Genomic DNA, 57671 nt, shown 5'->3' with positions numbered 1-57671 from the left:
CGGCAATTGCCACTTCCCAGCGTAGCTCGCCGGTTGCCGCATCAAGTGCGAGCAACCGTGCGTCGGTTGTGGCCTGGATCAGCAGGTCCTCAAACAGTGCCACATTGCGCATGTCCTCACCGGTGTCCGGACCGGCGGTGTACTCCCAGATTAGTTCACCATCACGGGCATCCAGTGCCTGAACAATATTGCCGGGATTGATAAGGTACATAATGCCGTTGTAGACCAGCGGTGCGGGCTCAGAGTCGCCCAGGTGCATGTTCCATACCCATTCCAGTTGCAGATCTGCAACATTGTCGCGATTGATCTGGTTCAGGGGGCTGTAACTCCAGGCTTGCGGGTTACCGCGCCACATCAGCCAGTTTTCCGCAGACGGATTATTCATTTCGCTTTGTGTCAGCGGTACAAAATCTGTGACTTCACCGGCGACGGTCACGCCTGTTTCAGGTTCTTCCGCCATTGCCGGGAAACTGGATGACTCAGCAGGAGCACTGGCTGGCATATCTGCAACAAGGGTGCGGGTCTCTTCGCTTAGCGGGTTATCGCCAGGCTCTATATTATTCGACTGTAACAGGAATGCTGTCACATTCAGATAATCTGACGTTGATAGCGCTTCGCCGCCGGCAGGCGGCATACTGGTGCTGATAAGCTGATAAAGTGCGTGAACATCCTGTGACTGCCAACGGTCAGCAAAGGCAGTGCCCAGCAATGCGGGGCCTGCACCACCGCCTTGCAGGTCGTCACCGTGACAGGAGGCGCATTGCGCATTATACAGGGCCGATCCCTGATCGGCCTGGTTTTGCGTATAACTGGTGACGCTGTCCGAACTGTCTTCTGAAGAGGGAGCACATGCTGCAAGTGCGGTAACCGTCGCGACACTGAGTGTGCATAAGAGGTAACGCGCGGGTTTCGATGAGTATCCGTTAGTTTTGAACATTAGCATCTGACTTACCGTTTGTTTTATTGTTGTCTTAAACTCTATATGATTCACTGGTTCGAGTATAGATGGCAGGGTATCAGACACGATAATCAGAGCCTTTGTTACGAGAAGATTCCTTGAAAGTGTTCAGTTATGAATGCATACAAACGGCATCAATGAATTTCAGTCAGCTAAGGATTTGCACAATGAAATTGGGGCTAAGGGTGGCCATTTTGCTGATGTTGCTGCACATACCTGTAGTTGCATCGGCGCTGGAATTGAACAGTTTCCCTGGCGGCGCCGTGCCAGGTGTCGAAATGGTTATACTGGATGACCCGGAAGGGGATCTGTCCTTTGCCGAGGCCAGGCAAAGGCTGCAAACATTTGGTCAGAGCTGGGTTGCCCCAGGCCAACCTAACATGGGGTATCGCCAGGGTGCGATATGGGTTCGTGTCGAACTGGAGAATCAGTTTCGCGAACAACAGCAATGGGTTGCCTACAGCCTGTTTTCACAGCTTTCCCAGGTGGATTTTTACTATCGCACGGCTGATCAGCAGTGGCAGCAAAAAACGGCCGGCAGTGCGCTGCCATTTCGTGCCCGGGATCTCACTCACCGGAGTATCAATTTTACTTTTCCTGTATATCCGGGAGAGTCGCAGCAGCTTTATTTTCGGATAACCTCTGACGGGTCACTGCAGTTCCCACTGGCTTTGGGAAACCGTGATTATTTCAGTGGCACCGCGCAACAGTCACTCTTCACTTCCGGGCTGTATTTCGGCTTGCTGGCGATGATTTGCATCTACTGCCTGGCGGTCTGGTTTAGCAGCCGTGAACCCTCGTATCTTAGTTTTGCCATGTTGATGATCAGTGGTGCCATGTACACACTGTCATCAAAGGGAATCGCGTTTCAATACCTGTGGCCTGAAAGTCCGGGCTGGGGTAATAAGGCCGCCAGTTTATTTGCTCTGATGGCAGCCTGTGCTGCTACTGATTTTTTCAGGAAATTTCTGACGCTAAACCATTTGGACCGCAGGCTGGATCAGATAGCCCGTCTTTATACCTGGCTGACCGGGGCAGCCGCAGTGCTTTGTCTGTTTATGCCTGCTTTGATTGTCAATCGTGTCTCTTTGTTGTTTGCCTTCATTGGTGTTGGTATCGCAGCGTTGTCGGGTTTGCAGGCAAGACGACAACAAACTCGGGCCGCCAATTATTTTATGTACGCCCTGGTGGTACTGCTGGCGGGTGTTTTACTGGAGATCGCGCACCGGTCCGGAGTCATTCTGCCGCCATTGCTGGCATACAATGGGCTGCAGCTGGCAAGCCTGATTGCCATCAGTGTGCTGGCGCTGGGGTTAAGTGATCGCCTCAAGAACCTGATGGAAAGCTACCGTTCCGCCCAGGAGGCTGTGTTGCTGGCCAACCAGACCAAGATCAATGCCTTGCAGGAAGCAGATAACGTCAAAGAAGAGTTCATTGCGAATGTCTCGCATGAGTTGCGAACACCATTGACAGGTATTATTGGTCTGGCAGAGATTATGCTGGCTGAAAAGGATAGTGGCTTGAATGTCACCCAGCGAGAAACCCTGACGCTAATGAAGGTTTCAGCACAACGTCTGTCCAGCCTGGTCAATGATGTTATTGATTTTTCAGCAATGAAGAATGGACAGTTAGAGTTAAAGCAACATGATGTTGATCTCCAGAATGTCTGTTCTGTTGTCGTCAGGATGACGCGTCCATTAATTGGTGAAAAACCCATCAAGCTGATTGAACGCTATCCGAATGAACGGTTACTGGTTGCCGGCGATGAAGACCGCCTGCAGCAGGTGCTGTTTAACCTGGTTGCTAATGCTGTCAAGTTTACCCCGCATGGTTCAATCACCATTTCAGTGGAAAGACTGGATGTTGATGTTCGTGTTTCGGTACGCGATACCGGTATCGGCATCTCAGATGAAGAGCAAAGTAACATCTTCAAGCGCTTTTACCAGGTTGATTCTGATGGTGCGAGGGAGGCTGGAGGCACCGGGCTCGGATTATCAATTTCCCAGCGGCTGCTTGAATTGCATGATTCCGAAATTGTTCTGCGTAGCAGACCCGGAGAAGGAGCACTGTTCTATTTCGATTTGCCCCTGAAACATCGGGCAAACCGTGATGAAGCGAAAGACATTGTGGCGGAGACAGAAGGCGAGCCGTCGTTTATCGTCCCCGAAGAGCAGCAGGCAGGCCTGGCTGAAGCTTTACAGGCAAGCGACCTGCACAAAGTTGACAGACGAAAAACACCACGGGAAGCCACGGACTCTGATCTCGATGAGGGCAGTGCCAATAGTAACAAAGGCGTGATACTGGTTGTTGACGATGAGTATCTGAATCTGCGGATTGTTGAGTCACATTTGTCGCCGCAATATGAACTGGTGACAGCACTAAGCGGAGCTGATGCGCTTGAGGTGCTGTCGACGAGAAAGCCAGATCTGATGATATTGGACTTGATGATGCCTGTAATGACCGGGTATCAGGTCTGCCAGGTGGTACGTAAACGATACGATGCCGATGAATTGCCCATCATCATGTTGACCGCAAAAAACCGGGTGGAAGACCTGGTGAAAGGGTTCAGCATGGGGGCGAATGACTATATTACCAAACCATTCAGTAAAGAAGAGCTGAAAATTCGTGTCAATAAACAGTTTGAATTGATGCAGTTGCAACAGGTAAAGCGCGATTACCTGAGGCTGAACTGGCAGCTTAAACGTTATCAGGAAAGCGAGCATAAATTACGAGAGAGGGAACAAAGGCTCGCAGCGTTGCTTGATGTAACAGGTGACCCTATTATGGCGATCGATGAAACCGGGTTGCTGATTTTTTGCAATCACGCCACTGAAGTTTTACTTGATATTGATGCCAAAGAATTTATGCAGCAGTCAGTTAACAGGCTTTCTCACCATCTGATGGAACGGTTGCCTGACCTGGCCGGAAATATTCGCTTCCCCTTCCGGGATGAAGTCCTTTCTTCTCCCGACGATCCTGCCTATCAGGATTATGAACTTGGTGAGAAACGTGGAAGGTACTGCCTGCTTACGATCAGCATGCCTGACCAGGAATTCTTCCTGTTGGTGTTTGAGGATGAGGCGACCCGACGCACTGACTCACTTGAAACTGTAGATGGTGGTAATAGTGCTGCGACTTCAAACGAAGAATCTGTCCCTTTACCGCCAGCAGCACTCAGCCTGCCCCAGATTGTCAGTGAGATTAATCGCAATGTAGAGCGTACACATAAACTCGGTGAGTACCTGGCGCATATCAAACCGGAAGATCTGCAAAATCATCGCGAACTGATTGGCGAGTTAAAACATATTGATGCTTTGATCGGAAAGCTTTCAGCTACCATTCAGGGTGATGATGACGAGTACATGGAAGAAATGTATCGGGAGGCCCTGGTAAAAGTGATGCAGGATTGTCACTTCTACTGGCAAAAAGTGACCGGAGAATCCATTATCGACCTGGCAGAGAAAAGCCGCATCTGGAGCGTCAGTGTAGATAATGGTCGCTTGCGAACACGTTCCATGAATCGGTACCTCAGCCTTGACAAGTTACCTGCAAATCCTCGTTGGCGACAGGTCGCCAGGACAGCTTATTTTGTCATTTCCAAGGTCTCTCATGATGAGGAAGCACGAAATGCCCTGGAGGCCTCTGTTGGTCGATTACAGGAACTGGTGGAAGAGCGTGCTTTGAACTAGGGAGCATAACAGTCCTCACGGACATTGAATAACTGGCAGTATGTTTGAACAGCAGGTTGGCGACTATGCAAATAATAATGACAACACGCCCGCTGCATACACTATTACTGGTATTGAGTTGTGTCGTGTCAGCCAGCAATGGTTTTGCGCAATATGGCGCCCCCGACGGCGAATGGCATACCTGGGGCGGAGATGCCGGGTTCACACGTTATTCACCCCTCAATCAAATCACTGCTACCAATGTGACAGAGCTGCAGGTTGCCTGGCGTTGGCAGGCTTTGCCTCTTGGCAACCGGCCTGATAGCAATATGAAGTCAACACCATTGATGGTTGATGGTGTACTTTATGTCCCGACCGGTGAGCACCAGGTAGTTGCTCTTGACCCCGGGTCAGGACAGGAACTTTGGCGATATACTCCTCCGCCCCACGATGCACCGCCACGCGGCTTGTCTTTAGGCAGCCGCTCATTGGCAGTCTGGCAGAGCCAGAATCAGAGACAAACCCGGATTTTTCATAATACCCTCGATGGCAGGTTGCTCTCAATTGACGCCCGGACCGGGCTGGCTGACGCTGATTTCGGAGACGGTGGTGTGATCGATCTGCGTGAAGGGTTATACCCGGATGGCAGTGATGCCGATTCGGTCGGTTCCTCATCACCTGCCGCTGTCGTTGGCGATATGGTGGTCGTTCAAGTCGTTGGCCGTATTACGGCCGCGAACACAACAGCTACGCCGGGGCACATTCGTGCCTATGATGTGCGTACTGGACAGCTGCGCTGGCGGTTCAATACGATTCCCCAGCCAGGGGAGACCGGACATGAGAGTTGGCATGGTGATGCCTGGTCTTATACAGGCAATGCTGGTGTCTGGTCGATGATGAGTGTGGATCCTGAAACCGGCTATATTTATTTGCCGGTAGAGGCTGCCTCGAATGACTTTTATGGCGGCCACCGGCCTGGCAATAACCTCTTTGCCCAGTCGCTGGTATGCCTGGATGGGCGAACCGGTGAACTGGTCTGGTATTACCAGTTGACTCACCATGGGCTCTGGGATTACGACCCGCCTTCGGCACCGATACTGGGTGATGTGACGGTCAATGGCAGACCCATCAAAACTGTAACTCAGCTCACCAAGCAGGGCTTGAGTTTTGTCTTTGACCGCGAGACCGGAGAGCCTGTCTGGCCCATTGAAGAGCGCCCTGTTCCTCAGAGCGAGGTGCCAGGTGAACTGTCATCGTTGACGCAACCTTTTCCCAGTCGTCCGGAGCCTTATCTGAGCCTGGGCTTTCACGAGGATGATTTGATTGATTTCACGCCTGCTTTACGCCAGGAGGCATTAGCGATTGCTGGACAGTACGTGACAGGGCCACTTTATACGCCACCAACACCAGTACGTGAGGGTGGCACACAGGGGACCTGGGTAAACCCGGGGTACCAGGGCGGCAGTAACTGGAACGGCGGAGCATTTGATCCTGAAACTGGCCATATGTATGTCCCGTTGCGCAAGGCTCCGATGATCGCCAGCCTGGGGGAAGCGGATGCAGCCCAGACTGACTGGCGCTATCTGCGCGGGCGCTCCATTTTCATACAGGGGCCGCAGGGGTTGCCCATCATGCGGCCACCGTGGAGTCTGGTCACTGCTACTGACATGAATCGGGGACAACATGTCTGGTCAACCAATATTGGCCCTGCTCCCGCGTCAGTGCAGTCACACCCGTCTTTGCAAGGTCTGGATCTCGACTTCGACAGCATGGGATATCCTATGATCCGGCCATCGCCCTTGCTGACCTCAGAGCTGTTGTTTTTAGCCGAAGCAGGGCACCTTAGTGGTGATCCGGGCGGTCCGATGTTTCGCGCCTATGATAAACAAAGTGGTGAAGTGGTAGCGGAGATTGAGTTACCAAGTAAAGCCAGTGGTGCCCCCATGACGTACTGGTACCAGGGGCACCAGTATATTGTTATCGCTGTGGCAACGGCAGAGCATCCTGCCGAACTGGTTGCACTGGCATTGCCATCTGCACCCCGCCACTGGTCTGCGGATCGTGAACCTGCAGTCATTGAGATAAGGAGCCAGCAACGTCAAGCTGCCACGGAACCAGAGCTATCTAGTGAAGAGGAAGAGCAGGGGCGACAGCTGTTTGCCCGGTATTGTGTGAGCTGTCATGGCGATGACGGTAATGGTGTTTCAGGAGGCACTGCGCCAGGGCTTGGTTCGCAAACAGAAGTTGAATCCGTGACTGCAATGATCAGGCGTGGCGGGGTAGAAATGCCGGCTCTGGAGTCGCAATTGACAGATGGTGAAATTGAGTTGCTGGCAGAATATGTCGTTACCAGACTGGCTGGGAGGTAACAGCCCGCCGGAAGTGCTTTGGTTAATACCCCCTGTTGTGAATCCAACTGATACCTGTCTGATCCGCCAGGCCGTTTATTGGGTGTTACTGCATGTTAGTATGGCTTCATTACCGAATCGCCAGATGCAAGGAGTGAAGTATGCAATCGGATGCCGCGGCCATACAGGAATTCAGTCAGCGCATTGCCAAAGAGGCTGGCCACCTTATGGTGGAGAGGCTTAAGGCAGGTGCTGAGTCGCTTGCAACCCGCTACAAGGCGTCAGGCAGTGAGTTGGTGACTCAGGTCGATGAAGACGTGGATGCGTTAATCAGCCTGGCGATTCAGGAGGCATTTGCCGGCCATCGTATTCTGGCTGAAGAATCCGCCCCGGATACACAAGGCCTGAGCCAGATTCAGGAGCCGTTATGGATACTTGATCCGATAGACGGTACCGTGAATTATGCCCACGACCACTCACACTCCGCTGTTTCAATTGCCTGGGCCTGCCAGGGAAAAGTGTTGAGCGCAGTTGTTTACAACCCGTTTACTGACGAAATGTTCACTGCCCTCAAAGGGCAGGGGGCTTATCTGAATGGGCGTGCGATCGAGCCCTCAGGTGTCAGCGAAATGAAGCGGGCACTGTTTGCTACTGGCTTTCCTTATCAGAAAGATAATCTGGCCCCGCTTATGGAAAGAATGTCTGTGATGCTATCGAACTGTGCGGACTTGCGAAGGGCCGGCTCCGCTGCATTGGATATTTGCTGGGTGGCGATGGGCAGGCTTGATATTTACTATGAAAATCTCAGTGTATGGGATTTCGCCGCGGCACAGTTAATTGCCCGTGAGGCCGGGGCCGTATACGGTCACTTTAAAGAGATTCCACCCGGGGTGAACCCGGAATTCCATGATCGTCATATTCTGGTTGCCAATTCCCAGGCCATGTTTGACAGGGCGCATGCCATGCTCTCGGCCTGCCCTGCCGGCTGATTCCCTAGTGATCATCCTCCGGGTACCAAGTTACCAGACTGCTTTATTCATCGGGGCCATACGTTGAAAATTGACCGGCGCCTTCTTCCTGGCAGAGTGCCAGCCAGTTTCTCAGCCCGGCACTGCGATATTTTTGCTTGTGCAGAATAAAATAAAACTGCCGTACCCAGTCACGCTGCGGGGCATAGAGCGGTAACAGGCTGCCGCGACGAAAGGCTTCCTGCAACGTGATGGTCGATAGACAGCCAATGCCCAGGCCTGCTTCAACTGCACGTTTGATGGCTTCAGTGTGTTGTAGCTCCAGTCGGACCTGAATCCTGGGTGCCAGTCCGTGCATGGCTCGCTCGAAGGCCTGGCGTGTTCCCGAACCTGCTTCACGGATAATCCATTCAGCATGCAGCAGGTCATCATCGGTCAGTGTCGGTCTGCCAGCGAGGGGGTGGTCGGGGGCGCAGAACAGGCTCAAATCGTCGTTACGCCATGGGATGACATCAAGGTTGGTATCCTGCAGTTCGCCTTCAACCAGGCCGATATCCAGTTCGAAGTTTCTTACCTTTTCCGTGATCGACGATGTGTTTTCAACCGTCAGCTCCACCCGTGAACCAGGATAGCGGCTCATAAACTCTGCCATAATAGGCACTGCCAGATAATTACCAATGGTGAGCGTGGCGCCGACTTTAATCTGGCTCGACTGGCCTCGCTGCAAGAGAAGTCCTTCAAATTCCTTCGCCTGGCTCAGCAGCGCTTCGGCATGGGGGCGGAGGCTTTTGCCAAAGTCATTCAACTGCAGTCTTTTGCCAACCCGGTCGAAAAGCTGAATCCCGAAGCGTTGCTCCAGGTCTTTCAGTGAGGCGCTGGCGGCAGACTGGGACATCGCCAGGCTGTCAGCGGCCATGGATACGTTTTCGTGAAAAGCTGTCGCCAGAAAAACTTCAAGATGCCTCAATGTGTAATGCATGCAGGAGTCCTATATCGGTTTTATCGATAATACATATTGCTTTAATTTGTTTTGCTTGTATAGAGGGCTGCGTTATGATGCCTGCCAATTCGAGATAGATGTTGAAAAACTGATTAAAAAGAGGTGTCGCATGGCCGCAATATCCAAGCAAACTGTCACCAGTGTTCATCACTGGAATGACTCACTATTCAGCTTTACTACAACGCGTGACCAGGGGCTGCGTTTTGAGAACGGACACTTTGTCATGGTTGGCCTCGAAGTCGAAGGCCGTCCGCTGATGCGAGCATACAGTATTGCCAGCGCCAATTATGAGGAAGAGCTTGAGTTCTTCAGTATCAAGGTGCCTGATGGTCCGCTGACTTCCCGTTTGCAGAACATCAAGGTCGGTGAAGAGTTGCTGGTGAGTGCCAAACCGACGGGTACACTAATCGCAGACCACCTGCTGACTGGTCGTAATCTGTACCTGGTTGGTACGGGTACAGGTCTGGCGCCCTTTATGAGCATCATTCGTGACCCTGAAACGTATGAGCGTTTTGAAAATATTGTGCTGGTACATGGTGTGCGTAAAGTCGAGGACCTGGCTTATCGTGAGTACATCACCAATGAACTGCCAAACAACGAGTTTTTCGGTGATCTGATTCAGGAAAAGCTGATTTACTACCCCACCGTTACCCGGGATGATTTTGAAAATCAGGGCCGTGTCACTGATATTCTGAAAGACGGCACCCTGGCCAAGAAGATTGGTCAGCCGCAGATTGACCCGGCACATGATCGCTTTATGCTTTGTGGCAGCCCGTCCATGCTGAAAGATATGGTTTCGATACTTGACGAGGCAGGCTTCAAAGAGTCACGTCATGGCATTCAGGCCGATTACGTTATTGAGCGAGCATTTGTTGAATAACGGGACAGCGACGAAGGTCTGTACACTGATCGACAGAAAGTTGTGTTGATCCGAGTTCAGCCAGGCAAAAAAAAGCCGCAATGTGAATTACATTGCGGCTTTTTTAATGGTTAGGTCGAGTCTGATCAGCTCAGGAAATAACCAATCAAGCAACCTTTGGCGTCAGGAATATCGCTCATGTTCACTGAGCCGCCAGCGATAATCGTATCCAGCGCATTTTTCAGGTAGTGGTTCTCTACCACTGTGCGTTGGGTTTCATAACCCAGGCCATCATTGATTGGGCCACGGAACAGCACTTCCTGGGTTCTTGGGTCAATAATGAAAGCTTCTGCTGTTCTTTCTGCCCCTAATGAGCGGCCAACAGACTGATCCGCATCTTTCAGAATAGGGAAGGTGATATTAAACTCTTCCGCTTCATTTTTGATGCGTGGAATATCATCCTGGATAAAAGAATTCAGCATCAGGAATTCGATATTCTGCTGCGAATACTCTTTTTCCAGTTTTACATATTCAGGTACCGAAAGTCGTGCAATCGGGCAGCCTGAGCCATGCGTGTAGACAACGATGTAGTCTTTATCTGCATAGTCGTCCAGCGAATGCATGTTTCCGTTTTGATCTTTAAGCTCAAATTCCTTAATGGACTTCAAGTAATCTTCAGCGTGGCTGAAAACGGACACACTTGCCAGCATGGCAAGTAAAATCAGTGACTTGAATTTCAACATAGCAAACTCCTGTGTTGCTCTCCCAAACCTTGAATGTCCTGCACCAATACGGTCAGATACGTCAGTCTGGATTTGATTGCTTTTTATCTTTGTTATAAACAGCTGCGAATATTGGCTTCTTCCTTCTTGGCTACTAATACAACAATTATCCGCAGTTATAGCAAGTCTGAGATTGTGACGAATTGTGATTGTATTGTCTGAAAGAACGCGCAATTGGCATTGTAAGTCTATGATAGTTATTGTAAATGCCAATTTGTCAGTTATCGGGCAAGTGTTCGGTTTTTCAGTCGAATAACAAGCGATATGCCGTATGACTTGCGGCTATGACATTTTTTCCACTAAAGCTGTATAGTTTCCGCATCTTTTTTCACAGATTGGGATGGTTTGAAACAGATGCTTCGATCAACTGTCGCGCGTCGTTATTCTGCGCTGGTATTTCAACGACCTTGGCTGGCTATTGCCCTGGTGGCTGTGTTGCTGGTAACGCTGGGATATTTTGCCCAGCGGTTCCGCCTGGATGTGTCAGCGGACTCGCTGCTCATGGAAGGCGACACCGAGTTGGAATACTCACGTGAGGTGAACCAGCGATACGGTGTGCGCGACTCTGTAACTGTTGCGTTTACACCGAAGAACATGGATTTGATAAGTGATCGCTCACTTACCATCATGTCTCAGATTCGTCAGGACTTGCTGGCCATGGAGCGGGTTGAATCTGTCGACAGTCTGCTCAATGTACCTTTGTTTGGTGATACACCCCTAACCGGGATTTCCGAGGATTACGACACGCTGGCTGACGAAGGTGTTGACCGTGAAGCGGCTCGGCAAGAGTTGATGAATAGCCCGGTGTTCCGCAATGCCATTATCAGTCCTGACGGCGAAACATCGGCCATGCTGGTCAGCTTTGCAGCAGATGAACGTTACACTGAACTGGTCAACCGGCGTACAGAGTTACGTAACCTGGCAGAAGAGCAGGAGCTGACCGAGGCGCAAGCCGAAGAGTTGCAGCAGGTCAGTGAGACGTATGACGAGTACAGTGTCGAATCAGCTGAGAGGCGGCACCGGGACATAGAAGAGATTCGCCAGATCCTGGCAGAGTATCAGGACGAAGTTACGCTGTATTTAGGCGGTGCACCAATGATCGCAGATGATCTGGTGACCTTTGTACAAAGCGATCTGGCGACTTTCAGTATCGGTGTATTTGCCTTTATTGTGGTCGCGCTGGGTCTGATATTCCGTCGCTTTCGCTGGGTATTTCTGCCATTGAGCTGTTGTGCTGTAGCAGGTGTGATAGTGGTGGGTATACTGGGCTTCATGGACTGGCGGGTGACGGTTGTTTCATCAAACTTCCTGTCTTTGCTGCTGATTATTACTATCTCACTGACGGTACATTTGATTGTCCGTTATCGCGAATTACGTGCTACCCGGCGTTTCAGCAGCCAGCGCAGGATCCTGCAACATGCCGTACTGGTGATGTTCAAGCCTTGCCTTTATACCGCGCTGACAACAATCGTGGCGTTCGGGTCTTTGCTTGTGAGCGGGATCAGTCCCATTATTTCCTTTGGCTGGATTATGGTCATGGGCGTTATCACCGCCTTGATCATTGTGTTCCTGCTGTTTCCAGCCTTGATGTCTTTGTTGCCGCCAGAAAAAGTACAACCTTTAAAAACCGCCAAGATCAATGTCACAAACTCTCTTGCCAAAGTCACTGAACATGCTGGGAAGGGCGTGTTTTGGGTCTTTGCGCTGATCTTTGTGCTAAGTGCTGTTGGTTTGACTCGGCTGCAGGTGGAGAACAGTTTTATTGCCTATTTCGATGAGGACACCGAGATCTACCAGGGCATGAAACTTTTCGATGAAAAGCTGGGTGGCACGCTGGCCTTTGATGTGGTGGTCCAGTTACCTGAAGATGCAGGATTTGATGACGGTTTCGATGACTTCGACGGCGGTTTCGATGATGGCTTTGATGATTTCGATGACGCTGGCGCAGATGACGGTGCGGATAACGCCTACTGGTTCACTGCGGATAAAATGAACCAGCTGCGCAATATCCACGAATACCTGGATAACAATCCGCAAACCGGTAAGGTACTTTCTTTCGGTGCTGTCGTTCAGTTAGCAGAACAGCTCAATGGCGATCAACCGGTAGACAGCTTTTTGTGGGCACTGCTGTACTCTATGTTGCCGGATTCGTTGCGAGAAACGGTGCTGACGCCCTTTGTGTCAGTAGAACACAATGAGGCTCGTTTTAATGTACGGGTGATTGAGTCTGACCCCAACCTGAACAGAAATGCCTTGATTGAAGGCATTGAAACTGGCTTGCAGGAAGAGTTCGGTTTTGCCCCGGATCAAGTGCATGTCACCGGTACGCTGGTACTGTACAACAATGTTCTGCAAAGTCTGTATCAGTCCCAGATTCTGACGCTTGGCGTGGTGCTGGGCGCGATTATGCTGATGTTCCTGCTGTTGTTCCGGTCTTTAAAGATTGCCATTATCTGTATTATCCCCAATATCATCGCGGCAGCCCTGGTGCTTGGCGTGATGGGCTGGTTAAGCATTCCGCTGGATATTATGACCATCACAATAGCCGCCATTTCCATCGGGATTGGTGTGGATAATACTATTCATTATATGCACCGCTTCCGTCGCGAGTTTCACCGGCTGGGCAACTATAAAGAGACGATGTACTACTGCCATAACAGTATTGCGCGTGCCATGTATTACACGTCACTGACTATCGTTGCCGGCTTCTCCATTCTGGTGCTGTCAAACTTTAAACCGACGATGGTGTTTGGGCTGCTGACCAGTATTGCCATGCTGGTGGCCTTGCTGGGCGCGTTGACGTTGCTGCCACGGTTGTTGATCAGCTTTCAGCCGCTGGGGAAAGAGAGTTATCCCGGCCACAACTCGTGATATTATCGCGAGCAGTTTTTTTGTAACCGAATATTGATTGGAGTTTTCACTATGACAAATGTCTTGTCCGGATCAGAACAGTCGTCTAAATCTTCGGCGAAATTTCTGGAGGAGAAACTTTTTAAATCCCGGGCGGTGACCATTTTTGGTGAAATCAACGACACCATTGCCCGAACAACCACTGAGCGCCTGCTGGCCCTGGCGGGAGAGAGTGACGAGCCGATTACCCTGTATATCAGCTCGCCGGGTGGTCATGTGGAGTCTGGTGATGTGGTTTACGACATCATCAAGTTTATCAAGCCCGTTGTACGGGTCGTGGGTACCGGCTGGGTGGCCAGCGCAGCAACGAATATCTACCTGGCCGCCAAGAAAGAGCACAGGTTTGCTTTGCCGAATACCCGCTTTCTGGTGCATCAGCCTTCCGGCGGGTCACGTGGCCGTGCTTCTGATATAAAAATACAGGCTGAACAGATTGTAAAAATGCGTGAACGTATCAATCGTCTGATTGCTGATGAAACAGGGCAACCATACGAGCGGGTCGCAAAAGACACGGACCGGGATTACTGGATGACAGTCGAGGAAGCCATTGATTATGGCATCGTCGGTAAATGCATCCGTCAGTTTAACGAACTGGGCTGATGCTGGGTTGATAGTCCACCCGAGTCAGAATCGCGCGCTGGCTCTGCGCCAGCGCGCATAACATATGGTACTCGGGCATGCAGTTAATGGGCTGCACCAGTGCCGTGTCTGGGTCTGTCAGCTGTACCAGTAAATTGGCCGAGACACCCTGGTATTCGACATTGATATAACCTTTTCCGTCTCGAATTTCTCCAACTCCAGGCGTCCAGGGTAGTGTTGCCGGCAGCACCGGTATCACCTCAAAGCTGTTTGTTGTGGCGTCCACCTCGATCATAAAGTTGAACGCTTCAATGGCCCAGTAGCCATTCCAGTCAGGCTCGTTTGCCTCCAGGGTTGAATACCCACCTCCTAAAACCACCAGGATTGAAAACACCTGAGCCAGGATCATCTTTGGTAGTGGGGCTTTGCAGGTTAACCGCTTCATACTCCTCCAGCATGCCTAGTGATACAGTCACAATGGTGACAGTTGTGAAGATAATAGTGTAATGAAATTTGTCAGCAGCAGGGAAAAAAATGCCGGAACTGAAAGGAGGGAACTGTTCCGGCGAAGAGGGATTAATTAAGTTGGTAGTAGCTTATTAGATAATGATAGATAAAATGGATTAAATGTATTAAAGTGATATTATAAATAAATCGTACTTTGGTGTTTGAATGAGCCATTTACCGACAACAAAGCAACTTCGCTACTTTGTCGCACTGGAACAGCATGGGCACTTTGGTAAAGCAGCTGAGTCCTGCTTTGTCTCCCAGCCAGCCTTCAGTGTAGCTATCAAAGAATTAGAAAATCTGCTGAATATTCAGCTGGTTGACCGAACCAATAAAAACGTCACGATAACCAGTCTGGGGCGTGATGTGGCCCGGCAGGCGCGTGTTGTACTTCGCGACCTGGAGGATTTGGTGGATATGGCCAAAGGGAATCAGGCACCACTAACCGGGCAGCTGAAGATGGGGGTTATACCTACCATTGCCCCTTTCCTGCTGCCCAGCCTTCTTCCAGCCTTGCGGGAGTCCTACCCTTCATTACGGCTGTATCTGAAAGAAGATCTGACTGAGCGGGTGTATGAACGGTTAATGGAAGGCGAACTGGATCTGATTCTGATCGCTTTGCCCTATGACCTGAGAAATGTGGCCGAAATGCCTTTGTTCGACGATCACTTTTTTCTTGCGCATCACGAGCACAGCAGATTTTCCACAGAGCAGGCAAGTTACGCCACTGAACAATTGCCCTCTGACAGCATATTGCTACTCGAGGATGGTCACTGTCTTCGTGATCACGCTTTGGCGGCATGCAATATCAAGCATGCAGATAAAGTCAGCAGCATTACTGCCACCAGTTTGCTAACACTGGTACAGATGGTTGATGCCGACCTTGGGGTGACTTTCCTGCCGGAAATGGCAATCCAGTCACCGCTGCTCAAAAATACACATATCAAGACCGAGCCACTGGAGCCTAACAGCTACCGGCAAATCGGCCTTGTCTGGCGCAAGGCCAGTACCCGACACGCAGAGTTTCAGATGCTGGGTGACTTTATTCGTAACCACTATCGTCCAGTGTGAAGCGTGGTTGAAGTGAGCTGAGTTGTCTGACGACAAGGGTATTGCCCTATTGTCGTCAGACACACACAAGCGACCTCTGGTAGGCAGTTTGCGCTATCGCACAGGCGTCAGGCCGAACGGGCGCCGTCTTCCTGTGGGGTGGGCAGAAACTGATAACGCTTTAGCGGCAATTCCCGAATACGTTGCCCGGTCAATGCGAACACAGCGTTGCTCACGGCGGCTGCAATTGGTGGCGTCGCCGGTTCACCCAGCCCACCGACAGGGGCTCCCGGGCTTTCCAGCAGAATGCTCTCAATGTCGGGGGTTTCTGACAGTCTGACCATCTCGTAGTCATGGAAATTGCTTTCCTTGACCTTACCGTCTTCGATGCTGATCTGTCCGTACAGGGCTGCGGTTAATCCATAGATAATTCCGCTTTCGACCTGGGATGCGGCGTTGTCCGGATGAACCACACGACCACAATCCAGTGCGCAAACGACTTTTTCCACTTTGACGCTGCCATCGTCACGCAATGAGATCTCAGCAACCTGAGCAACAACGCTGCCAAAACACTCCTGAAGGGCGATACCTTGGGCGCGTCCCTCGGGTAAGGGCTGTCCCCAGCCTGCCCGGTCAGCAGCTTCCTGTAATACCCTGCGATGTCTTGGTTTGTCGGCCAGCAAGGACAGCCGGAATGCCAGTGGATCCATTTGCTGTTGCCAGGCCAGTTCGTCGGTAAACGATTCCAGGAAGAATGTGTGCTGGGAATGGGCTACGCTTCGCCAGGCACCAAAAGGTACATGGGTTGGGCTTTCCACATAGCGAATGTTCTTGTTAGGCACACCGTAAGAGATATGTGCTGCTTCTGCCGGCTCATTTTTACCAATATAGATATTTTCCCAGGCGTTCAGATTGCCGTTGCTGTCGAAGCTGGCCCGGAACCGGCTGGTGACCGCCGGGCGGTAATAATCCTGTCGGGTATCTTCCTCACGGCTCCATAACGTTTGCACCGGCACATCGAACTGCATGGCAATTCGGGTTGCCTGTTCAATGGTGTTGGTGGAGGTAGGCAGGCGGCGTCCAAAGCCGCCACCAAGGTAACAGGCGTGAACACGAACCTGATTCTCATCAACCTCAGCTACGCCAGCAACCTGGCCGCGAATGCCCAGGTTATCCTGGGTGCCTGTCCATACATCAATGCCGTTATCGGTGACATGGACCGTACAGTTCATCGGCTCCATGGCGGCGTGTGCCAGGTAAGGAACGCGATAGCTGGCAGTGATCACATTGCTGGCATCACTAAGCGCGGTATCAGCGTCTCCTTCGACGACGTCATCATGACGTTCTTCATTATCCAGCGCCACCTCATAGCCAGCAAAAATTGAGTCGCTGGTCGACTGGTCATACTCTGTACCAGCAAAGCTCACATCCAGCGCCTGCACCGCCTGGCTGGCGCGCCAGTAGTTATCAGCGACTACTGCGACTGCATCTTCAAGCTCAACAACAGCCTGAATGCCACGTCTTTGCATGATGGCCGCTTTGTTATTGACTGCAGCGAGGGTGGCTCCGAACACCGGTGCGTTCAATACGGCGGCATAAAGCATGTTTTCCGGTTGCGCATCAATGCCAAACTGCGCTGTCCCATCGACTTTGGCCGGAATATCTGTCCGGGGGATTGAACGTCCCATCAGAGTAAATTGATCGGGCCGCTTCAGGACGGGGGCACGAGGTGGTTCCAGTTGAGAGGCCGTGGTAGCCAGCTCTCCGTAGCTGATGCGACGACCGCTGCCACTATGCATGACAAAACTGTTTGCAGTCTCCAGTTCGGCTGCAGGTACACCCCATTGCGCAGCAGCACTTTCTACCAGCATCTGACGAGCGGCGGCGCCTGCTGTTCTCATGCCGATTTCGCCCGTGAAGCGCACGGAACTGCTGCCCCCGGTAATTTGCATGTTCATGATCTGGGCCGCTTTCAGGGTTGCATAATCAGCCATGCGATTGAGGAAAGAGGGGATGGTCACGCCCATGGAGGTCGCGAACCCTTTAACCAGCACGCCGTTGGCAAATTGATCGTCAACTGGCGCTTGTTCAACGTTGACCAGATCCCAGTCAGCATCGAGTTCATCAGCCGCCATCATGGGCACAGAGGTTAGGACACCCTGACCCATTTCCGAATGGGGCACGTAAATGGTAACAGTATTGTCCTGGTCAATGCGCAGCCAGGTGGTCAGGAATGGGCTCTCTGGGGAACCAAACTGTTCATTGGCCTGCTGGTGTCGACTGGGGCGGGTGGCGGCGTAGCCCATCAATAAGCCTCCGCCAACGACTGTGGCGCCGACTAAAAAACCGCGTCTGCTAATGGAAGTCATACATTGTTCTCCTGCGCTGGCGTTGCCGCGGGATCGAATTGCTGAACGCCGCCAGAGCGGCGCTGTTCTTGTAAGCTGGCAATTGCGCGCTTGATACGAGGGTAGGTGCCGCAGCGGCAAATATTACTGATCGCCCTTGCCGTTTCGTCCGCAGAGCTTGAGTCGTTGTTATCCAGGTGGGCGGATACTGCCATGATCATTCCGGACTGACAGTAGCCGCACTGCGGGATCTGGTGTTCGATCCAGGCTTGCTGGACATCCGTTAAACCCTCTGCTGACAGCCCTTCAATGGTAGTAATGGATTGTCCCTGCACAGCACTTACGGGTGTGACGCAACTGCGCATGGCGTTACCGTTTACCTGCACCGTACACGCGCCGCAAGCCGCAATGCCACAACCGAACTTTGTTCCAGTTAATCCCAGTTCGTTCCGCAGTGCCCACAGAAGTGGCATATCGGATTCAATGTCGAGCCGTCTGGTTTCACCGTTGACAGTTAGCTCAATCATGACTTTTTCCTCTTTTTAAATAGTTGCCTGCCGGATAGCATAGTGATCCAGGTCAGTGCAGGCAATGGCGATACCGTGAACCGACTGTGATGATGCGACAGTTTTACTGGTATCGCCACAGTTATTGCTGTGGCAAGCTGATTTGTCGAAGTCGCTCGTCAGTTTAATTCAGGCATTCGACGTATCGAGCATTGACCTGAAAAGTGAACCGGTTCAAAGTATGCGTCTTGCATGCCGTGGTAGCGGTTAGCCAGAATAGTCAGTTGCAAAGCTGGTTGTTGCAGTCGGCGGGTTTGGTCCGTTTTGTCAGTTGAGACGGGCAGGTTCGTCATGAAAATCATAAGGAAACTGAAGAGGAATCAAAATGATAAAACGATTTGGATCGTTGATGGCAGTCACACTCGTCGCGCTACTGCTCGGAGCCTGTGCCGGTATGTCGGCCCCGCACCCTGCTGTAGGTAGCTGGCAGCTGACTATTGATACACCACTGGGTGCCATGAGCTCTGATCTGGCGGTACATGAAGACCTGACAGGTACGATGTCTTCTCAGGATCTGGGTACGGCTCCTTTGAGCCAGGTCAGCCTGGCTGACGAGAACATGCTGAGCTTTGCCGTTGAAGTTGATGCGCAAGGCACAGTCATGGTTCTGGATTTCAGCGGTGTTGTTGCTGGTGATACGCTCACAGGTAACTTCGATACAGATTTCGGTGCTATCCCTGTTACGGGTCAGCGCATGTAAATACTGTAGCAGACTGGAGCGCTAACAACGCCGCTCCAGTCTGTGTTGCTGTATTACCCTAAGGCAGGTGCCTGTGTCCCAGTCCATGAAGAAAAAACAGGGTTCAGTCAGTCTGGTTGTTTTTCTCTGGCTCTTGTCTGCCTGGCTTATGCCTTTGCAGGCCCAGCCCATTCGCGCCCTTCAACAGGGTAACGATTCCACTTCCCGCCAATCGGCTCCAGGACTTGCTGCTGGTCAGATTGTTGACGAGGTAGATCTGGCTGGCGAGTTTGCTTTTGTACGTGTGCAGTACGATTCCTATTTTCGTGGTGGTTTTGGCTATGGCCCGTGGTCTGTCGACTTTCCTGATGCGGATCGCAACTTTCTCCGCGGAGTCGCCCGACTCAGTCATGTCAGGGTAATGCCGGAGCCCATCGTGTTGCGACTGGATGATGACCAGATCTTTGAGTATCCCTTTTTGTATGCGCTGGAAGTCGGGCGTAATGGTGGCCCGTTTTTTACACCTCCCGAGATCAATAACCTGCGAGAGTATCTGTTGCGTGGTGGTTTTTTGCTGATTGATGATTTCTGGGGAACCCGGGAGTGGGAAGCTTTCGAAAACTCCATTCGTATGGTGTTTCCGGACCGGGAACTGGAGAGGCTGGCACCGGACCATGAGATATTCCGGATTTATTACGATACCCAGGGTCCGCAGATGATTCCTGCTTTAGGCAACCCCGACAATATGGCTGAGCGCGATGTCGATACAACTGCTGTCTTTGCCATACGTGATGATGACGGGCGGATTATGGTATTGATCAATTGGAATACAGATATGGGTGATGGCTGGGAGCATACTTACCACCCACGCTACCCGACCCGATACGCCAATCTTTCCTATCAGATGGGCCTGAACTATCTGATCTACTCATTAACTCACTGATAAACAGCGAGTCGCCCGCCAACAATCTTAAGCCTGGCCTGATGCCTGATCTTATCAGGTTGCTTTGTGTCGCTTCGGGTAGTCCAGGTCGATCATTTCTGCCATGGAAAATTCCAGGTTGCTCCAGCTTTCGATGGGAATCTGTAGTTCAGCAACACAGCAGGTTGGCATGTTATCGATTCGGGCAGAGGTGCAAAGGTCATTGAAAAAATCAGTCAGTGCCGGGTTGTGGCCAACCAGTAAAATACAGTCAATGTTGTCATCCTGGTGCTTTAACAGGTGCAACAGGTGGCCGCTGCTTGCCAAATAAATCTGACGTTCCATATGGATGAGGCCAGGAGGGATGGCAAGGTGTTTGGCAAAAACCTCGGCTGTGCTGACTGTGCGTAGTGCCGGGCTACAGAGGATACGCTGGGGATGGAGTTCGCGCTTAAGTAACCTTTCTGCCATCATGGGGGCGTCACTGCGTCCGCGTTCATTAAGCGGGCGGTCAATATCGCGCTGTGCCGGATCATTCCAGCTGGATTTAGCGTGTCGAACCAGAATCAACGTTTTCATACGGGCTCCTGCCGCTGTCCACTGCAGCCATTGTAACGGCTCCGGCTAAGAAAACATACCGTTAGCAACGAATACACCAGAGAAATATCGCGACACTGTTAACAGTTCCTGGCTGGACATTAGCGGATGAATTGCTCAGAATTTGCGCTTTTAAAATCAGAGACTGAGGGTTTCTTGCATGGTAAACAAGATGGGTAAATTTCTGGGAACTGCTGCCGTAGCCGCTGTGGCGTCTTTCTATGCCTCCCATGGTATGGCGCAGGACTGGGATTTGACCACACAACTGGAGTTGGGTGCGGTGTTCACATCCGGTAATACGGAAGATGAAAATATTCGTTTTAAAGGTGAATTTGATGCCGTCAGAGATGCGTGGGCCTATGCATTCTCCATGGATGGTTTCCGCTCTTCGAAAAATGATGAACTCGCTGCGCAGCGTTTATACACAGTAGCAAGCGCAACCTATAACTTTGATCCGGACAACTTCATTATGGGCCGGGTGGCGCATGAAGATGACCGTTTTAGTGGTTACGACAGCCAGTCTGATGCATCAGTGAGTTATGGTCAGGTATTACTGCGTAACAGAGAAGATATGGCCTGGCGTTACACTGTGGGTGCCGGTGTCAGGGTTTCCCGTGGTGCAACTGACAGTGGTGATGATTTCGAAGAAGGTATTCTGCGTTTGGCCACAGAGTATAATTGGGATATTTCGGACAATGCGCGCTTTATTCAGAATCTCAGTGTGGAAGCAGGTGACCGGTCAACCATAGCGCGATCGGAAACAGCGATCGAGTCAGACATTATGGAGAACCTTTCTATGAAGTTTGGCGTTAAGGTACGTCATCAAACCGAAGTCCCTGTTGCTCGCAAGAAAACCGACACAGAAACAGCAATTACATTGCTGTTACGATTCTAAATCAGAGATAAAATGGAATATCGACAGCCGCTGACATTGGCAGAAGCACTCAGGCTCTTGCGGGATGCAGTGGCTCCGGTTCGGTTGCTGGCCGGCGGTACAGACCTCATCCCTTTGATGAGAGAGGTCTCCAGCCGTCCTGCCACGCTAATAGATCTTAAGTCCATCGCTGAGCTCTCTGAACTGTCTCTGCATGCTGATGGCAGTGCAGTGATAGGCGCTGCACTGCCTGCAATAAAAGTGACTGGCAACCAGGCACTGCAGCGTCTCTGGCCGGGCGTTGTGGAGTCCATCGCAATGATGGGGTCCCGGCAAATACAGTCACGGGCTACCCTGGGGGGAAACATTTGCCATGGTTCGCCAGCGGCAGATACTGTCCCTGCTTTAATTGCGGCTGGCGCCAGGTGCAGAATCTGTAGCATTCAGGGCGAACGCATGGTGCCCGTTAATGAGGTGATTACGTCTCCGGGCAAGACCTGTTTGCGCCAAGGAGAGATCCTGGTCAGTGTGCACTTGCCGCCTCGTCCGCCACGATCAGCGGATGCTTATTTACGAATAACGCCGCGCCAAAAAATGGATGTGGCCGTTGCCGGTGTCGCAATCAATTTGATCCTTGCTGATGATAGTGTTGTTGAGCGCTGCACGGTAGCGCTAGGTGCCGTGGCGCCAGTGGCATTTGCGGTGCCGGAAGTATCAGAGATTATGACGGGTAATGTCATTGATGAGGCGATGGTGGCCAGGTTGCAGCGTGCCATCCGGCAAGCGTGTCGCCCTATTGATGATTTGCGTGGTACCGCCGAATATCGTACTCATGTTGCCGGTGTGCTGGCAGTGAGAGCTTTTAAGCAAACATTGCAGCGAGCTCTGGAGCGCAAGCCATGACGCAAAGCAGGAAGTTGTTGAAACGAAAGTTCACCCTGAATGGCCAGCCGCAGGAAGTGGATGTTGACGGCCATGAAACATTGCAACACTTGCTTCAGGAGCGTTTGCAGTTGTCAGAGTGTCGCCGTGGCTGTGATAGAGGCGACTGCGGCGTCTGTACGGTGATGCTGGATGGTCAGCCTGTTTATGCCTGTCTGGTTATGGCTGCCGAGGTTGATCAGTCCATCGTTGAAACCGCTCAGGGGCTGTCCGCTGCGAATGCCAAATATCAGCGGCTGCAGCGCGCATTTCAGGAGCATGCCCTGACACTGTGCCACCTTTGCCGGCCGGGCTTGCTAGTGTCGGCCAGTGCATTACTGGGTGAAAGACCTGCTCCATCACAGGAGCAGATAAGAGCTGCCATCTCTGGCCATCTCTGTCGTTGCAGTGGCCCTGACCAGGTGGTTCGGGCCGTCCTGGCAGCGGCAGACGGTGGCAAGGTTGAAACATCATGACCTCAACTGCTGCCACTGTAAATGCATTGATTGGTGGTGTTTTGCGCAGCCCTTTTGCGCATGCCAGGATCAGTCGGCTTGATACCTCTAAGGCCTGGGCTGTTAGTGGCGTTAAAGCCGTCGTGACAGCTGGTGATTTTCCGGACAAAAGCCAGTTGCAACAGCCGAAAAACGTTTCGGTTAATCTCAGCTATTTGCTTCAGAACCTGATAACAAAAGATAAAGTGTTTTATGAGGGACAGCCGATTGTCGCTATTGCGGCTGAGGACGAAGCAGCTTTACACGCTGCATTGTCGGCGATTGATATTGAATATGCGGTATTGCCTCATGTTATTGATGTGCAAAGAGCCATGGAGCCTGAGGCTCCCTTATTACATGAAGAGCTGTTTACCGCCGGAATTCAGCCTCCTCCCAGACAGGCGTCAAATGTCGCTGCCCGACTGGAGCGGTCGCAGGGGCAGGCAGGCCAGGGCCTGGCAAAAGCAGACATCCGGATCGCTGAGGAGTTTACAACGGAGGCTGTCTATTCCGGTGGCGTTGAACTGCCTTTCTGTGAAGTGAGACTTGAAAATCAGGGGCAGTACCGGGTGACTGGTAATGGCGGGCCACCCGAGATTTTGCGCCCGGTGCTGGCTGCCTTGCTGGATATACCTGAGTCAAAGATTGTCACTGATTCGGCCGGCGACCCAGGTGATATAGCGACCGGTAATCTGGTTAACCTGGAGCCCTTTGCAATATTGCTGGCGCAGAAAAGCCAGCAAGCAGTTGTCATGCAGACCAGTCGCGAGGATGTATTTCGCTCAACCGGAGCAATGCCTGGTAGCTACATCAGTATGCGCCTGGGTGCCGACCGCCAGGGAGCGTTGAAAGCAGCAGAGGTGGTTATTTGCATGCAGGCAGGCGCTTTCCCCGGAGCCCCTCTTCGCAAGGCCTGTGAAGGCGTGTTGGCTGCGTACCAGATACCTGAGTACCGTGTTATCGCCTATGATGTAGTCGTGAATCGACCCATGGTGACAGATTGCTCTGCTTCTGCCGTCGCGGCTGTTTCGTTTGCACTGGAAAGTTTGCTGGACGAATTGGCCAGGAAACTGGCTGTGTGTCCGATACAGCTACGACTGATCAATGCAAGATCGGAGTCGACTCAAGATGTCGTGCTGGATCGGCATAACAGTGACCTGGCGGCAGCATTGCAGGTAGTCCAGTCTCACTCCCATTATTCAGCTGCTTTAGCAGAAAATCAGGGGCGTGGCTTTGCTGCCGGCTATCTTATATGTGATCAAGGCCAGGTGGTGGCTCCCTGCACACATATCTGTGACGTTGAGGTTGATAGTGAAACCGGGCAGGTTAGGGTTTTACGTTATACAGCGGTTCAGGCAACAGTTGAAGAGTGCATATCTGTTGAAGAGTGCATATCTTCAGCCAAGGCTGACTCCCTGAACGTGGCAACCAGCAACATTGAGGCTGGTGTTTGCATTGGGCTGGGCAGAGCATTGAATGAAGCATACGTGTTTGACGAAAATGGCAGAATGATTAATGCCAGTTTCCTGGATTATCGATTGCCCCTGGCTTGCGACATGCCAGAGGTTGCCGCTGTTTTTGCTGGCGATCGCGATACACCGGGAGTTGCCGGAGAAGCGCTGACAAAGGCATCCATGCTGCCACCTTTGGCAGCGGTCGCAAATGCCATTGCTGATGCCACCAGTGCGCGTATAACATCATTACCCATGTCCCTGCCTGTCGTGCTGGCAGAGACGCAACGCCAAAAATGGAAAAAACGCCTGAGACGTCGATAAAAATCGTGACGGCTTGCCAGTTCCGTATGGACATGAGGTCTATTGCGGCTGGAAGGACAATACTGATGACCGGAGCAAATCAAATTGAGATCAGGCAATGACAGGGGGAGTCTATTCGTGCATTCACCAAAACGGAAATTGTTTCTCGATCTTGTAAGGTCAATCTTTCGGCTAAACAGCCTGTTATTAGCTGATGGCGATAAAATGGCGGAACGTGTTGGGCTCACCAGTGCTCGCTGGAAGGTTATTGGTGTTGTTGCCTTGTCGCATGCCGGCATGACCGTGCCCGCGATTGCCCGGGCACTGGGGCAGTCGCGACAGGCGGTGCAGCGAATTACTGATGTGATGAAAGATGATGACCTGATTATCTACGCAGATAATCCACGCCACCGCCGCTCGCCGCTGGTGCAACTGACCGATCATGGGCAAGAGATTTATAGCGCTTTGCGTTCGGTGCAGGACCCCTGGGCAATCGGTCTGGCTGATGATGCTTCTGTTGATGAGCTGGAAAGTGCGCTGCGTCTCATGCAGCGTTTGATCAACCGCATGGAGTAAATATGGCTTACCCGGTATATCGAGTAGATCAGGTGCGATCGCTGGATGAGCAAACTATTGCTGCTGGGACGTCTGCATCAAGCTTGATGACAGAGGCCGGGCGGGCAGCTTACCAGTGCCTGCGTCGGTACTGGCCGAAAGTAACCGCGGTATGTGTGCTTTGCGGACCAGGCAATAATGGCGGTGACGGGTATGTGCTGGCGCGGCTGGCCGCTGAAGGCGGATTATCATGCACCGTGGTTGTATTAGCGCCACAAAAGGCAACGGAAGGCGCTGCGGTTGATGCCAGGAAAGCCGCTCTGACGGCAGGGGTTGTAGAACAGGCATTGCCAGAGGGCCTGGATTCCCAAGCAGACACAGAGCAGACGGTCTTTGTCGACGCCATGTTCGGGGCGGGTTTTCGCGGCCAGCTTCATGAGCAATTTGCCATTGCCGCTGATTGGCTGTCCAAACGGCGACCCCGGGTGCTGGCGCTGGATATATCCAGTGGTCTGAATGCGGACACTGGCGTTGCCAGTTCTAATACAGTGCAGGCAGCAGTGACAATAACATTCATTGGTTACAAGCTAGGTCTGTTGACCGGTGCCGGGCCGGAATACTGCGGGCAACTGGAATATGCCGCGTTAACCGTACCTGATGCCATCAGGGGCGCGGTTCAGGCGCCGGTTCAATCGCTGGATTTCCCGGATGTAATGCAGCTTAGGCCTCGCCGAACGCCCTCTTTTCACAAGGGGCGGGCAGGCAAAGTACTGATTATTGGTGGCGCCCCTGGTATGGGGGGCGCCACGATCATGGCCGCAGAAGCGGCGTCCAGAGTTGGGGCGGGTACGGTAAATCTTTTTACCAGCCCCGAACATGTTACTTCGGCACTGGTCCGATGTCCTACTGTGATGGTGAGTGGCGTGGAGCATCCGGTTTTATCAGAACAATTTGCCGATTCTGAGGGGGCGGCCCTGCTGGAGAGCATGCATAAGGCTTCTGGCGCACTGGTACTTGGTCCGGGGCTGGGGCAGGGCGCCTGGGGGCAGTCCTGGGTCTATTGGTTGAAAGCCGCCAGCACCAGGCCATTGGTCCTTGATGCAGATGCATTAAATATCATTGCCTCACTACCGAATCCTGAACAGTACTTTCATTCCGTTAATGCGGCTGGGTTGGTGATCACTCCGCACCCCGGAGAAGCCGCCCGTCTGCTTCATGTCAGTGTTGCCGAGATCCAGAATGATCGCTATGAAGCTGTGAAGCAACTCGTTAAGCTAAGTGGGGCGCTGGTTATCCTGAAAGGTGCTGGAACCCTGGTGGGGTGGCTGGATGCGGGCGGGCGGCTGCGGGTGGAGGTTTGTCTGGCGGGTAACCCAGGCATGGCAAGTGGTGGCATGGGCGATGTACTATCCGGCGTTCTGGGCGGGCTGCTTGCGCAGGGACTCAGTTACGTGGACGCTGGACGGCTGGGTTGCTGTTTACATAGTGAGGCCGCCGATCGTTTGACGCAAACGGAAGGTCAGGTTGGTCTTCTGGCGACCGATTTGCCCCCCATGATTCGATATTTGTTGCATGTGAAAGAGTCTTAGTATCGTGAGCGAAAGAAGTGGAGTAAGTGCTTGCTATCTGGCCGATGATTCGGAAACAGAGCGTTTCGGTGCGGCACTGGCAGGTTCTGTCAAAGGGGGCGGGATTGTCATTTATTTACAGGGGGACCTGGGTGCCGGTAAAACTACGCTAAGCCGTGGCTTCATTCGCGCGATGGGGCATCAGGGGGCTGTAAAAAGCCCGACCTACACATTGGTCGAACCTTACGAAAATTTTGACTTTCCTTTGTATCATTTTGATCTTTATAGACTATCTGAGCCTGAGGAGTTAGAATTTATCGGCATTGATGAATACTTTGAACCCGATGCGGTGTGTCTCGTTGAATGGCCCGATCGGGGTGTTGGTATCCTGCCTGCCTGCGATATGTCATTACAATTACAGGATGCCAGTGGTGTCCATCGCGTTACTGGTGAGCAGGGAGCAAGCGGTGGTCATCGGGGACGTATTATTCGTTGGGAACCCAAAAGTGAGCGTGGCCAGGTGGTTGCAGACAAACTCGCCGCCACATTGAACCAATCAGGGCTGATAAAATGAACCCAGTGAAACGTTGTACTGGTGGCATCATCAATATCCCTTCTATTGTGACATTACTTGGCCTGTTCCTGGTCATGCAACTATGGGCTGATCCGCTTCAGGCCAGTGAAATTGAAGCGTTGGCGATTCGCTCGGAAGCCGGTTTTACGCGGGCGGAATTTGAGCTCAGCGAATCCGCTGAATATAGTGTTTTCGTCCTTGAAAATCCGGACCGGATTGTCATCGATTTTGCCAGCACGACTTCACAGGTAAATACCGCAGGTGTAGTGGTTAGCGGTACTGCTGTTTCCAGAGTTCGTAGTGCGGTCCGAAATGGTACCGATACCCGTGTTGTTTTTGATCTGACCCAGCCGCTCAATCCCAGCAGCTATCAGGTTGCGGCAGGTAATGAAGAGTCTCCCCGGCTCGTGATTGACATGTTTCCGCCGGGGGTTGAGATCCCTGTGGTGGCAGAGCGTAACCGTTCACTGGCCCCGGACAATGCGGTATCTCAACGCGATATTGTTGTGGCCATTGATGCCGGGCATGGCGGCGATGACCCAGGTGCTATAGGTTATGACGGCAGGCTCCAGGAAAAAAATATAGCGCTTGCCATTTCACAGGCAATTTTTGAGCGGTTACAGACCGTTCCTGGTTATGAGCCGGTCATGATCCGCGATGGCGATTACTATGTTCGCCTGCAGCAACGACCTCAATTGGCCCGCGAGAACAGGGCGGACATCTTTTTGTCCATCCATGCTGACTCATTCCGGACCCAGCGCGCAGAGGGCGTTACCGTTTATGCGCTATCCCAGACGACTGCTGAGGATGAAAATATTCGCCGGGTCACTGAGAAAGAAAACTCGGCCGATCTTCTGGGGGGCGTAGCCGGGGATACCAGCTTGCGGGAGTTCGAGGACGATCTGGCGCTGACACTCCTTGATATCTCCATGGCATGGAGTATCGAGCAGAGCATGATAGCAGGCAAGCACATCTTATCAGCTGTAGGCGGCGTGGCCCGTTTGCGCCGCGATGAGCCCCAGCAGGGCAATCTGTGGGTATTGCGTTCGCCGGATATTCCTTCTCTGTTGATTGAAACCGGCTACCTGTCTAACCCGGATGAAGCCCGGCAGCTTGCCTCGTCCAGCTACCAGAACCGGCTTGCAGATGCGATTGTGAATGGTGTGATGAGTTATTTTTACGAACGTCCGCCAGAGGGGACGATGGTTGCCTGGCAGAAAGCCAAAGGCCAGTGGCCGACGGGTGAATATATTGTTCGTCGGGGGGATAGCCTTTCCGAAATCGCAGCGCGGTTCAACGTATCGCTTGCTACGCTTAAAGCTGGGAACCGCCTGTCAGGTAACGTAATACAGGTAGGGCAGAGGTTGGTGATCCCTGCCGCCACCCCAGGCATGCCAGTGGCTGCTGCCGAGCATACCATTGCCCGTGGTGAAACTCTGTCAGGAATTGCAGAGCGTTATCGGGTTTCTCTTGCCCGCTTGAGAGAGGCGAACAATCTGCAAAGTGATACAATCCGAGTTGGACAGGTGTTGATTATCCCTTCCTCCTGAGTTGCTCAGCGTGACTCAAACAGCAGTATCAGGCCTCAGTGCCAGGTTAATGTACATCAGCCACCAAAAAGACAGCAGGTTCAAGCATGCGCAGGATTGCACTTCTCAGTCAGCGACTGGCCAACCAGATAGCCGCCGGTGAGGTCGTCGAGCGACCCGCATCGGTCGTGAAAGAGGTGCTGGAAAACAGTCTGGATGCCGGTGCCAGCCGGGTTGATGTTGAGGTTGAGCAGGGTGGCACGAAACTGATCCGGATTCGTGATAACGGTGTAGGCATTTATCGCGATGATCTGGCATTAGCACTCAGTCGGCATGCCACCAGCAAGATAGTCGACCTGAATGATCTTGAGCAAATTAACAGTCTGGGTTTTCGTGGCGAGGCGCTGGCCAGTATCAGCTCAGTATCACGTTTGACGTTAACTTCCCGCCGAAGTGATGCAGAGGACGAGAATGGCTGGCAAGTCGCTGTTGCCGGGCAGGAGATGACCGCTGAAGTGACGCCTGCCGCGCATCCCGAAGGCACCAGTGTCGAAGTGCGAGATCTGTTTTTCAACACGCCTGCGCGCAAGAAGTTTCTGCGCAAGGAGCAGACAGAGTTCAATCGTATTGATGAAGTGGTCAGGCGGATAGCATTAAGTCGCTTCGATGTGCATCTTAGTCTGCGCCACAATCAGCGCACTGTTCACCAATTACATGCCGCCAGCTCATTGCAGGAGAAGCAGCGCCGTATCGGCCTGCTTTGTGGTCCAGCGTTTCTGGAGCATGCGGTGCATATCGATATAGAAGCGGCCGGGCTGCGGTTATGGGGGTGGGTTTGCCTGCCCACTTTCTCGCGTAGCCAGCCTGATCAGCAATATTTCTATGTTAACGGCCGAGTCATACGCGACAAACTGGTCTCGCACGCCATCAAGCAGGCCTACCGGGATGTACTTTATGGCGGCAGGCATCCGGCGTTTGTACTTTACCTTGAGCTCGATCCGGCTCTGGTAGATGTCAACGTGCATCCGACCAAGCATGAAGTGCGTTTCCGCGATCAGCGCCTGGTGCACGACTTTCTCTTTCGCTCCCTGCATAAAGCACTGGCTGATGTCCGCCCGGATCATAATATGTCATCAGCAGACGGGCATCAGGCTGCGCCGGGAGTCGAACCAGCGTTTAGCAATGAACCTGCCGCTGTTCAGAGCAGGCTTGGGTTACGGGTCGACCAGGAAACGGGAGAGTTGCTTGGTCAGGGTGATGGTCTGGCCACAAATGGTTTGCCGGGCCATGATGCTTCTGGCAATCAAGTCGCCGCATCCGGTGTCGGGAGTGGTTATGCTTCGCCCGGAGATCGTGGCGGATACCGCTCTTCTGTCTCCGGTTTTGGCCAATCAAGAGGAGCGCCACCGGGCGTTCTGGCTGATCAGTCGGCGGTTTATCAACAACTGAGTCAGGACGCGGAAATTCCTCCGTTGGGGTTTGCTGTTGCACAGCTGCATGGCGTGTATATCCTTGCCCAGAATGCGGAAGGTCTGATTATTGTCGATATGCACGCGGCACATGAGCGCATTACCTATGAGAGGATGAAAACAGCAACAGACAACCAGGGCATGAAAGCTCAACCATTGCTGGTGCCACTGTCGATTGCTGTCAGCACGGCCGAAGCCGATTGTGTGGAAGCTGAGCAGGCGGGGTTATCAGAGCTGGGGTTCACCATTGAACGCGTTTCGCCGGAATCCATCCTGGTAAGGCAGGTGCCGGCATTACTTGCCAGGTCGAATGTTGAACAACTGGTGCGGGACGTGCTTGCTGATATTCAGGAGCATGGCCGTAGCGACCGCATCACCGCCTACCGCGATGAATTGCTGTCGACCATGGCCTGTCATGGCTCCGTGCGGGCCAACCGTCAGTTAACTGTGGCAGAGATGAATGCACTGCTGCGCGATATGGAACGCACAGAGAGGAGCGGTCAGTGTAATCATGGTCGGCCCACCTGGGCTTATCAAAGCATGTCTGATCTTGATAAGCTGTTTTTGCGTGGTCGATAAGGGATGAACTTTGACGTGGAAGCAGCAAACGTTCCGGTGGTTTGTCTGATGGGGCCGACAGCCGCCGGCAAAACCGATCTGGCCATTGCATTAAGGAATTATGGTCCTTTTGAGATTGTCAGCGTCGATTCGGCACAGATTTATCGCGACATGGATATCGGGACAGGAAAGCCGGATGCAGAAACGCTGAAGCGTGCGCCACACCGGCTTATCGATATTCTGGATCCGGTTGAGCGTTACTCTGCGGCCCGGTTTGTTGAAGATGCGCATCGGGAGATTGCCGAGATTCGGGCACAAGGCAGTATCCCTTTGCTGGTTGGCGGCACGATGCTCTATTTCAAAGCACTTCGTGACGGCCTGGCAGCGGTGCCAGAAGCCAGTCCTGCCATTCGTGCTGATATCGAAGCATTGGCAGAAACCGAGGGCTGGCCGGCGGTACATCAGGCTTTGCAGCAAGTGGATCCGGTTTCTGCCGCACGCATCCATCCCAATGACCCGCAGCGTTTACAGCGAGCTCTTGAGGTGTACCGGGTTAGTGGGCAGCCACTTAGTCAGTGGCATCAGCAGCAAACGCAGGGAACTCCTTGTGGTCCTGTCTGTCATATTTCTGTCCAGCCGCGAGAAAGAGCACGGTTGCATGAAAAAATTGCCCGGCGCTTTCATTTAATGCTCGATGCTGGCCTGGTGGCAGAGGTGGAGCAGCTGTATGCACGTAAAGACCTCGATCCGAGCCTGCCATCGATCAGAAGTGTGGGCTACCGCCAAGTTTGGCACTATCTTTGCGGTGAATACAGCTATGATGAAATGGTGGAAAAGGGTATCATTGCAACGCGCCAGCTGGCCAAACGTCAAGTAACCTGGTTGCGGAGTTGGGGGGCAGTCTCGGATTTTGACAGCGAAAGTGCTGAAACTTTAGGCGAAGTCTTGAAATTGCTGCGAGCTGCCTCCATAAAGTAAAAAGCTGTAGATAACTGACAGAATCAGGCTGATATCTGTCAATGGAAGTCGCTGGACGGAACCAGTTTTCTGGATTGCACGGTAAATTGCTGAAAAATTAAGGAGAATATCAATGTCAAAAGGGCACTCTCTACAAGACCCTTTCCTGAATGTGCTACGTAAAGAGCGCATCCCTGTTTCTATTTATCTGGTAAGTGGCATTAAGCTGCAAGGCCAGATTGAGTCTTTTGATCAGTTTGTGATCTTGCTGAAAAATGCCGTGAATCAGATGGTCTATAAGCATGCTATTTCAACCGTTGTTCCTGCCCGGACGGTAAAAATACCGACCCAGGGTGGAGAACTTAGCCAAGACGATGATGCGTCGACGCCAGGTAATATTGCCTGAGTGAGGACTTGATTGTTTTTTGAACGACCTGAAGGTGGTGAAACCGCGGTACTGGTTCACCTCGATCTGGACTCTGAACGGGATCAAGAAGATCCCGTCGAGTTTGAAGAACTGGTCAGGTCGTCAGGATCCGACCCGGTTTGCTTTATCAAAGGCAGCCGCCGTTCCCCCGATGCCCGTGCCTTTGCCGGACAGGGTAAACTGGAAGAAATTGCCAGTGCCGTCCGCGAGCATGAGGCGGAACTGGTACTTTTCAATCACACCCTGTCGCCCAGCCAGGAGCGTAACCTCGAAAAAGCCCTGAAATGCCGGGTGCTTGACAGGACAGGGCTTATTCTCGATATTTTTGGCCAGCGCGCCCGTACTTACGAAGGTAAGCTGCAGGTTGAACTGGCGCAGCTTCAACATACCGTTACCCGCCTCAAGCGTGGCTGGACTCACCTTGATCGTCAGAAAGGTGGCGTGAATTTGCGCGGCGCAGGTGAAACGCAGCTGGAAATGGATCAGCGCATGATCCAGCAACGCATGAAGCAGATTAACAAGAGTCTGGAAAAAGTGCGTTTGCAGCGAGAGCAGGGGCGGCGTTCGCGCAAACGTGCGGAAGTGCCTGTGGTTTCTTTGGTAGGGTATACCAATGCGGGTAAATCGACGCTGTTTAATGCCATGACGGAGGCCAATATTTACGCTGCCGACCAGTTGTTTGCTACGCTGGACGCGACATTGCGCCGTATTCAGGTGCCCTCATTTGGCGAAAGTATTCTGGTTGATACCGTGGGTTTTATCAGCCATTTGCCGCACAAGCTGGTTCAGGCTTTTCGCGCGACCCTGGAAGAAACCATCCAGGCGGACTTGCTGCTACATGTTGTGGATGTCTCCAATGACAACCATGACTTCTTTATTGAGCAGGTTCATGAGGTGCTGACTGAAATTGGGGCAGATGAAGTGCCCTGTATTCAGGTGCTTAACAAAATTGATTGTGTCGAGGGGATGCAGCCTCGCATAGATCGTCATGAAGATGGCAGCCCCGCCAGGGTATGGGTATCAGCCAAAGCCGGGCTTGGTCTTGACCTGTTGCTTGAAGCAGTGAGTGAATGTCTGGGGAAAGACGTTATTCAGACCTGGTTGTCTTTGGCACCGGAGCAGGGGCGTCTGCGAGCCAGGTTATATGCCCGGGGGGCGGTCATATCAGAGCGTACCGAAGATACTGGGAAGTTGATGTTGCAGGTAAAAATGCCACGTAATGATTATGAACGCCTTCTGGCTGAAGATGCCTTGCATCAAGATGCTTGATGTCGATTGGCAGATCGCTGGAATTTGCGTGGAAATCACTGGGTAATTGCATAAAATTTCGTTAAAATTGGCCGGCATTTGCTGGTTATGGAGTAAACAATGGCTTGGAATGAACCAGGTAACAAGGGCAATGACAACGACCCCTGGGGAAGTGGGGGCGGAGGTCGCGGTGGTGATCAAGGTCCACCGGATCTGGACGAAGTACTACGTAAACTGAACAAGCGGCTAGGTGGCCTGTTTGGTCGTAAAGGTGGTGGTAGTAGTGGCTCCAGTGGTGGGTCAGGATCATCTGCAGGACTGGCCGGGATCATCGTCGTGGTGGCGGCTATTGCCTGGGCGGCAAGCGGTTTCTACACCATTGATGAAGCCGAACGTGGTGTTGTCATGCGCTTCGGTGAACTGCGTCCCGAAGTCGTCATGCCAGGTCTGCGCTGGAACCCGCCATTGATTGACAGTGTGGAAAAAGTGAATGTGTCGCGGGTCAATACCCGCTCATACTCGAATGATATGCTGACCACAGATGAAAATATCGTTACCGTGGCGGTTTCAACACAATATGTCGTCGAAGATCCCATTGATTACACTATCCAGGTGCGAGACCCGCAATTGGGGCTGGATCAGGCGATTGAGTCTGCTGTCCGCCACGTGGTTGGTGGTACTACCATGGATCAGGTGTTAACCCAGGGGCGTGCCCAGGTTGCTGCGGAAATCCGTGAACGTGCACAAAGCTACATGGAAACCTATGGTACCGGCATCATGATTACCCAGGTTAACGTCGAGAATGCGCAACCGCCAGAGGCGGTACAGGCCGCATTTGATGATGTGATTCGAGCACGGGAAGATGAGCAGCGAGCGCAGAACCAGGCGTTGGCCTATGCCAACCGGGTGATTCCGGAAGCTCGTGGTGAAGCACAACGCATTATTGAGCAGGCCAATGCTTACCGCGATGAAGTGGTTAACCGGGCAGAGGGTGAAGCGAGCCGCTTTGACCAATTGCTGGTTGAGTATCAGCAGGCTCCCCAGGTCACACGTGAACGTCTGTATATCGATGCGATTGAAGGTGTCCTCGCCAACGCCAGCAAGGTGCTGATTGATGCCGAAGGCAGTAATAATATGATGTACCTGCCGCTGGACAGGCTGATGCAGCAGACCGGCAATAGCCAGTCAGGTAGCGGGGCGGGCTCACGCCTGCAACTGAACGATCAGCAGATCCGTGATATCGCTGATCAGTTGAGCTCTCAGTTGAACAACCAGAGCAGCTTCGACCGTTCGCGTTCATCACAAACCTCGACAAGGAGACCGTAATCATGAAAAGTATTGTTTCTGCCGTACTGGTACTGATTCTGGTTATCCTGGGTTCAAGCTCACTGTTTGTGGTCAAGGAAACTGAGCGCGCTGTATTGCTGCAATTTGGTGAGCTGGTTCGGGCCGATATTGAACCCGGGCTGCATTTCAAGCTGCCTTATGTGAATACCGTCCGTAAATTCGATGGTCGTGTTCTGACCGTCGATGCCACGCCACGTCGTTTTCTGACACTGGAGCAGAAAGCGGTGCTGGTTGACTCTTACGCCATGTGGCGTATCACGGATGTGGAGCGTTTTTATACAGCCACCTCCGGTGATGAAGCTCGGGCCCGAAGCCTGTTATCGCAGCGCATCAACGATGGCCTGCGAAACAAGTTCGGTGAGCGTGATTTGCAGGAAGTGGTATCCGGTGAGCGTGATGCATTGATGATGGAGCTGACTGATGAGCTCAATACCTACAGTGGTGAAGAGTATGGTATCGCTGTCATTGATGTGCGTGTGAAGCGTATTGACCTGCCTGACGACGTGCGCTCTTCCGTTTATGAACGTATGACGTCAGAGCGTCAGCGTGAAGCACAGCAATTACGTTCACGCGGTAATGAGCTAGCAATTGGTATTCAGGCGGATGCGGATCGTCAGGAAGCAGTACTGCTGGCAGAAGCCAACCGCGATGCCGAACGGATTCGTGGTGATGGTGATGCTCAGGCAGCTTCTATATACGCTGAAGCCTTTACCAAGGATGAAGAGTTTTACTCATTCACCCGCAGTCTGAACTCCTACCAGCGATCATTCTCTTCGAAAGGAGATATCCTGTTACTGGAGCCGGATAGCGATTACTTCCGTTACCTGCAAAATGAGCAGGGACAGGGACAACAATAAGATATTCCGCCCGATAGCGACCGCTGTCGGGCGACCTCCGCATAGAACCAAAATACACAGGGTATTGATATGAAAAGCGCTGACCGCTGGCTTTTGCCTGAAGGGGTCGAGGAAGTTTTGCCGCCCCAGGCACTTAAGCTGGAAACGTTGCGCAGGGATATACTGGACCTGTACCAGAGCTGGGGTTACGAACTGGTTGTAACACCACTGATTGAATACCTGGATTCACTGCTGGTTGGCTCCTCACATGACCTTGATTTGCACACCTTCAAGTTAACTGACCAGATGAGTGGGCGCATGATGGGGCTGCGGGCGGATATTACGCCACAGGTTGCCCGTATTGACGCCCGCAACATGCATCGCAATGGTCCGGCAAGACTTTGTTATGCCGATAGCGTTGTTCATACCCGGCCACGCGGCCTGCTAACCTCACGTGTACCAATTCGCATAGGCGCTGAACTTTTTGGCTCTGCCTCAGTGAGTGCGGATGTTGAATTGATTGTGCTGATGTCGAGAACATTAAGCCAGGCCGGTATTGGCCCGCAGCATATTGTACTGGGGCATGTGGGACTGTTTCGCGGCCTGGTTGCAGCGGCTGAGCTGGAGGCTGAGCAGGAGGCCGAACTGTTTGATGCAGTGCAACGCAAGGCCTTTGCGGATATTGATATCTGGCTGGATGAGCAGGTAGAGAATATTAATCTGGCGAGAATGCTGAAGGGACTGTGCCGCCTCAGTGGTGACATAACAGTGCTGGACGAAGCCGAGCAAGTATTGGCGCATGCACCGCCGCAAGTCAGGCAGGCGCTGGACGAGCTACGGAAAACGGCGGAAGCTGTGCAAAAGCGCTTGCCAGATCACTCACTTGGATTTGATTTGTCCGAGTTACGGGGTTACCAATATCACACCGGTACGGTGTTTGCCGCCTATACGCCCGGTTATGGCCGTGCAGTGGCCAAAGGTGGCCGGTACGATGAAATCGGCCAGGCCTACGGACGAGCCAGGCCAGCGTCTGGTTTTGATGCGGACCTCAAAATCCTGGCGCGGCTAAGTTCGCTCGAGGTGCGTCGCCCGGCATCCATTCTTGCGCCGGATGAAGATGATGCTGCGCTGCAAACCATGGTCGAGGACCTGCGTCGACAGGGCGAGGTTGTGATTACTCACCTGGATGAGGGTGAGGCAGATGCAGCGCTGCTTAAAGAGCTGAGCTGTGATCGGCGCATTGTCGCGGCCCCGGAAGGTGGCTGGCAGCTGGTTACTATTTAAGTTAAGAGATTTTTAATTGCAAACAGAGAAATTGAATCATGGGTAAAAGCGTTGTTGTATTGGGCACACAGTGGGGAGATGAGGGCAAAGGCAAAATTGTTGATTTGCTGACGGAGCAGGCTGCCGTTGTGACACGTTTCCAGGGTGGTCACAATGCCGGTCACACGCTGGTCATTGGCGGCAAAAAAACAGTCCTTCATCTGATCCCGTCGGGCATTCTTCGTGACGGTGTTACCTGTGTCATTGGCAACGGTGTTGTCATCAGCCTGGAAGCCTTGATGAAAGAGATCCAGGAGCTGGAGAGTGAGAATGTACCCGTTCGTGAGCGACTGAAAATCAGTGGCGCCAGTCCGGTCATCCTGCCCTCACACGTGGAGCTGGATCAACAGCGCGAAAAACGCCTGGGCGACGGTAAAATTGGTACGACCGGTCGTGGCATTGGCCCGGCTTATGAGGACAAGGTAGCACGTCGCGGTATCCGTATTGGTGAGCTGTTTGATAAAGAGCACCTGGCTGAGCGTTTGCGTGATGTGATGGAGCTGCATAATTTTATGCTGCGCAATTACTATCAGGCAGAAGAAGTTGATTTCCAGAAAACCCTGGACAGCCTGCTGGCCTATGCTGAGCAGATTCGTCCCATGGTGACAGATACAGTTGACCTGGTACACGCGCACCGCAAGACTGGCGACAATCTGATGTTTGAAGGTGCACAAGGCTCCTTGCTGGATATTGACCACGGTACTTATCCTTTCGTGACATCGTCCAACACCACGGCCGGTGGTACGGCAACGGGAAGTGGCTACGGCCCCCTTTATCTGGATTATGTGCTGGGTATCACCAAAGCTTACACAACACGTGTGGGTTCAGGCCCTTTCCCGACAGAACTGTTTGATGAAGTCGGTACGCACCTGGCAGATGTGGGAATGGAGAAAGGTGCTACAACCGGTCGTCCACGTCGCTGTGGCTGGTTCGATGCTGCGGCAGTGAAACTGGCCATCCGCATTAACAGTGTATCCGGTATTTGTCTGACCAAACTGGATGTACTGGACGGCCTTGAGACGATTAAGGTTTGTGTTGGCTATGAAGGACAGGATGACGCCACTACGGGTTTGATGACTACGGACCAGTACTCCGGTCTGAAGCCTGTGTATAAAGAGTTATCTGGCTGGAGTGAGTCGACTGCAGGGGCCAAGTCGCTGGATGATCTGCCCGAGAACGCCAGGGCTTATATTCGTTTCATTGAAGAGGTCATTGAGGCGCCTGTTGACATTATTTCTACCGGACCTGACCGGGATGAAACAATCGTTCTCAGACAGCCTTTCGATTAATCATTACTGGCCCGGTCGTGGATCGGCGCTGGGCGTGAACCTTATGCCTGCCAGTCCTTGACGTGCTCAGGAGCTGCCATGGATTTACTGACAATGAATACACTGTTTCTCATTGGCGCCTTGCTGGTGGGATTCAGTGTACTGGTCAGTGCCCTGTCTTCCCGTTTTGGTATCCCTATCCTGGTCATTTTTCTGGGAGTCGGGATTCTTGCCGGTGAGGAAGGGATTGGCGGCATCCAGTTCGACGATTACTCACTGGCCTTTATCGCCAGTAATCTTGCCCTTGCCATTATCCTTTTTGATGGTGGTATGCGTACCCGGGTTGCATCGTTCAAGGTAGCCCTCTGGCCAGCATTATCGCTAGCGACAGTGGGTGTTGTCATTACTGCCGGCCTGACCGGTTTTATGGCTGCCTGGTTGTTTAACCTTGACTGGATTCAGGGCCTGTTGATCGGTGGCATCGTCGCTTCCACTGATGCTGCTGCCGTATTCTCCTTGCTGGGGGGGCGCAATATCAACGAGCGGGTTCGCGCGACGCTCGAGATTGAGTCCGGAAGCAACGACCCCATGGCGATCTTTCTGACCGTTGCCTTGATCGAGGTGCTGGCCAGCGTTCAAAGCAGCCCTGACAGTCATCTTATTTCCATGTTGATCATGCTGGTTCAGCAGTTTGGCCTGGGCATTCTGCTGGGTGGACTTTCCGGTTTTCTGTTATTGCACCTGGTAAATCGCTCTGTCCTGGCCAATGGCCTGTATCCGTTACTGGCACTGAGTGGCGGGCTGGTCGTTTTCGCCACAACCTCTATGCTGGGTGGCAGCGGTTTCCTGGCGATTTATCTTTGTGGTCTTTATCTGGGCAATCGACCACTGCGCAGTCGCGCATCCATCCTCAGTGTATTTGACGGGCTGGCCTGGCTGAGCCAGATCAGCATGTTCCTGATTCTGGGCTTGTTGCTGACACCATCAGATCTGCTGCCAATCATGCTGCCCGGGCTGGTGTTGGCGTTATGGATGATCCTCATTGCCAGACCACTTGCCGTGTTGGGTAGTCTGGCGCTGTTTCAGCGCTTCAACTTGCGGGAACGGCTGTATATCTCATGGCTGGGCTTGCGTGGCGCGGTGCCCATTATACTCGCGGTGTATCCTGTCATGGCAGGACTGGAAGATGCGCAGCTGTATTTCAACTTGGCGTTTTTTGTGGTGATGGTCTCCCTGGTTGTACAGGGCAGTTCGATACCACTGGCGACACGACTGGCTCGGGTGAAAATACCCTCACAGCCGCAACCCATTTCGCGCGCGGGGCTGGAAATACACCCAACCAGTGACTGGGAGTTGTTTGTCTACCGCCTGGGGCCGGAAAAATGGTGTATTGGCCGAGAGTTGCGAGGTTTGCGAATGCCTGAAGGGACCCGCATCGCAGCACTGTTCCGTGGACGCGAATTATTACATCCCACAGGTAGCACGCGGCTGCTGGCTGATGACATTCTGTGTATTGTTGGCCATGAGTATGATCTGCCCGCGTTAGGCAAACTGTTTAGTGAAGCACCAACACGTGATGTTGATGAGACGTTTTTTGCCGACTTTGTCCTGGATGCCCAGGCTAAAATCCGTGATCTGGTGCCTATTTACGGCCTCAAGCCAGATGAAAAAGTGGTGGAGCTGAGTATTGGTGATTTCCTGACACGTCGTCTGGGAGGCAAGCCTGTGTTGGGAGATCAGTTCGAGTGGCAGGGTTTTATCTGGACAGTGGTAGATATGGCTGATGGCCAGGTTCGGAAAATCGGGATGAAGCTGGCCCGGTAGCACAGGGGATTTTCATGATGCTGGTAATGTATTTCAGATGAGATACACTGCCAACTCGACTACCCTATGATCCATACAATAATAATTGAATGTTGAAAGTAAGTTGTAGATAAGTACCAGTAATAACAATAGAAGAGGATAATCTATGTCGATCTCAAGTCTATGGCGCCAAAGTATCGGTCTGTCATTAACACTGTTTTTAAGCGTATCTGCCAGCGCGCAGAGCGACTATACACCGCCCAGCGAAGCCCCCGATGACTGGGGTCCTATTTCGATAATGCAGGAGGAAGTGGAATACCCCTATCCTGTTGAATTTCTGGATGTGACACATTTTGGTAAAAACGGCAAAATGGCCTATATGGATGTTGCGCCTACCGGACCAGCCAATGGCCTGAATGTCATGCTGTTCCACGGCATGAATTTCGGTGGTATCGGGTTTGCGCCAACCATTGAAGCACTGGCAGAAGCTGGCTTCCGTGTTGTCGTGCCGGACCGTGTGGGCTACGGCAAATCTTCAAAGATGGATATCCCTTATAACCTGCATATTTTTGCGTCTGACAGTAAGAAACTGTTAGATCACCTGGGTATTGAAAAAACCGGTATCGTGGGTCACTCCATGGGTGGCATGCTGGCAGCCCGCTTCACCATGACCTATCCCGAAACAACCACACATATGGTGCTGGTCAACCAGATCGGTATGAACGACTCTCGCCCTGGTCGCCCATGGACAGACATCCATGAGCGAGCCGCGCAGCTGGAAGAGTCCACTTCCTATCAGTCTATCCTGGCGAATCACATGCGCTACTACAATGGCGCGATCAAATCGGAGTACATGGAATTCGTGCGCATCCAGTATGGTCAGTTGATGAGCGAAGAGTGGCCATTACTGGCTCGCATTCGCGCCTGGCAGCAAGGCATTCTGTATTTTGATCCGGTCGTTTATGACTGGCAGCATATCGAAACAAAAGCCATCTTGTTAGGTGGCCAGGATGATCGCCTGTCCCCCGGGTTCGCAGAGCGCTCGCAATACATTGCCGAAACGCTGCCAAACGCGGATATTCACCAGTACCCAGGCATCGGACATAACCCTCACCTGGATCTGCCGGAAGAGTATCACGCCGACCTGGTCGCTTTCCTGAGCTCTGACCCTGATACGGCGGCGACGGACTGGTAAGTCCAAAGCAAAGCCAATAAAAAATGCAGCATTCATAGCTGTGCAAGAAATGACACAATCACAAAAAAGGGAGCCAGCATAGAGCTGACTCCCTTTTTTGTTTTGTTTGTGCACCAGGTCGGGCTCTATTCCCAGTGAGCGCGAAAACAGCAAACATGGCACAAGGGCAGGGCATCATAGATCAGAGTGCAGACAGTAAGACCGCGTTGAGCATATCGGGCGTCGCTCGAAAAAGCGGGCGGACTGTCTGAAGCCGTCAGGCTGAGTTTCCGCCCGCCGAGCGACGCCCGATGTGCTGCGGTCGTCTGCACTCTGGTCTATGATGCCCTGACCGCACCCCTCACCCGAGTTTTCGACCCCCTGGCGAGCGATGCTAGGCAGTGGGCGGCTGCGACACTTGAGGTTGTGCCCTGACCGCCGACTACCTGACCACTACAGCGCTAAGCTCACAAATCAAAATCCAGCGACACATAGAACTGTCGACCGAAAGGATCATCAACCCGTGTCTCCATACCCCCTGCCTGTGGCAAACGCTGGGCCATGCGATCAAACACATTATTGATGCCCACAGTCAGTCGCGCATCCGCTTCGACCAGTCGATCGACTGAGAAACGGTAGGAGTAGCGTGCATCCATTTTGGTGATAGCCCGAATCTTGGGAAAATCAGCCAGGTCATAGCCAATGGTTGACGTTGTTTCATCATAAATCATTTCATCCAGGTAACGTGTCGTAATACCGGCAGAATGATTCATGTTGAACCAATTAAGGCTGAAGGTGCCTTTCCACTTGGAGATCGGTGGCGCAAACCCTGTCGCAGAGTTGGAGAATCCGCGAGCATCCTGAATCGGTGAGGTGGGTGATTGCTGATATTCCCAACGGGTATAGTAGTTGCCATTCAGACTGACACTGAAGTTACCCCAGTCCCGGTAGTCAAAGCCGTAGCGCATACGCAGATCAAAGCCTTCCACATACTGGGCCGCATAGTTGACAGGTGCCCGGATGATGGCATCAACTCTGCCGTCGGCAAAACGCTCAACCAGCGGGTTGGGGTTAGCCAGGACCCAGGCGACCCCCTGGACCACATGGTCCGGGTTGCTGGTGTCATAGGTGTCTTCGGTAAACGAAGTGGCCGCCAGAAAATCCTGGAACTGAACAGCCGTGACCTCATCACTGACCAGTGACTCGATTTTGTCAACGTATTCAATTTCCTGGTAATCCAGATTGATACTCAGGCCGTCAATAGGCTCCCAGGTCACACCGAAGTTAACGATCTCGGACGATTCCGGCAACAGGTTGGGATTACCTGACGAACAGCTAGGGCGTCCATTCATGGATTCGCCGGTAATCGGATCCGGGTCATCATCAGGGACATCGGTACAGTTTTCCTGGATCGCTGGCCGCAGTTGTGTGGCCGATGGTGCCAGGAATGATTCACCATAACTGGCACGCAGCGAGAGGCTGTCTCGCAGTTCCCATAGCAGCGAGGCTTTGGGCTTGGTGGTGCTGTAACCCAGGGTGTAGAAGTCCTCGTGTCGGGCAGCGGCCTTCAGGCCCATGGAGCCCATGAAGGTGTCCTGGAAGAAAGGGATCTCCAGCTCAACAAAGGCGGAGCGTACATTGGAGTCGCGCGCCTCAATCGGGTCAATATAGGCAGTGATGTCTGAAGTCAGGTTGTCACGCGCCACGGCCAGCGGGTTATTGTTGCTCCAGTCACGTTCCTTACGGAATTGAAACCCTGCAGCCGCCAGAATTGTACCGCTTGGAATATCAATGACTTCACCATTGAAAACGGTATCCCAGTAAGCCAGGCGGGAACGGTCGACCTCATAGTAGTTCGGCACTACCAGCCAGTCTACCAACTGTTGGCTATTATCAGTTACGCCAGCGATGTAGTCGGGTGATCGGGGGTCTGCTGAACCAAAGGGATTGAACCATTCGTTCCCGTTCGGTCCCCCCTCTCCGCGCAATGCGGCTGACATCCTGGTCAGTGAATACGCATCATCGTAAATGTCACGACGGTATTGCTGGTAACCGACCCAGCTTTCACCCTGCCAGGTCGTGTCAGCGATATCGAATGTGCCGCCGAACTTGTAGGAATCGGTGTAATAGGAATAAACCGTTCTCATGTAACCGTTGCCTTCCGTGACGCTGGGCAAGGTGCCAATTTTCGTGAACGGGCGCCAGAAATATGGCATGACGTCACGACTAAACGGGTTAGCCGGGTGGTTTTCCGGGACTCGGAGCAGTTGCTGGTTTGGTCTTGGTGTGACAGCGTTACTGGGTGAGCTGACCAACTGGGATTCTCTGTAGTTATGGCTCATCTGGAATTCCAGTGTCAGCCAGTCAGCTGGTTCATAGGTGAAGTTGTTGAACAGCGTATAATTGACGGACGGGCGGGCGAAGTCCTGCCACTCTCCGTAATATAGAAAGCAACGATTCAACGAAGCTGGTGTACCACTGGGTAAGGCTCCAATCTGGCCTAAATCCTCATTGCCATCGTTAAAGGTTTCACAGCTGGGGTCACGAGCACTGCCTTGGCCGGAAAAAAAGTTATTCCAGGTTTGCCATGCACCCGGGTTGCCATAGGAGGAGTCCTGGTCAGCAATCCTGAGATAGCGAGGTCGCTCCCCAGCAGTCAGTGCAGTTCGATCTGAGTACTCAAACGCACCTACCCAGTTAACACCAATGTTATCAAAGCTCAGGCCTGTCATCAGTTCTACGGAGCTTTGTTCGGTACCGCCACGACCGTCGCGTTTGTAATAGGTTCTGGCGCGGACCCCTTCAAATTCTTTATAAGGGATGATGTTGGCGACACCTGCAACGGCATCGGCGCCATACAGAGCGGCACCGCCATCGGTAACGATTTCAATGGTTTGCTGGGCAATGCTGGGCAACAGGCTGGAAACAGCACCAGCATTGGCGGTACGACGGCCATCCATCAGGGTTAACGTGGAATCAACACCCAGGCCGCGCAGGTTGAACCGGGCAGAGTTGGAATCCTGCTGACCGTCACCTGCATCCAGGGTGTTGGCGACTGTGTCGATGTTTTCCATGTAGGGCAGGTCGCGGATGTATTCGCCCAGGTTGGCTGCACCTGACTGCCAGATGTCGTCTGTGGTAATGGTTTCTATCGGGGATGCATTGGTGAACTGACTGTTGCGAATAAACGAACCGGTAACGACGACTTCCTCTATGTCGCCTTCGGATTCACTGTTTTCCTGTGTCTGCTGAGCAAATGACTGGTTGGCGGCAATAATACTAAGCGTCAACAGCAGCGTCTTCGCTGGTTGCGATGGTTTCATAGTCCTCTCCGTTTTACTATTTTTATTGTGTAACGCTGCGGACAACTATGATGAATCTTTTCTCGCACCGCCGGTGTGATAGCAGGCCTGGCGATACGTCCTAGCCAGTTCTTTTTATAGTTGAAATCCTGCAATCCGGGCTAGGCTAAAGGTAAAAGATAGAAATAAGAATGCAGTCGATCAGCAAATTCGGTAAGTGGTAATGAATCCGCGCCAGGGTGTCGGAATCCTGCGACATTCGATTTAGCGGTAGGGAGAAGATATAATGTGCCCTAATATTGAATTGGGAATATCGTCAATAAAACTGAATAAGTTCAGCGTTGTTGGTATTTTTCCATTCGTACCAGAATATGGAAGAACCTAATAAGGAAGTAAGCATGTCAGACGACTCTTTTAAAGATAGTGCCCTACGCTATCACAGTGACCCGGTGCCAGGTAAACTGGCCATTCGCCCCACCAAACCTCTGGCCAACAACCGGGATCTTTCCCGTGCCTATTCTCCAGGTGTGGCATTTGCCTGTGAAGAAATTGCCAGTGATCCCAGGCAGGCAGCAAACCTGACGGCCCGGGGCAATCTGGTAGCAGTGATTTCCAATGGTACGGCGGTTTTAGGTCTGGGTAATATCGGGCCTCTGGCAGCCAAACCGGTCATGGAAGGTAAAGCGGTACTGTTCAAAAAGTTTGCTGATATTGATGTGTTTGATATTGAAATTAATGAAACGGATGTCGATAAACTGGTTGATATCATCGCCTCTCTTGAGCCGACATTTGGCGGCATTAATCTGGAAGATATCAAGGCACCGGAGTGTTTTCTGGTCGAGCGTAAACTGACTGAGATCATGAACATCCCGGTGTTCCATGATGATCAGCATGGCACAGCCATTGTTGCAGCTGCAGCGGTATATAACGGTTTGCGTCTGGTCAATAAGTCCTTTGAAGAGATCAAGCTGGTTGCCTCTGGTGCCGGGGCTGCCAGTATCGCTTGTGTAGAGTTGTTACTGAGCATGGGCGTGAAAAAAGAAAATGTGCGAATGCTCGACCGCAACGGGGTCATCTATCAAGGCCGTGAAGCAGGCATGAATCCCTGGAAAGAAAAGTTTGCCGTTGAAACTGATGATCGCACCATTGAGGATGCCATTGTTGATGCAGACCTTTTTCTTGGGCTGTCAGGTCCAGGGGTGCTCAATGCTGAGGTGGTGAAAACGATGGCCAGGGATCCTCTAATCCTCGCCATGTCCAACCCGATTCCCGAAATCATGCCGGAAGATGCCAAAGCGGCACGACCTGATGCGATTCTGGCCACGGGACGCTCGGATTATCCCAACCAGGTCAATAACGTGCTTTGTTTCCCTTTCATTTTCCGTGGGGCACTGGACTGTGGGGCGACCCATATCAACGATGCCATGAAGCGGGCAGCCGTTAAAGCGATTGCTAATTTGGCTATGCGAGAGGTGTCTGAAGCGGTTGCCAAAGCTTATATTGATGAAGAGTTGAAGTTTGGACGTGAATACCTGATCCCGAAACCGTTTGATCCACGTCTTATTGAAGAGGTGCCACTTGCCGTTGTTAAGGCGGCAATGGAAAGTGGAGCGGCAACGAGACCGATCGAAGACCTTGAGGCCTATCGTCACAAATTAAGTGACTATGTGAACAGCAGTCGCCTGTTTATGCAGCCAAATATTAATGTAGCAAAAAAACACCCGGCAAAAATTGTTTATGCAGAAGGCGAAAATGATGATGTCCTGTTATCGATGCAGGCGATTGTTGATGAAGGTGTTGCCCGGCCTATTTTGATCGGCAGACAAAATGTTATTGAAGAAAAAATGCAGGCCATGGGGCTGCGTTTAGAGCCTGGTAAGGACTTCACTGTTTTTAATGCTGAACAGGCTGATCTCCACGACCGGTACTGGCAGCATTATCATCAGTCTGTTGGCCGCTCTGGCGTTGCCGCAGATGCGGCACGGTCTGCCGTGTTAAACAACTCAACTATTCTGGCGGCGGCAATGGTGTCGCTGGGTGAGGCCGATGGTATGGTTTGCGGCAAAGTAGGCCGCTTCGATACGCACCTGCGTGATATTCGCCCCATTATCCGCTCGACCAATACTGAAGGTCGGCTTTCTTCTATTTGTGTGCTGCTGCTGGATGATGGTCCGCTGTTTCTGGCTGACCCATTTGTCAATGTGAATCCGGATGAAGACGGTATTGTGGATATTGCCAAAGATGCGATTCACTTTGTCCAGCAAGGTTTTGATATCGAGCCGGTGGTGGCGCTGGTTTCGCATTCCAATTTTGGGACCTATGAAGATGAGTCTGCCTTAAAGATGAAACGGGCAGCAGACAGATTACGGAATGAATTACCTGATGTGCAGATTGATGGGGAAATGCATGCGCTGACGGCATTGAACCAGGACTTGCGTGATTCGGTTTTTGAAGGCGCCAACATCAAAGGTCGGGCGAATGTATTGATTATGCCTAACATGGATGCCGCGAGCATTACCCTGGGTATGTTGCGATCATTCACCAATGGCCGATTGATCGGACCTTTCCTTAATGGTATGGAAAAGCCGGCGCATATCCTGATTCCGTCGGTATCCGGACGTGGCATTCTCAACCTGACCGCACTGATGTCAGCTGACATTGTTCGTCGCGCTCAGCAGAAGCGTTAATATCTGATTTATGAAGAGTTGATTCATCGCCGTCCACGCTGTGGCAGGGTGAATGGCGATGAATGGTTCAAGCTGACAGTAAGTAAACCAGTTTGTAAGAGAGCTCAGTTAGTCAGCAAGTTTAGTGAGCTTGAAGGGCTATGCTATGGCTTTTCCACCACTGCTGCGACTCCCATACCGCCCGCTGTACAGATGGAAATGAGCCCGCGGCCCTTGCCCCGTTCTTCCAGAATTTCAGCCAGCCCACCAAGAATGCGTGCCCCGGTCGCAGCGAAGGGGTGGCCGAATGCCAGTGAACCCCCTTTGATATTCATGCGCTCCCGGTCGATGCTCCCCAGAGGTTCTTCCAGGCCTAGTTTGCTCCGGCAGAAGTCGGGATCTTCCCAGGCTTTCAAGGTGCAAAGTGCCTGGGCCGCAAATGCCTCATGGATTTCATAAACATCAAAATCCTGGAGAGTCAGCCCTTGTTTTTGCAGCAGTTCACTAACTGCCAGTGTTGGTGCCATCAGAAGGCCTTCACCACCAACAAAGTCGACAGCACTGCTGCGACCACCATTCAAGTAAGCCAGAATAGGGAGTCCGTTTTCTTTTGCCCAGGATTCACTGCACAGCAGCACCGCGGCAGCACCATCTGTTAATGGTGTGCTGTTACCTGCTGTTAAAGTGCCATGCTTACGGTCAAACGCCGGTCGTAGAGAACCCAGCTTCTCCATGCTGCTGTCGGCGCGGATATTGGTATCGCTGAGAATCCCCTGATAAGGGCCAACCTGGGCATCAAAGAAACCACTGTCATAGGCAGCACTGGCTTTGCGATGGCTTTGTAGTGCCAGTTCGTCCTGCTCGTGCCGGGTAATACCCCATTCCCTGGCCATCAGCTCGCAATGTTGCCCCATGGACAAGCCGGTTCGGGGCTCTGCGTTAACAGGCGCTTTGGGCGTTAGTTCCTTGAGTGAGAAGCCTGATAAAGTCTTGAGGCGATCTTTTAATGAGCACGCCTGGCTGAGCTTGATCATGCGCCTGGCGAATTTCCGGGGGAAGACAACCGGTGCATCACTGGCCGTATCGGTACCTGCAGCAATACCGCAATCAATATCGCCAGAGGCAATACGTCCGGCAATCATCAAAGCTGCCTGTAGTGAGGTTCCGCAGGCCATCTGTAATGTCGTGCCAGGTGTCGCTGGTGACAAGTCAGTGCTCAGGATGGCTTCACGAGTCAGGTTAAAATCTTTGCTGTGTGTAGTGACGGCGCCGGCAACTACATCGTCAATTTTCTTGCCGGCGAGATTGCAGCGCTTGCTTAGCTGTTGCAGTGTGTCAGACAGCATGTCCAGATTGCTGAGTTCTGCATAAAATGTATTGGAGCGACAGAAAGGAATGCGGGCGCTGCCGGCAATTACCACCTTTCGGACTTTCTTGTGTACGGTTACGTTAGACTCAGACATTGGCTGCCACCTCCGATTGATCGCTATGACTGCTTACTGCAGCTGTCTGACTGAAATAGTGTAATGGTCCACCCCGAAACGGTGGGAAGCCGGTACCAAATATCATGCCGGCATCAGCCAGGTCGGCATCTTTGACGACCTTGTCTTTGAGCGCAGCCTGGCATTCTTGATGATAGGCGCTCATCAACGATTCACCAATGGAGTCGAGGTCATAGCCACTGAGGTTAGGCGGGTATTTCACGGGCTTGCCGTTACGCCAGGTATAAAATCCCTTGCCGCTTTTTTTGCCCAGGTTACCTTTATTAACATGCTGTTCAACAAATGCCCGGTCAGGGTTTTCGATTAGTTGGTCGACTTCGCTGCCTTTATGGAGGACATCTGTCACCATCAGGCAGACATCAAGGCCGACTGTATCAGCCAGCTCTACCGGTCCCATTGGCATGCCAAATTTTTCTGCCGCTGCATCCAGCGCTTCTGCCGAGGTGCCTTCTCTGTGCATTTGCAGGGCCTTCATCATGTAAGGAGCCAGAACGCGGTTGACCAGGAACCCTGGGCTGCTTTTTACAGGCAGCGGGAACCGACTGATCTGGCGGCAAAAGGCCGCTCCGCGATCCAGCATTTCGTCACTGGATTTACGCCCTTTAACCACTTCAACCAGAGGCATTTGCGCAACCGGGTTAAAGAAGTGCAGGCCAATCAGTCGCTCCGGCTGCTTCAGGCCTGCGGCCAGTTCTTCCAGTGGAATAGCTGATGTGTTGGTTGCCAACACCGCGCCGGCTTTGAGGTTCGGTTCGAGTGATTGGAAAAGTGCTGTTTTGGCGTCGCGATCTTCGAAAATTGCCTCGATTACCACATCCGATCGGCTTACCAGCTGCCCGTTGGGGTCGGCCTGCAAGCGGGTAATTGCCGCTTTTACTTTCAGGGGGTCGCGCAGTTTTCGTTTGAAAAGTGCGTGCGCCCGTTTAATCGCTGGTTGTATAAATTTCATTTCCCGGTCCTGCAGGCTGACACTCAGCCCACGCAGTGCGCACCAGGCAGCAATGTCACCTCCCATAACACCAGCGCCGATGACATGAACGTGTCGAGCCTTAAAGTCTGTCTGTTTGCCCTGGGACTTCAGCAGTTCCATCAGATGAAATACCCGTCGCAGTCCTTTTGCTGTCGATCCGACCATCAGTCTGCCTACCGCATCGGCTTCTGCCTGCATCATGCCGTGTGGGTAATTGCCGAACTGCTCCCAGGTGTCGATCAGTTTGAAGGGGGCAGGGTAGAACCCTGGCTTTACTTTACGCTTGGTCTGTTTGCGCATTTGAGAGGCCAGGAAAGGACGAACAGGGCCTGAGTTGCTGAGTCGAGCCAGTAGTCCCGGTTTGTGCGCTTTACCGCCTTTCAGGATGATATGCCGGGCTGCCCAGGTCAGTGATTCATGCCGTCCGATCAGTTTGTCGATCAGGCCAATAGAGCGGGCTTTACTGGCAGAGACCTGTCTGGAGCTCAACATCAGCTCCATGGCTTTCAATCCGCCAATGCGTTGCACTGACCTGGCAGATCCGCCGAACCCGGGGAAAATCCCGAGCTGCACTTCCGGAAAGCCCAGTTTGGTCTGGTTGGTATTTTTGGCAATGCGGTAGCGGCAGGCCAGTGCCAATTCGAGTCCACCGCCAAGACAGAACCCTTCAATGGCCGCCACTGTCGGAAACGACAGCACTTCGAGACGACGGAACATACCATGCACACGCCGGATCTCTTTAGTGACGTGAGCGGCCTCTTCAAAGCCTTCAAAGTCGTTGACGTCAGCACCGTAGATAAAACCGGTTTTTTTTGCAGACATGATAACCAGCCCTTTGGGCGGGCGATCCTCTACGTAGTCCAGGATTTGTTCGAACTCTTCGAGAACTGCACGTGATAAGGCGTTGACAGTTTCGTTCGCCCTGTCCAGGGAGGCGAACAGTATCTGATCGTGGTCTATTTGCAGGCGCCAGTGCTGTAATGCTGGCAGTGCGAAATCGTTGTTTCCATCTGTAGCGTGGCTTTGCTTCGTCATGACTTCCTCTCAATGACAAGATAGAGTGGCTTCATTGTGCCTCAGGCGTTGTCAGCAGACAAATGGCATATTTTTGTCATCAATCCGTTGGTGTAACAGGGATAGTATGCTTTTGCTTGCATCATAACGCATTGATTATTACTATGAATAAAAAATGAATGCATTCATAAAGACGAATACTAATTTAGCGCGTACAATCCAGCAAGAGGCTGGTTTGAGTTAATGCTTGAACGACCGTAGTGAATCCGACAGGAGATTTTTCATGTTTGCCGCTTTAATGAAGTTTATGCGTGATAACAATGTACTGCCGCGTATCTCGGATACGGAGCGCCAGGCATTGGAAGCTGGTACGGTCTGGATTGACGGGCAGATATTTTCCGGCAACCCTGATTTCAAATCGATGCTGAAGGAGCCCTACAGCAAACCCAGTGATGAGGAGCAGGCGTTTATTGATGGCCCCACCGAAACACTGTGTCGGATGATTGATCATTACGATGTCATCAGCAGCCGCCAGGTGCCAGAGAACATCATTCAATATATTAAGGACCAGGGATTCATGGGAATGCTGATTCCCAAGGAATATGGTGGTAAGGGTTTCTCCACACTGGCGATTTCAACCATTATGGCCAAGGTCAACTCCTACAACCCGGCCGTTGGTACATTTGTGGTCATCCCTAACTCACTGGGCGCTGCCGAACTGCTGAATCACTATGGCACGGATGAACAGAAGCGTGCTTATCTGCCCAAGCTGGCCAGTGGTGAATACGTGCCGTGCTTTGGTCTGACTGAACCGACCGCTGGCTCAGATGCAGCTTCTATCCGTGCTGAAGGGGTGGTGTACAAAGATGCGTCGGGTGAGGTAAAGATTCGCCTGAATTTCCGCAAGCGGTATATCACTCTGGCTCCGGTTTCCAATCTGATCTCCCTGGCGTTTCAGATGCACGACCCGGACAACCTGCTTGGCAAAGGCGAATACCCGGGTATTACGGTGGTCATGCTCCACAAAGGCACCAAAGGACTGGAGAATGGTGATCACCATATGCCGATCGGGCTGAGTTTCTATAATGGCCCGATTATTGGCAAGGACGTGGAAGTGTCTGTTGATCAGATTATTGGCGGACCTGACTATGCCGGCCAGGGCTGGCGCATGCTGATGGAACAGCTGGCAGGTGGCCGTGCCGTTTCATTGCCTGCCGGTGCGATTGGCGGCATGAAGCTGACCGCTGCGGCGACCGGGGCGTATTCAGTCATTCGTCACCAGTTCGGCATCCCTATTGGTTTGATGGAAGGGGTGCAGGAGAAAGTGGCCCGTATTGCTGCCTTTACCTATCTGTTTGAAGGTGCCAGGGTTTATTCCTGTTCTGCACTGGATGCTGGCGAACAGCCACCGGTGGTATCGGCGCTGTTGAAATACGCCAGCACAGAATACGGACAGAAAGTGTTGATAGATGGCATGGATGTTTTCTCAGGTGCCGGTGTCATGCAAGGGCCAAATAATATCCTGGGCGGTGGTTATGCCAGTGCCCCTGTGAGTATTACGGTGGAGGGTGCCAATATCATGACCCGGACGCTGATCACCTTTGGTCAGGGTGCCACTCGTTGTCATCCTTATGCGTTGCCGATGGTCAAGGCAGTTGAAGAAAATGATGCGACTGCCTTCCGCAAAAAACTCCTGGGTTGGCTGATGCATACCGGTACAAATTTTGTTCGCAGCAAGATTCGCGGCATCAGCCGGGGCTTCAGTGCTGGCAGCCCTGAGTCAGGAGCTGTTGCGACGTATTACCGCCGCTTGGCCTGGGCCTCTTCCCGCTACGCATTACTGGCGGACCTGGCCCTGTACCTGGTTGGCAGCAAGTTGAAGGCGCGGGGTAATCTGGGCGGCCGCTTTGCTGATGCGCTGACCTGGCAGGTGCTGGCTTTTTCGGCCCTGCGCCGATTCAAGGCGGAAGGCAGTAAACAAGAAGACTTGCCCTTACTTCAGTACAGCTGTGAATATGCGCTGGCTCGAATTCAGGAAGCGTTTGAAGGTATCCATGCCAACTTCGATGTTCCGGTCGTTGGTTGGTGGTTGAAAGGGCCATCTGCTTTGTTCTTGCGACTCAACCCTTTGTCACGCGGCCCTTCAGACAAACTGATTGCGCCGGCAGCAGCCACTGTCCAGAAGTTTGATGAACAGTTCCGTCGCCTGACCAGTGACACGGCGCCGATTGATGATGACCAGCCTGGTATGGGGCGCTTGATGAAGGCATTCCGTCTGCACAATGATGTGCAACCTCTGCTGGGCCGGATTCGTGATGCACAGAAGAGCCGTGAGCTACCACGCGGGCTGGAGTTTGAGGTGGTAGATGAAGCTGTGCAGCGTAAAGTGCTGACGCCACGAGAGGCTGTGCGCGTGAAAGAAGCAGAAGAGGCTGCGCTGGCAGCGATTGAAGTGGATGTGTTTACGCCAGAGAACTATTTCCAGACACCGGTTGCTGCAAAAGAATAAGCACGGCACTACTGAAAAATTACCGTGTATGACAAAACGCCAGCTATCCTGCCCCAACTGTCCGGGAAAGGATAGCTGGCGTTTTGTTTCTTGCAGCCAGCAGCTTTTCCTTGTCTGACTGACTACTGCATGACATTGCTGAGCACAGGGCTGTCAGATCGCAACAGTGCTGCTTGCGATTCCACCCACCGTGTAACAGCCGGATGTGGCACCAGGCCCGTTCCATCAGTCTGATAATCCAGGCCTGCCAGGACATCCTCGTATGGACCAAACCCATGGACACGGTAAGGAATCACCAGCACCTGCCGACCACTGTTTTCGCTGGCTGCGATGTATGCCCTGAGTTCCTGTTGGGCAGCTTCGCGTTTTTCCGGCCAGTCTTCGCGCAAGGTGGTGACAAAGACATCATGATAGCCGCCTTCCTCCCTTAATCGCTGGGCCCTGGCACTGATTTTGTCAATCCAGCGCTGGTTTTCTGCATCATCACCTGGGCCGTGAGCCAGCACTACAACATCTTCCTGTTTTGGGTTCTGACTCAACCTCTGCGCCCGGGCAAAGAGTACATCCGCCATTTCCCTGGCATCGGCCAATCCGTCCTGGGTCATGGCGAATCGAGCCTGGCTTTCTACTTGCCAGAACTCCATCCGCATTCCGTGAGAACCACCGTCGTGATGCATGCTATGTGCATCGGCGTTAATCCTGGCGGGTGCACCTGGTTCCATCCCCAGGATTTGACGCGTGCGTTCATACCAGCTTTCTCCGCTGATAAATAGACGAACCACACCGATGTCAGTCACACCATGTGACTCCAGCCGATTGACTGCTTGCTGTAATGAGTAGGCATCAGCCATGCCGAAAGCAACCTCCACAGGATACTGGTTCTGCAGTGGTGCAAGTGACTGCATCACGCCTTCGTTCCACTGCGGAGAACCTCCATGTGCCATGACGAGGACGCCAAAACGGTTTTCTGTTGCCACGCCATCTGTCTGGCCAGCAGGTTGGGGTTCATTGGCTTTCAGTCCCTGCCCACCCATGAGAAGCACGAATGTAGCAATGGACAGCCCGCGGACGATTTCCATGAGTGAATTCCTCAACATCATTTAGTCAGAATCAGTTTGTTGGCAGCCGTCAGCCGTAACGTATAAGTTTGACCGTTATGGCCGATATCTATGGTCCTGCCGTGTTGAAACAGGTCCTCGGATCGCAGGTAATGATCAATGCGGCTGGTGTTATCATTGGTTTGATGGTGCTGCTTTGCTGTTTCAGTCATTTGCATGGCTGGTATCCTCCTGGTCTGTTTATTAAAGCGCTCGGGCGTCATGGCTGTTGGCTTTACAGGTGAAAGAGAATAGTAAATCAGCAAAATGATAATGTAAATGGTAATAATTATCATTACCATAAAATATATTGTATAAGTTGCCCCTCATCGGCTTGTTGTCATGCGGCCGGAGGGCTATGATTTTCATCATGAATAATCAAAACCAGAAAAACTGGCAGGCACAGGTTTACGAGCGACTTGCAAATGACGATGAGGGTCGGGTTTGCAAAGAAATCAGTGACGAGGCCTGCCAGGAAACGCCCGGTAATTTTTTGGCAACCATGGTGGCCAATACCTGCAGCTCACTGGCTGACAAGCTCGCCAGTGCCAAAACCACGCTTCCCTGGATTCTGGTACAGGTTGGTGCGCCTGCCTGGATGCTAAGTTTTTTGGTGCCTATCCGGGAATCAGGCGCAATGATGCCGCAATTATGGATCGGGGCCTGGGTGCGTCAGCACCGGATCCGGAAATGGTTTTGGGTGGCCGGTGGGCTCATTCAGGGGCTCTGCCTGTTAGCGATGATGGTGTCGGTCAGTTTGCTGGAGGGGGCATTGGCAGGCCTGACGATTCTTGGTTTGCTTATTGTCTTCAGTCTTGCCCGTGCGGTTTGCTCGGTCGCATATAAAGATGTGCTGGGCAAAACCATCCCCAAGACGCGCCGCGGGCGTTTATCAGGCTGGATCAGTGCAGTCGCTGGCCTGGCAAGCATGTCAGTAGGGCTGTGGCTGTCAACCAAAGGTCAAAGCAACGATATAGCACTGTATCTGGGGCTACTGGCACTGGCTGCACTGTTCTGGTTTATTGCTGTAGTGGCTTATGCCCGTATCCGTGAGTTTCCCGGTGAAACAGCAGGCGGTAAGGACGGGTGGAAGGCAGCTGTTGATAACCTCACATTATTGCAGCGGGATCGTCCATTTCGACGTTTTGTTATAGCGCGGGCATTGGCCATGGGGTCAGGCCTGGCGGCACCGTTCTATGTCAGCCTGGCCAGCAATGACCTGGGATCCACGGCTGGCCTGCTTGGGCTATTGATTGCAGTGGAGGGCTTCGCCGGGTTGTGTAGCTCACCGCTTTGGGGGCGTTGGGCGGACCACTCGAGTCGAACTGTGTTTGCCATTGCCTGTGCTATTGCATCTTTGACAACCCTGGCAGTGGCATCATTTGCTGTGTCTGGTATGACGCAACAGATGGCTTTTGTCGTTTATCCCCTTGCATTTTTTATGTTGGGAGTCAGTCATGCCGGGGTCAGACTTGGCCGCAAGACATATCTGGTCGACATGGCCACGGGCAATCAACGTACGGCATATGTTGCGGTCAGCAACACCGTAATTGGTTTTCTGTTGCTGGTGGTGGGCGGTGTCATTGCTTCTGTCGCCGCATTCTCTTCGGTGATGGCAATGGTGGTGCTCGGTGTGGCCGGATTGGCGGGTAGTATTCTGGGCGTGCAATTACGCGATGTGTCTGCATGAGTTCATAACACTGGCGGCAACTGAGCATGTGCTCGGTCAGCGCCAGTGTTATGAACCTTCATCGAGCCGGTCAGGTTGATGCCTGGCCGAGGCTGTTAATAGTTTCTAGAATTGATAGCGCAGTTTCAGCATAGCGTTGCGGCCCAGTGTATTGTAGCCATCAACGACTTCGTAGTCCTCGTCCAGCGCGTTACCGATACGCAGTTGCGCGTTGAGTGCTTCACCAAACTGCCAGTTTGCGACAATGTCGAGCTTGTTGTAGCTGTCGACGCTGGAACGGGCGAAAGTCACGGGGTCCAGGTCGGCTCGCTCGCCCACCCAGAGCCAGTCAAACAGCAGGCTCAACTGCTGGAATTCACGGCGTAACCTGAGGTTGGCCTGTTCATCTGCACGGCGGAGCAGCGATTCTCCCGTTGCTTTGTTTTCATGATCCATCAATGTGATTGAGGCTTGCGCGTTCCAGTTGGCTATAGCGCGGCTGGCCGTTAATTCCACACCGCTGATTTCGGCACGGCTGATATTGGTCAGGCTGTCAAAGGTGGCATTGCTGTCAATCAGGTTTGACAGGCGATTATTATAGATCGTCGCCTGCAAGGAGGTATTGGCCAGGACGGTGCTGATACCCAGCTCGGTATTTTTTGATTCCTCGGGCTGCAATGCCGGGTTGGCATAAAAGAAGAACTGAGGGAAATCCACATAAAGATCAATCAGATTGGGTGCTTTAAAAGCGTTACCTGCAGCAATCCAGATGTTGCTTTGCTCGCCGATGTCTCTGCCCAAAGCCAGGCGTCCGGTAGTGAAATCCCCGAACTGCTCATTATCGTCATAACGTAACGACAGGCTCAGTTGATTTGCGCCGAAAGTCTGCGAGTGCAGGGCAAACACGGCTTCATTATCACGGCGTTCTTCGTTCTGGACAGCACCGCTGGCAACATACACCAGTTTCTCACGGTCAGTGTCCAGGCCGAGCACGGATTCGCTATTTTCGTTCCAGCTGAGTTCATTTTGCCACTGCACGCTGGTTCTGGTTGTGGTGCTCTCTGTGGGAGAGAACTGTTGATACAGGTTGTCGTCTTTAAAACGGCTGACCTGTACCTGAGAGGTGAACAGGTTGTTGAACTCAAACCGGGCACCGCCAGTAACGGTGCGGGAAATGTTTTCGCTTTCCCCGCCATCGAAGGTGTATTCGGCATCGCTTTCCAGGACGCTGGCCCAGAGGCGGGAATCGCCATTGAGTTGTTGGGTCAGACGAGCAGACCAGGCTGTGTTCTCATACGGCGATTTATCCTGCGCTGATTGGGGCTCATTACGAGGGCGGATACCATCAGTCTCATTGTGAGACAGGCTGAGGTCCAGTTCAGTGTTGCTTTGCGTGAGGGTTACGTTCGCCTGGGCGGAACGGGAGGCTTCAGTGCCTGCACCCGCACTGATATCACCCGTCAAAGCCGGTGAATCTGGTGCTGTTTGTTGACTCGTATAGATATGAATGATGCCGCCAATC

General features: G+C 52.5%; 43 protein-coding genes and 1 pseudogene (2 of these 44 cut by a window edge). 31 read left to right on the top strand and 13 right to left on the bottom strand.

What is annotated here, in order from left to right:
* Nucleotides 1–943 carry the 5' end (the start) of an outer membrane protein assembly factor BamB family protein gene (locus tag PSCS_RS05850; RefSeq protein ID WP_082866497.1) on the bottom strand. The gene continues 1193 nt to the left of window position 1, outside the view, so 943 of the gene's 2136 nt are visible here — the first part of the coding sequence; the start codon lies at nucleotides 941–943; its stop codon lies beyond the left edge, outside the window.
* Between the two features lie 182 nt (nucleotides 944–1125).
* Between PSCS_RS05850 and PSCS_RS05845 the strand changes: the two genes are divergently transcribed.
* The 3 genes from PSCS_RS05845 to PSCS_RS05835 all read left to right on the top strand — a co-directional run bounded on the left by PSCS_RS05845 (nucleotide 1126) and on the right by PSCS_RS05835 (nucleotide 7963).
* Nucleotides 1126–4647 carry a 7TM diverse intracellular signaling domain-containing protein gene (locus PSCS_RS05845; protein WP_068810854.1) on the top strand — a complete coding sequence of 1174 codons (3522 nt, stop codon included), beginning with the start codon at nucleotides 1126–1128 and terminating at the stop codon, nucleotides 4645–4647.
* A gap of 65 nt (nucleotides 4648–4712) precedes the next feature.
* Nucleotides 4713–6995 (top strand): outer membrane protein assembly factor BamB family protein, encoded by a 2283-nt coding sequence (locus tag PSCS_RS05840; protein WP_082866499.1) that lies wholly within the window; start codon nucleotides 4713–4715, stop codon nucleotides 6993–6995.
* Between the two features lie 140 nt (nucleotides 6996–7135).
* Nucleotides 7136–7963, top strand: a complete 828-nt coding sequence (locus tag PSCS_RS05835) for an inositol monophosphatase family protein (RefSeq protein ID WP_068810852.1) — start codon at nucleotides 7136–7138, stop codon at nucleotides 7961–7963.
* Nucleotides 7964–8006: 43 nt separating this feature from the next.
* Here the strand turns inward: PSCS_RS05835 and PSCS_RS05830 are convergent, their stop codons facing one another.
* Nucleotides 8007–8921, bottom strand: coding sequence for a LysR substrate-binding domain-containing protein (locus PSCS_RS05830; protein ID WP_068810851.1), 915 nt, complete (start codon nucleotides 8919–8921; stop codon nucleotides 8007–8009).
* 130 nt (nucleotides 8922–9051) lie between these two features.
* On the opposite strand from PSCS_RS05830, the gene PSCS_RS05825 reads away from it, so the two are divergent.
* Nucleotides 9052–9822, top strand: a complete 771-nt coding sequence (locus PSCS_RS05825) for a ferredoxin--NADP reductase (RefSeq protein ID WP_068810992.1) — start codon at nucleotides 9052–9054, stop codon at nucleotides 9820–9822.
* Between the two features lie 125 nt (nucleotides 9823–9947).
* On the opposite strand, the gene PSCS_RS05820 is transcribed toward PSCS_RS05825, so the two are convergent.
* Nucleotides 9948–10544 (bottom strand): redoxin domain-containing protein, encoded by a 597-nt coding sequence (locus PSCS_RS05820; protein WP_068810850.1) that lies wholly within the window; start codon nucleotides 10542–10544, stop codon nucleotides 9948–9950.
* A gap of 393 nt (nucleotides 10545–10937) precedes the next feature.
* Between PSCS_RS05820 and PSCS_RS05815 the strand changes: the two genes are divergently transcribed.
* A complete protein-coding gene (locus PSCS_RS05815) occupies nucleotides 10938–13454 on the top strand; it encodes an efflux RND transporter permease subunit (protein WP_068810849.1) in 2517 nt (838 codons plus the stop codon).
* Between the two features lie 51 nt (nucleotides 13455–13505).
* Entirely contained in the window at nucleotides 13506–14093 is a 588-nt protein-coding gene (locus tag PSCS_RS05810; protein ID WP_082866500.1) for an ATP-dependent Clp protease proteolytic subunit, read from the top strand.
* Here the strand turns inward: PSCS_RS05810 and PSCS_RS05805 are convergent.
* The gene (locus tag PSCS_RS05805) at nucleotides 14077–14517 is read right to left on the bottom strand and encodes a hypothetical protein (RefSeq protein WP_068893772.1); all 441 of its coding nucleotides are present in this window, start codon (nucleotides 14515–14517) and stop codon (nucleotides 14077–14079) included. The genes PSCS_RS05810 and PSCS_RS05805 overlap by 17 nt on opposite strands.
* Nucleotides 14518–14744: 227 nt before the next feature.
* Between PSCS_RS05805 and PSCS_RS05800 the strand changes: the two genes are divergently transcribed.
* Nucleotides 14745–15650 carry a hydrogen peroxide-inducible genes activator gene (locus PSCS_RS05800; protein WP_068810847.1) on the top strand — a complete coding sequence of 302 codons (906 nt, stop codon included), beginning with the start codon at nucleotides 14745–14747 and terminating at the stop codon, nucleotides 15648–15650.
* Between the two features lie 107 nt (nucleotides 15651–15757).
* Here the strand turns inward: PSCS_RS05800 and PSCS_RS05795 are convergent, their stop codons facing one another.
* Together PSCS_RS05795 and PSCS_RS05790 are read right to left on the bottom strand one after the other, a co-directional pair.
* Nucleotides 15758–17998 (bottom strand): xanthine dehydrogenase family protein molybdopterin-binding subunit, encoded by a 2241-nt coding sequence (locus PSCS_RS05795; RefSeq protein ID WP_068810846.1) that lies wholly within the window; start codon nucleotides 17996–17998, stop codon nucleotides 15758–15760.
* Nucleotides 17995–18504 (bottom strand): (2Fe-2S)-binding protein, encoded by a 510-nt coding sequence (locus PSCS_RS05790; protein ID WP_068810845.1) that lies wholly within the window; start codon nucleotides 18502–18504, stop codon nucleotides 17995–17997. Before PSCS_RS05790 ends, PSCS_RS05795 begins: the two co-directional genes overlap by 4 nt.
* A 364-nt stretch (nucleotides 18505–18868) precedes the next feature.
* On the opposite strand from PSCS_RS05790, the gene PSCS_RS05785 reads away from it, so the two are divergent.
* Nucleotides 18869–19243: a hypothetical protein gene (locus tag PSCS_RS05785; RefSeq protein ID WP_068893773.1), complete on the top strand. Its 375-nt coding sequence runs from the start codon at nucleotides 18869–18871 to the stop codon at nucleotides 19241–19243.
* A gap of 85 nt (nucleotides 19244–19328) precedes the next feature.
* Nucleotides 19329–20165, top strand: coding sequence for a DUF4159 domain-containing protein (locus tag PSCS_RS05780; protein ID WP_068810843.1), 837 nt, complete (start codon nucleotides 19329–19331; stop codon nucleotides 20163–20165).
* A gap of 54 nt (nucleotides 20166–20219) precedes the next feature.
* Here the strand turns inward: PSCS_RS05780 and PSCS_RS05775 are convergent, their stop codons facing one another.
* Nucleotides 20220–20723 (bottom strand): SixA phosphatase family protein, encoded by a 504-nt coding sequence (locus PSCS_RS05775; protein WP_068810842.1) that lies wholly within the window; start codon nucleotides 20721–20723, stop codon nucleotides 20220–20222.
* A 178-nt stretch (nucleotides 20724–20901) separates the two neighbouring features.
* Between PSCS_RS05775 and PSCS_RS05770 the strand changes: the two genes are divergently transcribed.
* The 18 genes from PSCS_RS05770 to PSCS_RS05685 all read left to right on the top strand — a co-directional run bounded on the left by PSCS_RS05770 (nucleotide 20902) and on the right by PSCS_RS05685 (nucleotide 41441).
* A complete protein-coding gene (locus PSCS_RS05770; RefSeq protein WP_068810841.1) occupies nucleotides 20902–21636 on the top strand; it encodes a DUF481 domain-containing protein in 735 nt (244 codons plus the stop codon).
* Between the two features lie 12 nt (nucleotides 21637–21648).
* Nucleotides 21649–22518, top strand: coding sequence for an FAD binding domain-containing protein (locus PSCS_RS05765; RefSeq protein WP_068810840.1), 870 nt, complete (start codon nucleotides 21649–21651; stop codon nucleotides 22516–22518).
* Nucleotides 22515–23012: a (2Fe-2S)-binding protein gene (locus PSCS_RS05760; protein ID WP_068810839.1), complete on the top strand. Its 498-nt coding sequence runs from the start codon at nucleotides 22515–22517 to the stop codon at nucleotides 23010–23012. The genes PSCS_RS05765 and PSCS_RS05760 overlap by 4 nt, the downstream gene beginning before the upstream one ends.
* Nucleotides 23009–24805, top strand: coding sequence for a xanthine dehydrogenase family protein molybdopterin-binding subunit (locus tag PSCS_RS05755; protein WP_068810838.1), 1797 nt, complete (start codon nucleotides 23009–23011; stop codon nucleotides 24803–24805). Before PSCS_RS05760 ends, PSCS_RS05755 begins: the two co-directional genes overlap by 4 nt.
* Before the next feature lie 204 nt (nucleotides 24806–25009).
* The gene (locus tag PSCS_RS05750) at nucleotides 25010–25360 is read left to right on the top strand and encodes a MarR family winged helix-turn-helix transcriptional regulator (protein WP_082866501.1); all 351 of its coding nucleotides are present in this window, start codon (nucleotides 25010–25012) and stop codon (nucleotides 25358–25360) included.
* 2 nt (nucleotides 25361–25362) lie between these two features.
* Nucleotides 25363–26928 (top strand): bifunctional ADP-dependent NAD(P)H-hydrate dehydratase/NAD(P)H-hydrate epimerase, encoded by a 1566-nt coding sequence (locus PSCS_RS05745; protein WP_068810836.1) that lies wholly within the window; start codon nucleotides 25363–25365, stop codon nucleotides 26926–26928.
* 4 nt (nucleotides 26929–26932) lie between these two features.
* The gene (gene tsaE, locus PSCS_RS05740; protein WP_068810835.1) at nucleotides 26933–27481 is read left to right on the top strand and encodes a tRNA (adenosine(37)-N6)-threonylcarbamoyltransferase complex ATPase subunit type 1 TsaE; all 549 of its coding nucleotides are present in this window, start codon (nucleotides 26933–26935) and stop codon (nucleotides 27479–27481) included.
* Nucleotides 27478–29031: an N-acetylmuramoyl-L-alanine amidase gene (locus PSCS_RS05735; RefSeq protein ID WP_068810834.1), complete on the top strand. Its 1554-nt coding sequence runs from the start codon at nucleotides 27478–27480 to the stop codon at nucleotides 29029–29031. The genes tsaE and PSCS_RS05735 overlap by 4 nt, the downstream gene beginning before the upstream one ends.
* An 86-nt stretch (nucleotides 29032–29117) precedes the next feature.
* The gene (gene mutL / locus PSCS_RS05730; RefSeq protein WP_068810833.1) at nucleotides 29118–31058 is read left to right on the top strand and encodes a DNA mismatch repair endonuclease MutL; all 1941 of its coding nucleotides are present in this window, start codon (nucleotides 29118–29120) and stop codon (nucleotides 31056–31058) included.
* A gap of 48 nt (nucleotides 31059–31106) precedes the next feature.
* Entirely contained in the window at nucleotides 31107–32015 is a 909-nt protein-coding gene (gene miaA, locus PSCS_RS05725; RefSeq protein WP_068810988.1) for a tRNA (adenosine(37)-N6)-dimethylallyltransferase MiaA, read from the top strand.
* Between the two features lie 112 nt (nucleotides 32016–32127).
* Entirely contained in the window at nucleotides 32128–32400 is a 273-nt protein-coding gene (hfq, locus tag PSCS_RS05720; protein WP_068810832.1) for an RNA chaperone Hfq, read from the top strand.
* A gap of 12 nt (nucleotides 32401–32412) precedes the next feature.
* Entirely contained in the window at nucleotides 32413–33690 is a 1278-nt protein-coding gene (gene hflX / locus PSCS_RS05715) for a ribosome rescue GTPase HflX (protein ID WP_068810831.1), read from the top strand.
* Nucleotides 33691–33789: 99 nt separating this feature from the next.
* On the top strand, nucleotides 33790–34995 hold the full coding sequence (gene hflK / locus PSCS_RS05710) for an FtsH protease activity modulator HflK (protein WP_068810830.1): 1206 nt from the start codon (nucleotides 33790–33792) through the stop codon (nucleotides 34993–34995).
* A gap of 2 nt (nucleotides 34996–34997) precedes the next feature.
* Entirely contained in the window at nucleotides 34998–35873 is an 876-nt protein-coding gene (gene hflC, locus PSCS_RS05705; RefSeq protein WP_068810829.1) for a protease modulator HflC, read from the top strand.
* 69 nt (nucleotides 35874–35942) lie between these two features.
* Nucleotides 35943–37136, top strand: a complete 1194-nt coding sequence (locus PSCS_RS05700) for an ATP phosphoribosyltransferase regulatory subunit (protein WP_068810828.1) — start codon at nucleotides 35943–35945, stop codon at nucleotides 37134–37136.
* Nucleotides 37137–37174: 38 nt separating this feature from the next.
* The gene (locus PSCS_RS05695; protein ID WP_068810827.1) at nucleotides 37175–38464 is read left to right on the top strand and encodes an adenylosuccinate synthase; all 1290 of its coding nucleotides are present in this window, start codon (nucleotides 37175–37177) and stop codon (nucleotides 38462–38464) included.
* A gap of 78 nt (nucleotides 38465–38542) precedes the next feature.
* Nucleotides 38543–40267, top strand: coding sequence for a potassium/proton antiporter (locus PSCS_RS05690; RefSeq protein ID WP_068810826.1), 1725 nt, complete (start codon nucleotides 38543–38545; stop codon nucleotides 40265–40267).
* 145 nt (nucleotides 40268–40412) lie between these two features.
* Nucleotides 40413–41441 carry an alpha/beta fold hydrolase gene (locus tag PSCS_RS05685; protein ID WP_068810825.1) on the top strand — a complete coding sequence of 343 codons (1029 nt, stop codon included), beginning with the start codon at nucleotides 40413–40415 and terminating at the stop codon, nucleotides 41439–41441.
* Between the two features lie 446 nt (nucleotides 41442–41887).
* Here the strand turns inward: PSCS_RS05685 and PSCS_RS05680 are convergent, their stop codons facing one another.
* Nucleotides 41888–44743: a TonB-dependent receptor domain-containing protein gene (locus PSCS_RS05680; protein ID WP_068810824.1), complete on the bottom strand. Its 2856-nt coding sequence runs from the start codon at nucleotides 44741–44743 to the stop codon at nucleotides 41888–41890.
* A 377-nt stretch (nucleotides 44744–45120) separates the two neighbouring features.
* Here PSCS_RS05680 and PSCS_RS16325 point away from each other — a divergent pair.
* Nucleotides 45121–46347: pseudogene (locus tag PSCS_RS16325) on the top strand (malic enzyme-like NAD(P)-binding protein); the annotation flags it as partial.
* The gene (locus PSCS_RS16320) at nucleotides 46321–47409 is read left to right on the top strand and encodes a phosphate acyltransferase (RefSeq protein ID WP_317621788.1); all 1089 of its coding nucleotides are present in this window, start codon (nucleotides 46321–46323) and stop codon (nucleotides 47407–47409) included. The pseudogene PSCS_RS16325 and the gene PSCS_RS16320, both read left to right, overlap by 27 nt.
* A gap of 143 nt (nucleotides 47410–47552) precedes the next feature.
* On the opposite strand, the gene PSCS_RS05670 is transcribed toward PSCS_RS16320, so the two are convergent.
* On the bottom strand, nucleotides 47553–48851 hold the full coding sequence (locus PSCS_RS05670) for an acetyl-CoA C-acetyltransferase (RefSeq protein ID WP_068810822.1): 1299 nt from the start codon (nucleotides 48849–48851) through the stop codon (nucleotides 47553–47555).
* On the bottom strand, nucleotides 48844–50895 hold the full coding sequence (locus tag PSCS_RS05665; protein WP_068810821.1) for a 3-hydroxyacyl-CoA dehydrogenase NAD-binding domain-containing protein: 2052 nt from the start codon (nucleotides 50893–50895) through the stop codon (nucleotides 48844–48846). The genes PSCS_RS05670 and PSCS_RS05665 overlap by 8 nt, the downstream gene beginning before the upstream one ends.
* A gap of 262 nt (nucleotides 50896–51157) precedes the next feature.
* Here PSCS_RS05665 and PSCS_RS05660 point away from each other — a divergent pair, with 262 nt between their 5' ends.
* Complete coding sequence (locus PSCS_RS05660) at nucleotides 51158–53383, top strand: acyl-CoA dehydrogenase (protein WP_068810820.1); 2226 nt, start codon at nucleotides 51158–51160, stop codon at nucleotides 53381–53383.
* A gap of 122 nt (nucleotides 53384–53505) precedes the next feature.
* On the opposite strand, the gene PSCS_RS05655 is transcribed toward PSCS_RS05660, so the two are convergent.
* Both PSCS_RS05655 and hemP read right to left on the bottom strand, forming a co-directional pair.
* Nucleotides 53506–54462: a sirohydrochlorin chelatase gene (locus PSCS_RS05655; protein ID WP_068810819.1), complete on the bottom strand. Its 957-nt coding sequence runs from the start codon at nucleotides 54460–54462 to the stop codon at nucleotides 53506–53508.
* 17 nt (nucleotides 54463–54479) lie between these two features.
* The gene (gene hemP / locus PSCS_RS05650) at nucleotides 54480–54659 is read right to left on the bottom strand and encodes a hemin uptake protein HemP (RefSeq protein ID WP_188619142.1); all 180 of its coding nucleotides are present in this window, start codon (nucleotides 54657–54659) and stop codon (nucleotides 54480–54482) included.
* Between the two features lie 191 nt (nucleotides 54660–54850).
* Here hemP and PSCS_RS05645 point away from each other — a divergent pair, with 191 nt between their 5' ends.
* A complete protein-coding gene (locus PSCS_RS05645) occupies nucleotides 54851–56170 on the top strand; it encodes an MFS transporter (RefSeq protein WP_068810986.1) in 1320 nt (439 codons plus the stop codon).
* A gap of 105 nt (nucleotides 56171–56275) precedes the next feature.
* Here the strand turns inward: PSCS_RS05645 and PSCS_RS05640 are convergent, their stop codons facing one another.
* Nucleotides 56276–57671 carry the 3' portion of a TonB-dependent receptor domain-containing protein gene (locus PSCS_RS05640; RefSeq protein WP_068810817.1) on the bottom strand. Its footprint extends 437 nt past the window's final position, so only the last 1396 of its 1833 coding nucleotides appear in the window; its start codon lies beyond the right edge, outside the window — the gene reads right to left on this strand; the stop codon is at nucleotides 56276–56278.

It is taken from the genome of Pseudohongiella nitratireducens (genome assembly GCF_001642735.1).
In the GTDB taxonomy this organism is placed as follows: domain Bacteria; phylum Pseudomonadota; class Gammaproteobacteria; order Pseudomonadales; family Pseudohongiellaceae; genus Pseudohongiella; species Pseudohongiella nitratireducens.
The sequence above is the reverse complement of the archived record's forward strand: the minus strand, read 5'-3'. Positions and strand labels throughout refer to the sequence as shown.

Bases quoted from the DNA above. Each gene is read 5' to 3' on its own strand.
- PSCS_RS05845 (WP_068810854.1), top strand. From the start codon at position 1,126: ATGAAATTGGGGCTAAGGGTGGCCATTTTGCTGATGTTGCTGCACATA.
- PSCS_RS05840 (WP_082866499.1), top strand. From the start codon at position 4,713: ATGCAAATAATAATGACAACACGCCCGCTGCATACACTATTACTGGTA.
- PSCS_RS05835 (WP_068810852.1), top strand. From the start codon at position 7,136: ATGCAATCGGATGCCGCGGCCATACAGGAATTCAGTCAGCGCATTGCC.
- PSCS_RS05830 (WP_068810851.1), bottom strand. From the start codon at position 8,921: ATGCATTACACATTGAGGCATCTTGAAGTTTTTCTGGCGACAGCTTTT.
- PSCS_RS05825 (WP_068810992.1), top strand. From the start codon at position 9,052: ATGGCCGCAATATCCAAGCAAACTGTCACCAGTGTTCATCACTGGAAT.
- PSCS_RS05820 (WP_068810850.1), bottom strand. From the start codon at position 10,544: ATGTTGAAATTCAAGTCACTGATTTTACTTGCCATGCTGGCAAGTGTG.
- PSCS_RS05815 (WP_068810849.1), top strand. From the start codon at position 10,938: ATGCTTCGATCAACTGTCGCGCGTCGTTATTCTGCGCTGGTATTTCAA.
- PSCS_RS05810 (WP_082866500.1), top strand. From the start codon at position 13,506: ATGACAAATGTCTTGTCCGGATCAGAACAGTCGTCTAAATCTTCGGCG.
- PSCS_RS05805 (WP_068893772.1), bottom strand. From the start codon at position 14,517: ATGAAGCGGTTAACCTGCAAAGCCCCACTACCAAAGATGATCCTGGCT.
- PSCS_RS05800 (WP_068810847.1), top strand. From the start codon at position 14,745: ATGAGCCATTTACCGACAACAAAGCAACTTCGCTACTTTGTCGCACTG.
- PSCS_RS05795 (WP_068810846.1), bottom strand. From the start codon at position 17,998: ATGACTTCCATTAGCAGACGCGGTTTTTTAGTCGGCGCCACAGTCGTT.
- PSCS_RS05790 (WP_068810845.1), bottom strand. From the start codon at position 18,504: ATGATTGAGCTAACTGTCAACGGTGAAACCAGACGGCTCGACATTGAA.
- PSCS_RS05785 (WP_068893773.1), top strand. From the start codon at position 18,869: ATGATAAAACGATTTGGATCGTTGATGGCAGTCACACTCGTCGCGCTA.
- PSCS_RS05780 (WP_068810843.1), top strand. From the start codon at position 19,329: ATGAAGAAAAAACAGGGTTCAGTCAGTCTGGTTGTTTTTCTCTGGCTC.
- PSCS_RS05775 (WP_068810842.1), bottom strand. From the start codon at position 20,723: ATGAAAACGTTGATTCTGGTTCGACACGCTAAATCCAGCTGGAATGAT.
- PSCS_RS05770 (WP_068810841.1), top strand. From the start codon at position 20,902: ATGGTAAACAAGATGGGTAAATTTCTGGGAACTGCTGCCGTAGCCGCT.
- PSCS_RS05765 (WP_068810840.1), top strand. From the start codon at position 21,649: ATGGAATATCGACAGCCGCTGACATTGGCAGAAGCACTCAGGCTCTTG.
- PSCS_RS05760 (WP_068810839.1), top strand. From the start codon at position 22,515: ATGACGCAAAGCAGGAAGTTGTTGAAACGAAAGTTCACCCTGAATGGC.
- PSCS_RS05755 (WP_068810838.1), top strand. From the start codon at position 23,009: ATGACCTCAACTGCTGCCACTGTAAATGCATTGATTGGTGGTGTTTTG.
- PSCS_RS05750 (WP_082866501.1), top strand. From the start codon at position 25,010: ATGGCGGAACGTGTTGGGCTCACCAGTGCTCGCTGGAAGGTTATTGGT.
- PSCS_RS05745 (WP_068810836.1), top strand. From the start codon at position 25,363: ATGGCTTACCCGGTATATCGAGTAGATCAGGTGCGATCGCTGGATGAG.
- PSCS_RS05735 (WP_068810834.1), top strand. From the start codon at position 27,478: ATGAACCCAGTGAAACGTTGTACTGGTGGCATCATCAATATCCCTTCT.
- mutL (WP_068810833.1), top strand. From the start codon at position 29,118: ATGCGCAGGATTGCACTTCTCAGTCAGCGACTGGCCAACCAGATAGCC.
- miaA (WP_068810988.1), top strand. From the start codon at position 31,107: ATGGGGCCGACAGCCGCCGGCAAAACCGATCTGGCCATTGCATTAAGG.
- hfq (WP_068810832.1), top strand. From the start codon at position 32,128: ATGTCAAAAGGGCACTCTCTACAAGACCCTTTCCTGAATGTGCTACGT.
- hflK (WP_068810830.1), top strand. From the start codon at position 33,790: ATGGCTTGGAATGAACCAGGTAACAAGGGCAATGACAACGACCCCTGG.
- hflC (WP_068810829.1), top strand. From the start codon at position 34,998: ATGAAAAGTATTGTTTCTGCCGTACTGGTACTGATTCTGGTTATCCTG.
- PSCS_RS05700 (WP_068810828.1), top strand. From the start codon at position 35,943: ATGAAAAGCGCTGACCGCTGGCTTTTGCCTGAAGGGGTCGAGGAAGTT.
- PSCS_RS05695 (WP_068810827.1), top strand. From the start codon at position 37,175: ATGGGTAAAAGCGTTGTTGTATTGGGCACACAGTGGGGAGATGAGGGC.
- PSCS_RS05690 (WP_068810826.1), top strand. From the start codon at position 38,543: ATGGATTTACTGACAATGAATACACTGTTTCTCATTGGCGCCTTGCTG.
- PSCS_RS05685 (WP_068810825.1), top strand. From the start codon at position 40,413: ATGTCGATCTCAAGTCTATGGCGCCAAAGTATCGGTCTGTCATTAACA.
- PSCS_RS05680 (WP_068810824.1), bottom strand. From the start codon at position 44,743: ATGAAACCATCGCAACCAGCGAAGACGCTGCTGTTGACGCTTAGTATT.
- PSCS_RS16320 (WP_317621788.1), top strand. From the start codon at position 46,321: ATGGAAAGTGGAGCGGCAACGAGACCGATCGAAGACCTTGAGGCCTAT.
- PSCS_RS05670 (WP_068810822.1), bottom strand. From the start codon at position 48,851: ATGTCTGAGTCTAACGTAACCGTACACAAGAAAGTCCGAAAGGTGGTA.
- PSCS_RS05665 (WP_068810821.1), bottom strand. From the start codon at position 50,895: ATGACGAAGCAAAGCCACGCTACAGATGGAAACAACGATTTCGCACTG.
- PSCS_RS05660 (WP_068810820.1), top strand. From the start codon at position 51,158: ATGTTTGCCGCTTTAATGAAGTTTATGCGTGATAACAATGTACTGCCG.
- PSCS_RS05655 (WP_068810819.1), bottom strand. From the start codon at position 54,462: ATGGAAATCGTCCGCGGGCTGTCCATTGCTACATTCGTGCTTCTCATG.
- hemP (WP_188619142.1), bottom strand. From the start codon at position 54,659: ATGCAAATGACTGAAACAGCAAAGCAGCACCATCAAACCAATGATAAC.
- PSCS_RS05645 (WP_068810986.1), top strand. From the start codon at position 54,851: ATGAATAATCAAAACCAGAAAAACTGGCAGGCACAGGTTTACGAGCGA.